At 38.9% G+C, this 57,671-nt stretch carries 56 protein-coding genes (2 of these 56 cut by a window edge); all 56 read right to left on the bottom strand.

What is annotated here, in order from left to right:
• On the bottom strand, positions 1–1,807 hold the 5' portion of the coding sequence (gene mutS / locus KC820_RS02240; RefSeq protein ID WP_212367575.1) for a DNA mismatch repair protein MutS. Its footprint begins 743 nt before the window's first position; the window shows 1,807 of its 2,550 coding nt (coding positions 1–1,807); its start codon is at positions 1,805–1,807; the stop codon falls past the left edge of the window.
• A gap of 131 nt (positions 1,808–1,938) precedes the next feature.
• Positions 1,939–2,466 (bottom strand): outer spore coat protein CotE, encoded by a 528-nt coding sequence (cotE, locus tag KC820_RS02235; RefSeq protein WP_212367572.1) that lies wholly within the window; start codon positions 2,464–2,466, stop codon positions 1,939–1,941.
• A 226-nt stretch (positions 2,467–2,692) separates the two neighbouring features.
• Positions 2,693–3,088 (bottom strand): YlbF/YmcA family competence regulator, encoded by a 396-nt coding sequence (locus KC820_RS02230; protein ID WP_212367569.1) that lies wholly within the window; start codon positions 3,086–3,088, stop codon positions 2,693–2,695.
• Positions 3,089–4,672, bottom strand: coding sequence for a tRNA (N6-isopentenyl adenosine(37)-C2)-methylthiotransferase MiaB (gene miaB / locus KC820_RS02225; protein WP_377862718.1), 1,584 nt, complete (start codon positions 4,670–4,672; stop codon positions 3,089–3,091). It lies immediately after the preceding gene.
• A gap of 214 nt (positions 4,673–4,886) precedes the next feature.
• Positions 4,887–5,147, bottom strand: coding sequence for a stage V sporulation protein SpoVS (spoVS, locus tag KC820_RS02220; protein WP_101330434.1), 261 nt, complete (start codon positions 5,145–5,147; stop codon positions 4,887–4,889).
• 107 nt (positions 5,148–5,254) lie between these two features.
• On the bottom strand, positions 5,255–6,052 hold the full coding sequence (locus KC820_RS02215) for a TIGR00282 family metallophosphoesterase (protein ID WP_212367563.1): 798 nt from the start codon (positions 6,050–6,052) through the stop codon (positions 5,255–5,257).
• A gap of 173 nt (positions 6,053–6,225) precedes the next feature.
• Positions 6,226–7,791 (bottom strand): ribonuclease Y, encoded by a 1,566-nt coding sequence (rny, locus tag KC820_RS02210; protein ID WP_212367560.1) that lies wholly within the window; start codon positions 7,789–7,791, stop codon positions 6,226–6,228.
• A gap of 406 nt (positions 7,792–8,197) precedes the next feature.
• Positions 8,198–9,235 carry a recombinase RecA gene (gene recA / locus KC820_RS02205; RefSeq protein ID WP_212367558.1) on the bottom strand — a complete coding sequence of 346 codons (1,038 nt, stop codon included), beginning with the start codon at positions 9,233–9,235 and terminating at the stop codon, positions 8,198–8,200.
• Between the two features lie 132 nt (positions 9,236–9,367).
• The gene (locus tag KC820_RS02200; RefSeq protein WP_212367556.1) at positions 9,368–10,630 is read right to left on the bottom strand and encodes a competence/damage-inducible protein A; all 1,263 of its coding nucleotides are present in this window, start codon (positions 10,628–10,630) and stop codon (positions 9,368–9,370) included.
• Complete coding sequence (gene pgsA, locus KC820_RS02195) at positions 10,627–11,205, bottom strand: CDP-diacylglycerol--glycerol-3-phosphate 3-phosphatidyltransferase (protein WP_144087806.1); 579 nt, start codon at positions 11,203–11,205, stop codon at positions 10,627–10,629. The genes KC820_RS02200 and pgsA overlap by 4 nt, the downstream gene beginning before the upstream one ends.
• 97 nt (positions 11,206–11,302) lie before the next feature.
• Positions 11,303–12,226, bottom strand: coding sequence for a helix-turn-helix domain-containing protein (locus KC820_RS02190; RefSeq protein ID WP_212367555.1), 924 nt, complete (start codon positions 12,224–12,226; stop codon positions 11,303–11,305).
• 18 nt (positions 12,227–12,244) lie between these two features.
• A complete protein-coding gene (locus KC820_RS02185; RefSeq protein ID WP_212367554.1) occupies positions 12,245–13,033 on the bottom strand; it encodes a YmfK family protein in 789 nt (262 codons plus the stop codon).
• Between the two features lie 219 nt (positions 13,034–13,252).
• Complete coding sequence (locus tag KC820_RS02180) at positions 13,253–13,501, bottom strand: DUF3243 domain-containing protein (protein WP_144087803.1); 249 nt, start codon at positions 13,499–13,501, stop codon at positions 13,253–13,255.
• A gap of 67 nt (positions 13,502–13,568) precedes the next feature.
• Positions 13,569–14,285, bottom strand: coding sequence for an elongation factor P 5-aminopentanone reductase (gene ymfI, locus KC820_RS02175; RefSeq protein ID WP_212367553.1), 717 nt, complete (start codon positions 14,283–14,285; stop codon positions 13,569–13,571).
• 2 nt (positions 14,286–14,287) lie between these two features.
• A complete protein-coding gene (yfmH, locus tag KC820_RS02170; RefSeq protein ID WP_212367552.1) occupies positions 14,288–15,577 on the bottom strand; it encodes an EF-P 5-aminopentanol modification-associated protein YfmH in 1,290 nt (429 codons plus the stop codon).
• Positions 15,574–16,860, bottom strand: a complete 1,287-nt coding sequence (gene yfmF / locus KC820_RS02165; RefSeq protein WP_212367550.1) for an EF-P 5-aminopentanol modification-associated protein YfmF — start codon at positions 16,858–16,860, stop codon at positions 15,574–15,576. The genes yfmH and yfmF overlap by 4 nt, the downstream gene beginning before the upstream one ends.
• A 386-nt stretch (positions 16,861–17,246) precedes the next feature.
• Positions 17,247–17,975, bottom strand: a complete 729-nt coding sequence (locus KC820_RS02160; protein WP_212367548.1) for a MerR family transcriptional regulator — start codon at positions 17,973–17,975, stop codon at positions 17,247–17,249.
• Positions 17,976–18,481: 506 nt separating this feature from the next.
• Positions 18,482–20,749: a DNA translocase FtsK gene (locus tag KC820_RS02155; protein WP_212367546.1), complete on the bottom strand. Its 2,268-nt coding sequence runs from the start codon at positions 20,747–20,749 to the stop codon at positions 18,482–18,484.
• A 100-nt stretch (positions 20,750–20,849) separates the two neighbouring features.
• Positions 20,850–21,056, bottom strand: coding sequence for a YlzJ-like family protein (locus tag KC820_RS02150; RefSeq protein WP_212367544.1), 207 nt, complete (start codon positions 21,054–21,056; stop codon positions 20,850–20,852).
• Positions 21,053–21,790, bottom strand: a complete 738-nt coding sequence (locus KC820_RS02145; protein WP_212367542.1) for a ClpP family protease — start codon at positions 21,788–21,790, stop codon at positions 21,053–21,055. The genes KC820_RS02150 and KC820_RS02145 overlap by 4 nt, the downstream gene beginning before the upstream one ends.
• Before the next feature lie 115 nt (positions 21,791–21,905).
• A complete protein-coding gene (dapA, locus tag KC820_RS02140) occupies positions 21,906–22,772 on the bottom strand; it encodes a 4-hydroxy-tetrahydrodipicolinate synthase (protein ID WP_212367540.1) in 867 nt (288 codons plus the stop codon).
• 17 nt (positions 22,773–22,789) lie between these two features.
• The gene (gene dapG, locus KC820_RS02135; protein ID WP_212367539.1) at positions 22,790–24,007 is read right to left on the bottom strand and encodes an aspartate kinase; all 1,218 of its coding nucleotides are present in this window, start codon (positions 24,005–24,007) and stop codon (positions 22,790–22,792) included.
• 20 nt (positions 24,008–24,027) lie between these two features.
• Entirely contained in the window at positions 24,028–25,071 is a 1,044-nt protein-coding gene (locus KC820_RS02130; RefSeq protein WP_212367538.1) for an aspartate-semialdehyde dehydrogenase, read from the bottom strand.
• Positions 25,072–25,129: 58 nt separating this feature from the next.
• Positions 25,130–25,723, bottom strand: a complete 594-nt coding sequence (locus KC820_RS02125; protein ID WP_144087792.1) for a dipicolinate synthase subunit B — start codon at positions 25,721–25,723, stop codon at positions 25,130–25,132.
• 21 nt (positions 25,724–25,744) lie between these two features.
• On the bottom strand, positions 25,745–26,620 hold the full coding sequence (gene dpsA / locus KC820_RS02120; protein ID WP_144087791.1) for a dipicolinate synthase subunit DpsA: 876 nt from the start codon (positions 26,618–26,620) through the stop codon (positions 25,745–25,747).
• Between the two features lie 205 nt (positions 26,621–26,825).
• Complete coding sequence (locus KC820_RS02115; RefSeq protein ID WP_212367537.1) at positions 26,826–27,077, bottom strand: YlmC/YmxH family sporulation protein; 252 nt, start codon at positions 27,075–27,077, stop codon at positions 26,826–26,828.
• A 31-nt stretch (positions 27,078–27,108) separates the two neighbouring features.
• A complete protein-coding gene (locus KC820_RS02110) occupies positions 27,109–28,329 on the bottom strand; it encodes a M16 family metallopeptidase (RefSeq protein ID WP_212367536.1) in 1,221 nt (406 codons plus the stop codon).
• Positions 28,330–28,513: 184 nt separating this feature from the next.
• Positions 28,514–30,631: a polyribonucleotide nucleotidyltransferase gene (gene pnp, locus KC820_RS02105; RefSeq protein WP_212367535.1), complete on the bottom strand. Its 2,118-nt coding sequence runs from the start codon at positions 30,629–30,631 to the stop codon at positions 28,514–28,516.
• A gap of 173 nt (positions 30,632–30,804) precedes the next feature.
• The gene (gene rpsO, locus KC820_RS02100; RefSeq protein ID WP_144087787.1) at positions 30,805–31,074 is read right to left on the bottom strand and encodes a 30S ribosomal protein S15; all 270 of its coding nucleotides are present in this window, start codon (positions 31,072–31,074) and stop codon (positions 30,805–30,807) included.
• Positions 31,075–31,204: 130 nt separating this feature from the next.
• Positions 31,205–32,149 (bottom strand): bifunctional riboflavin kinase/FAD synthetase, encoded by a 945-nt coding sequence (locus KC820_RS02095; RefSeq protein WP_212367532.1) that lies wholly within the window; start codon positions 32,147–32,149, stop codon positions 31,205–31,207.
• 15 nt (positions 32,150–32,164) lie between these two features.
• On the bottom strand, positions 32,165–33,076 hold the full coding sequence (truB, locus tag KC820_RS02090; protein ID WP_212367530.1) for a tRNA pseudouridine(55) synthase TruB: 912 nt from the start codon (positions 33,074–33,076) through the stop codon (positions 32,165–32,167).
• Between the two features lie 118 nt (positions 33,077–33,194).
• Positions 33,195–33,548 carry a 30S ribosome-binding factor RbfA gene (rbfA, locus tag KC820_RS02085; protein ID WP_212367528.1) on the bottom strand — a complete coding sequence of 118 codons (354 nt, stop codon included), beginning with the start codon at positions 33,546–33,548 and terminating at the stop codon, positions 33,195–33,197.
• A gap of 24 nt (positions 33,549–33,572) precedes the next feature.
• Positions 33,573–33,851 (bottom strand): DUF503 domain-containing protein, encoded by a 279-nt coding sequence (locus tag KC820_RS02080; RefSeq protein WP_144087783.1) that lies wholly within the window; start codon positions 33,849–33,851, stop codon positions 33,573–33,575.
• On the bottom strand, positions 33,848–36,184 hold the full coding sequence (gene infB / locus KC820_RS02075; protein WP_212367527.1) for a translation initiation factor IF-2: 2,337 nt from the start codon (positions 36,182–36,184) through the stop codon (positions 33,848–33,850). Before infB ends, KC820_RS02080 begins: the two co-directional genes overlap by 4 nt.
• A gap of 17 nt (positions 36,185–36,201) precedes the next feature.
• Positions 36,202–36,501, bottom strand: coding sequence for a YlxQ family RNA-binding protein (locus KC820_RS02070; RefSeq protein ID WP_212367526.1), 300 nt, complete (start codon positions 36,499–36,501; stop codon positions 36,202–36,204).
• Positions 36,494–36,766, bottom strand: coding sequence for an RNase P modulator RnpM (gene rnpM / locus KC820_RS02065; protein WP_144087780.1), 273 nt, complete (start codon positions 36,764–36,766; stop codon positions 36,494–36,496). Before rnpM ends, KC820_RS02070 begins: the two co-directional genes overlap by 8 nt.
• Before the next feature lie 15 nt (positions 36,767–36,781).
• Entirely contained in the window at positions 36,782–37,891 is a 1,110-nt protein-coding gene (gene nusA, locus KC820_RS02060) for a transcription termination factor NusA (protein WP_212367525.1), read from the bottom strand.
• A gap of 16 nt (positions 37,892–37,907) precedes the next feature.
• Entirely contained in the window at positions 37,908–38,381 is a 474-nt protein-coding gene (gene rimP, locus KC820_RS02055) for a ribosome maturation factor RimP (protein ID WP_212367524.1), read from the bottom strand.
• Between the two features lie 845 nt (positions 38,382–39,226).
• Complete coding sequence (locus KC820_RS02050; protein WP_212367522.1) at positions 39,227–43,516, bottom strand: PolC-type DNA polymerase III; 4,290 nt, start codon at positions 43,514–43,516, stop codon at positions 39,227–39,229.
• 75 nt (positions 43,517–43,591) lie between these two features.
• A complete protein-coding gene (locus KC820_RS02045) occupies positions 43,592–45,295 on the bottom strand; it encodes a proline--tRNA ligase (RefSeq protein WP_212367520.1) in 1,704 nt (567 codons plus the stop codon).
• Positions 45,296–45,338: 43 nt separating this feature from the next.
• Entirely contained in the window at positions 45,339–46,598 is a 1,260-nt protein-coding gene (gene rseP, locus KC820_RS02040) for an RIP metalloprotease RseP (protein WP_212367518.1), read from the bottom strand.
• 16 nt (positions 46,599–46,614) lie between these two features.
• Entirely contained in the window at positions 46,615–47,760 is a 1,146-nt protein-coding gene (dxr, locus tag KC820_RS02035) for a 1-deoxy-D-xylulose-5-phosphate reductoisomerase (protein WP_212367516.1), read from the bottom strand.
• Positions 47,761–47,792: 32 nt separating this feature from the next.
• Positions 47,793–48,581, bottom strand: a complete 789-nt coding sequence (locus tag KC820_RS02030) for a phosphatidate cytidylyltransferase (RefSeq protein ID WP_144087773.1) — start codon at positions 48,579–48,581, stop codon at positions 47,793–47,795.
• A 19-nt stretch (positions 48,582–48,600) separates the two neighbouring features.
• A complete protein-coding gene (locus tag KC820_RS02025) occupies positions 48,601–49,350 on the bottom strand; it encodes an isoprenyl transferase (protein WP_144087772.1) in 750 nt (249 codons plus the stop codon).
• Between the two features lie 90 nt (positions 49,351–49,440).
• The gene (frr, locus tag KC820_RS02020; protein ID WP_144087771.1) at positions 49,441–49,998 is read right to left on the bottom strand and encodes a ribosome recycling factor; all 558 of its coding nucleotides are present in this window, start codon (positions 49,996–49,998) and stop codon (positions 49,441–49,443) included.
• Positions 49,995–50,723, bottom strand: a complete 729-nt coding sequence (pyrH, locus tag KC820_RS02015) for a UMP kinase (RefSeq protein WP_144087770.1) — start codon at positions 50,721–50,723, stop codon at positions 49,995–49,997. The genes frr and pyrH overlap by 4 nt, the downstream gene beginning before the upstream one ends.
• A 202-nt stretch (positions 50,724–50,925) precedes the next feature.
• The gene (gene tsf / locus KC820_RS02010; RefSeq protein ID WP_144087769.1) at positions 50,926–51,810 is read right to left on the bottom strand and encodes a translation elongation factor Ts; all 885 of its coding nucleotides are present in this window, start codon (positions 51,808–51,810) and stop codon (positions 50,926–50,928) included.
• Between the two features lie 101 nt (positions 51,811–51,911).
• Positions 51,912–52,679, bottom strand: coding sequence for a 30S ribosomal protein S2 (rpsB, locus tag KC820_RS02005; RefSeq protein ID WP_144087768.1), 768 nt, complete (start codon positions 52,677–52,679; stop codon positions 51,912–51,914).
• Between the two features lie 147 nt (positions 52,680–52,826).
• Positions 52,827–53,321 carry a DUF6115 domain-containing protein gene (locus tag KC820_RS02000; protein WP_144087767.1) on the bottom strand — a complete coding sequence of 165 codons (495 nt, stop codon included), beginning with the start codon at positions 53,319–53,321 and terminating at the stop codon, positions 52,827–52,829.
• 20 nt (positions 53,322–53,341) lie between these two features.
• Complete coding sequence (locus KC820_RS01995) at positions 53,342–53,653, bottom strand: hypothetical protein (RefSeq protein WP_144087766.1); 312 nt, start codon at positions 53,651–53,653, stop codon at positions 53,342–53,344.
• 15 nt (positions 53,654–53,668) lie between these two features.
• A complete protein-coding gene (locus tag KC820_RS01990; RefSeq protein ID WP_144087765.1) occupies positions 53,669–55,072 on the bottom strand; it encodes a DUF342 domain-containing protein in 1,404 nt (467 codons plus the stop codon).
• Positions 55,073–55,100: 28 nt separating this feature from the next.
• Positions 55,101–55,868: a FliA/WhiG family RNA polymerase sigma factor gene (locus tag KC820_RS01985; protein WP_212367515.1), complete on the bottom strand. Its 768-nt coding sequence runs from the start codon at positions 55,866–55,868 to the stop codon at positions 55,101–55,103.
• Between the two features lie 33 nt (positions 55,869–55,901).
• Positions 55,902–56,399, bottom strand: a complete 498-nt coding sequence (locus KC820_RS01980) for a chemotaxis protein CheD (protein WP_212367513.1) — start codon at positions 56,397–56,399, stop codon at positions 55,902–55,904.
• Positions 56,392–57,024: a chemotaxis protein CheC gene (locus KC820_RS01975; protein ID WP_212367511.1), complete on the bottom strand. Its 633-nt coding sequence runs from the start codon at positions 57,022–57,024 to the stop codon at positions 56,392–56,394. The genes KC820_RS01980 and KC820_RS01975 overlap by 8 nt, the downstream gene beginning before the upstream one ends.
• A gap of 24 nt (positions 57,025–57,048) precedes the next feature.
• Positions 57,049–57,516: a chemotaxis protein CheW gene (locus tag KC820_RS01970; protein WP_212367510.1), complete on the bottom strand. Its 468-nt coding sequence runs from the start codon at positions 57,514–57,516 to the stop codon at positions 57,049–57,051.
• A gap of 13 nt (positions 57,517–57,529) precedes the next feature.
• Positions 57,530–57,671 carry the 3' portion of a chemotaxis protein CheA gene (locus KC820_RS01965; protein WP_212367509.1) on the bottom strand. 1,856 nt of this gene lie beyond the right edge of the window, so the window shows 142 of its 1,998 coding nt (coding positions 1,857–1,998); its start codon lies off the right edge, out of view; it ends in the stop codon at positions 57,530–57,532.

Raw genomic sequence — 57,671 nt, 5'->3', positions numbered from 1 at the left:
TTAGAAGAATGTCTGTCGTTTCATCCATTTGAATATCATTTGGAACAAACATCTCTTTCATTACTTGCTCGACGACTGGGTGACGTCCTTCACGAATACGAAGTTGTTGCTCATCATTTAACATTGGTTTTGTATAATTGTTTTCTTCACTGACAATCGCAAAACTTAATAAACAATCAATTTTACTAATTTGTTCAGCCAGCGTTTGCAGTGCAGGTATATAAGATTTAATTTGATCACGAAGTTCGAGAAAAAGCTCATATTCCAACGTTGTGCTTTTTTCTTCTGCTTCCAAAATCATTCGTTCTTTTTCTTTCAACTCAGGTGTGACGAAGCGTTCTGCATTCGCCAGTGTTTGCTTTCGTTCATAACGGTTCTCAGCCAGATGTGGCAAGTTTGCTCTTGTCACCTCGATATAGTAACCGAATACTTTATTGAATCCTACTTTTAATGATCTGATCCCTGTTTCTTCTCTTTCTTTCGCTTCGAGTTCTGCAATCCAATTTTTGCCGTTTCGGTTCACTTCACGATATTCATCCAATTGCTTATGGTAACCATCTTTAATAAGGTTTCCTTCTGTAATTAGAACAGGTGGATTTTCTGCTAGTGCAGCGTCTAAAATCTCGAAAATTTCTTGGTAAGACTCTACTTCAGACAATAAAGACGAAACGGAAGGATGATCAAACAAATTCAACAATTGTTTGATCTGCGGTAATGCACCGAGTGAACGTTTCAGCTGTAACAAATCACGCGCGTTTACATTACCGTATGAAATTCTTCCGGCCAAGCGCTCGAGATCATAAACATTTTTTAACGATTCACGAAGCTCGTCGCGTTCCATAAAGTGCTCCATCATCGTATGGACTTGTTGATGACGCTCAGCGATTTGATCTTTTGAAAGCAGTGGGCGATCAATCCACTTTTTTAACAATCTAGATCCCATCGCCGTTATCGTTTTATCCAAAACAGATAGCAATGTTCCCTTCTTGCTTTGATCTCGCAATGATTCAATCAGTTCTAAGTTTCGCTTTGAATACAAATCAAGCTTCATATAATCGTCTAGCTCTATGAATTGAACAGCTTGCAAATGAGCTAGAAACCGTTTTTGTGAACGATAAATATACTGAAACAAATACCCGAACCCACGAACGAAACGAGTATCATCAAGTCCTGTCACTAGCTTCTGAAATTCTTCCGGTATATGGTTCTCATGCTCGGACGATAACGTCAAATCTAAGTAATGCGTTAATGTCTCTGTTAAGTCCTCTGGAAAATCAGTCGGTAAAACGACTTCTTTCACTGGCCGATTATAAAGTTCTCCAATAACATCCTTAATCTTGCCATTTACTTTGCTGACAAAGGATTCACCCGTAGAAAGATCAACATAGGAAACAATGAAGTCATCCTCGATAAGATAGAGCGAAGCGAGGTAGTTATTCTCATTTTCCTTTAGCATATTCCCCTCCATAATGGTACCAGGTGTGATGACTTGAATGACTTCCCGTTTCACTACACCCTTCGCCATTTTTGGATCTTCCACTTGTTCACAAATAGCTACTTTATAACCTCGGTCGACTAATGTTTTTATGTAATTTTCAGCAGAATGATAGGGTACCCCGCACATCGGAATCTTATCTTCTTTCCCTCCAACGCGCTGAGTCAGTGTAATTTCCAGTTCCTTCGCTGCTTTTAAAGCATCATCAAAAAATAATTCGTAAAAATCCCCTAGTCTAAAAAATAAAAACTCATCTTTATATTCGGATTTAATGTTTAAATACTGTTGCATCATCGGCGTATATGTTGTCATTCTTTACGTCCCCCAATTGCTTAACTGTCTCTTATTATAGCATAGAGGAATTCGACTCTTCAGCAATGATACAAAGAGAAAAAATAACAGACTGACCAATATGATCAGCCTGCTTGTGATAGAATCGGCCATTAATCGTTCACTTCAATATCCGCTAACTCAGATTCTAAGTCATCAAAGTCTACATCATTTTCATCAAAGCCGTTAGGTTCGATCTTTGCCCACACCTTCGTTTCTCCGATGAGATCAACGACAAACTCTCTTTCCAAATCTACTTTGATTTGATTTCCTTTTTCAGAAATCTCACATTCTAACGTATTTGGTTGCTTCGTTGCTCTGGCAATCACGTCGAATTCATCACTGATTGTATTTCGATCTTTCATTGCAATTGGTACTTTATCAACGTATTGTTTCCGCTCGGTAATGACACCCGTTTTCGTATTATTGCTGTAAGAGTACCATACGTTAATATCATATGAACCACTCACTTCTACTATATGTCCCCGTTTACGTGCTTCGTATTGATGGTTGATGATCCAGCAACCAAGAATGCTATTCGGTCTATAATTGGGTGAACACATGTGAGAGGTTTCACTGAATTTTTTTCCTTTGCCGCAAACAGCCTTCGTGATAATTTCACGATATTCACGATCACTCATCTACATTCCTCCTTCTTTAATCAAGCCACTTTATCGTATGCTACCTGGGTGTTTGTTGTGATTCTTGCTATGATTTAGGCTATTGTTCTTTTATAATTATGACAATGCCTAGGAAAAGGTGATTTAAAGGAGAGGAATTTTATTCGCTTAATCAATATGTTTATAAAGACGAAAGGATCCAACCACGTTAAGTAGTTGGATCCTTGCATAAACTCTAATTCAGTTCTTATCTAGTTCCACACGTCATCGAATCATCATCAGATTCGCCAACAATTTCATTCGTCACTTCATCTGCAATTGTCTTTGTGACACGTTGCAAAATATCGTTAACGACAACTTGAGAGTCTTTAAATTCTTGAACGATTGGAATTTCATCCAACTCTTGTTGGTAGCGATCAAGTTCTGCTTCCACTTGCTCAAGCGCTCCATGTTTATCATAGTGTTGCAGATTCACTGCTTGTTTCTGTAACGCTTTGATTTTCGCAATGTGAGCTTGAACTTTTTTGTTTTCGTTTATTTTAACTTCCAATTGTCTGAATCGATCGATCTCTTCGATTTTTGAAAGCTTTTTCGCTAATTCTTGTGCTTCTTCAATTACTTGTTTTCTTGTATATTCTGCCATTTAAATCACCTCTACCTGTTCACTCGCTGCTTTCTCTACGATTTTACCATTGAGTGACCAAGTTTTTGTATTTGTTATTTCAACTTCAACAATTTCTCCAATAGCTGATTTTGGTCCCTCGAAATTAACGAGTTTCCCTCTTTCTGTATAACCTGCTAAAACATCAGCGTTCTTTTTACTAGTGCCTTCAACGAGTACTTTAACTGTTTTCCCATCATACTTTTCCATCGCTTTTCGGGAGTATTCATTCACTACAGCATTCAAACGCTGAAGACGTTCTTTTTTCTCGTCCATGGAAATTTTATCATCAATTCTAGCAGAAGGTGTTCCTTCACGTGGTGAGTAGATAAACGTGTAAGCACCCTCAAATCCAACTTCATGGTACAGAGAAATCGTTTCTTCAAACTGTTCATTTGTTTCATTAGGAAATCCAACAATAATATCTGTTGTCAATGCCGCATTCGGGATGGCTTCTTTAATTTTTCGAACCAATTCCAAATAGCTTTCTCGCGTGTAACGACGTGCCATAACTCGTAATATATCTGAGCTACCTGACTGAACTGGTAGATGGATATATGGCATTAAATTGCCACCCTTAGCTAACACTTCGATTAAGCGATCATCAAAATCACGCGGGTGAGAAGTTGTGAACTTCACACGTGGTATATCAATTTTACGAATTTCATCCATAAGGTCGCCCAGTCCGTAATCAATATCCAGGTCTTTACCATAAGCATTAACGTTTTGACCTAGCAATGTAACTTCTTTGTAGCCTTGTGCAGCTAGATGGCGAATTTCTTGAATAATATCTTCAGGACGTCGGCTCCGTTCTTTACCACGCGTATACGGCACGATACAGTACGTACAAAACTTATCGCATCCATACATGATGTTTACCCAAGCTTTAATTTTTCCGTGACGACGTTTTGGCATATTCTCAATAATGTCGCCTTCTTTAGACCACACTTCAACAACCATTTCCTTACTTAAGTAAGCGTTTTGTACGAGTTGTGGAAGACGATGAATATTATGCGTCCCGAAAATTAAATCAACGTATTGATATTTCTTCAGAATCTTGTTAACAACAGACTCTTCTTGTGACATACAACCACATACACCGATGATTAAGTCTGGGTTTTCCATTTTCAATGGCTTCAGGTGACCGATTTCACCGAACACCTTATTTTCAGCATTCTCGCGGATGGCGCAAGTATTCAACAATATAATGTCTGCTTCTTTTGTTTCTGTCGTTGCTTCAAAGCCCATTTCCGTCAAAATGCCTGACATGACTTCGGTGTCATGCTCATTCATTTGACAGCCATATGTACGGATTAAGAATTTACGACCTTCCCCAATCGTTGCTAACTCTTCTGGGATTTCAAAATCATCATGGTATTGGACTTCTTTTTTAAGCCGTTTCTTGGCTTTTTTCATATTTGGCGGTTCATAAGTCGCTTCAAAATATTTCATAAAATCATCTGAAGTTTTTTCTTTAATACGCGACAAATTATCCTGCTCACTCTTTTCAGCAGGATCGACTGGATTCACTTGATTCAGCTCTTTCCGCTGCTTTTCATTCATAATGAATCTCCTTTCAATAAAAAATCTATCTCAACAAACTTATATGGGCATTCGTACATGTTAACAGTATATCGACTTTATCTTATTTTAACAATACAATCATTACGGTTACAAAGGAAATGTGAGAAAATCGACACATTTGACATAAATAAAACTGACATTGAAAATAGTTTCAATGTCAGTCAATGATTCGAAATAATTTAAATGTAACACATAACTATCTAGGTTCTACAATTAGCTTGATTGCAGTTCTCTCTTCTTGGTCGATCATGATGTCTGTAAAGGCCGGTATACAAATTAGGTCAACACCACTAGGAGCAACAAACCCTCTTGCAATGGCTACTGCTTTCACAGCTTGATTCAATGCTCCGGCTCCAATTGCTTGAATTTCCGCTGTGCCACGTTCGCGTAGCACGTTTGCTAAAGCACCTGCTACAGAGTTTGGATTCGATTTTGCTGAAACTTTGAGTATTTCCATTACTAGTTCCTCCTTCATCAGCTAAAATGATTTCATCACTAATCTATTCATCATGACTAGAACCTATTACATTAATTATGAATTACTTGTCCGAAAAATTCAAATATTCAACTAAATCTTATATGGTCATCATTAATCAGTATTCGCTTTATACGTTTAGCTATACCCGTGGATTCATCCACTGAAACGATGATCCCGCTCAGGACGGTTCGATTCGTTTCCGGAACTTCAAAACGGACAGGTAGCGATGTTTTAAACCGACGGATCACCGATTCAATTTCCGTTCCAATCACACTGTCGTATGGACCGGTCATCCCTACATCCGTAATGAAAGCTGTTCCTTTAGGTAATATACGTTCATCTGACGTTTGAACGTGGGTATGTGTACCGACTACGCAGCTTACACGCCCATCAAGATACCAGCCAAAAGCTTGCTTTTCACTTGTCGCTTCTGCATGAAAATCGACAAAAATAATTGAAGTGCGCTTTTTAGCCTTTTCAATTAACGAATCAATCACTTGGAACGGATCATCCAATGGAGGTAAAAATGTACGACCTTGTATATTAATGATCGCAACAACCTTGCTATTGACATTCATAAATCGCATCCCAATTCCAGGCGTCCCTGTTGGGTAGTTTGCTGGTCGGACTAATCGATCGGCATCATCAATGAAATCAAAAATCTCTTTTTTATCAAATGTGTGATTCCCCATCGTAATCATATCCGCTCCCCATTCAAGGAAGCTGTGATAAATGGGTTTCGTAAGACCCTTACCGTGAGCGGCATTTTCTCCATTCACGATCGTTAGATCTGCCTTGTGTTCCTTCTTTAAATTAGGTAAATGTTCTTTTAACGCTGTTCGTCCTGGCTTACCGACAACGTCTCCGATAAATAAAATATTCATTTGATCTAATTTTCCTTTCTTCCGTTCAATATATTTATCGTTGCATAGTTCAATTAGTGAGTCAAAACATTAATCAGTCTAGTGTATGTATAGCATGTTCCCGTTCGTACAAAATCTTATTTAGGTTAAAAAATGCCAAAAGCACTGAACGAGTCAGTCTTTTGGCATTTCGTTTATTTTGCGTATTCAACAACGCGTGTTTCACGGATGACTGTTACTTTGATGTGACCTGGATACTCCAGACCTTCTTCGATCTGTTTACGAATCTCCCTTGCTAGTTGAATAGCTGTTGCATCATCGATATCATCTGGGCGGACCATGATTCTAACTTCACGTCCAGCCTGGATGGCAAATGATTTTTCGACACCTTCATAAGAATCTGCAATCGATTCTAGTTTTTCAAGTCGTTTAATGTAGTTTTCTAACGACTCACTTCTTGCTCCAGGGCGGGCAGCTGATAAAGCATCAGCAGCAGCCACTAAGACAGAAATAATACTTGTCGGTTCTTCATCACCATGGTGTGATGCAATCGCATTAATGACAACTGGGTGTTCTTTGTATTTCTGAGCGATTTCCTTACCGATTTCCACGTGGCTACCTTCTACTTCATGGTCGACGGCTTTTCCGATATCATGCAATAAGCCTGCTCGTCTTGCGAGTTGCTCGTCTTCTCCAAGCTCTGCGGCTAGAAGACCGGATAAATAGGCGACTTCCAATGAGTGCTTCAATACGTTTTGACCATAGCTTGTACGATAATTTAATCGGCCAATAATTTTAATTAGATCAGGATGTATTCCATGAGCGCCAATTTCGAACGTAGCTTCTTCACCCACCTCACGGATATATTCATCAACTTCGCGACGGGATTTCTCCACCATCTCTTCAATTCGAGCTGGGTGGATTCTTCCATCCTGTACGAGATTCTCAAGCGCTATGCGCGCAATTTCTCTACGTACTGGATCGAAACCTGATAATATAACCGCTTCCGGTGTATCATCGATAATTAGGTCAATACCAGTCAATGTTTCCAAAGTACGGATATTTCGTCCTTCCCTTCCGATGATTCGTCCTTTCATCTCATCGTTAGGCAAGTTGACGACAGACACAGTCGTCTCCGATACATGCTCTGCTGCACAGCGCTGGATCGCTAAGGAGAGCAGCTCTTTTGCCTTCTTATCAGCTTGCTCCTTGGCTTTCGTTTCTTCACGTTTAATCAATAACGCCGTTTCATGCGCCATTTCTTTTTCTACTCGATCAAGAATGATTTGACGTGCTTCTTCTTCCGTAAAGCCAGAAATGCGTTCCAATTCTTTTTGCTGTTCAGCAACCATTTCTTCCACTTTGCTTTCCGCTTTATTAAGTTGTTGTTGTTTTTCTGTCAAGGATTCTTCTTTTTCTTCTAACATCAGCTCACGTTTATCCAAAGTTTCACTCTTACGGTCAAGGGTTTCTTCCTTGAGCATTAGACGATTCTCTTGTTTCTGGATTTCTGAACGTCTTTCGCGTAACTCTTGTTCTTGCTCTTGACGCAATCGATGATTTTCGTCTTTCGCTTCTAACAGCGCTTCACGTTTCGCTGATTCTGCGTTTCGCTCACCTTCTTCAACGATTTGCTTTGCAAGCTCTTCAGCACTAGAAATTTTCGCTTCTGCAATCTTTTTACGAATAAGATACCCAACAACAGTACCGACAACTAAAGCAAGCAAAATGGAGATGATAATGATCGGTAAACTATCCATACGTTCACCTCCTCTTGCTATTCATTTTTTTCAATTGATCCAATTGTTTTGTTTCAGTCGGTAATGTACAATCTTGTCATCATTTTTTGACTTAAAAAATGAAAATTATACACTTTCATTTTAAGCCTGTCCATAAATCATGTCAAGGAAACCTCCGAAATCGTACAACAATTTCGACAAAAGATTTTGTGATTTTTTCCACACAATAAAATTAGACATTTCAAATCGAATTCGACATGCTAATATAATCCCTAAGAAACACATTTAAATTGACTCAGTTTATTAATAAACGACAAAAAAGCAGTCCAATTGAAGGGCAAAACAAAGGTTTGCACACTAAAACTGAACTACTTTTTATTCAAAGAACAGCTTCTTTTCGCTTGTACTTACAATGAGCTTAATATAATTAGTTTAAATCTAGTTCTTCTTGATCCTCAGCTTGTTCCTCTGGATCTTTGCCAGATATATTATAAGCATCTCTTAACTCTTCGTACACACGTTCATAAATATCTGGATTATCCAAGAAGAATTGTTTCGCATTTTCTCTACCTTGCCCAAGTTTTTCTCCTTGATAGGAATACCATGAACCACTTTTCTCGACGATGTCCTGATCTGCTCCTAAATCAAGGACTTCCCCTTCTTTAGAAATTCCTTTTCCATACATAATGTCAACTTCAGCTTGACGGAATGGTGGGGCTACCTTGTTTTTAACGACTTTAAGACGAGTCTTGTTACCGACCATTTCATTACCTTGTTTTAATGTTTCTGCGCGGCGAACTTCCAATCGAACAGAAGAATAGAACTTCAATGCCCGACCACCTGGCGTTGTTTCTGGGTTTCCGAACATGACGCCTACTTTTTCACGAATTTGGTTAATAAAGATTGCTGTCGTTTTCGACTTATTGATTGCACCAGAAAGCTTTCTTAATGCCTGAGACATTAAACGAGCTTGCAGTCCTACGTGCGCATCGCCCATCTCTCCCTCAATTTCAGCTTTCGGCACCAAAGCAGCAACGGAGTCAATGACAACAATATCGATTGCTCCACTGCGGACTAATGCCTCAGCAATCTCAAGTGCTTGTTCACCCGTATCTGGCTGTGATAATAATAGTTCATCAATATCCACACCTAGGTTCTTTGCATAAACAGGATCAAGCGCGTGCTCCGCATCAATAAAAGCTGCTTGTCCTCCCTGCTTTTGTGCTTCTGCAATCGCATGCAAAGCGACAGTTGTTTTACCAGAAGATTCTGGACCGTAGATCTCAACAATTCTTCCACGTGGATAGCCACCTACACCGAGTGCAATATCTAAGCTTAGAGACCCAGAAGATACCGTTGAAACTCTCTGTCCTTCGTTTTCACCTAATTTCATGATGGAGCCTTTACCAAATTGCTTCTCTATTTGCTTTAAAGCCATATCTAATGCTTGTTTACGCTCACTCATTAATTTTCCCCCTTCATTTAACTAACTCTATCATACTATGATTTTAGCATTTTGCCAACAAAAAAGCGAATATCTGTTCTATCGTTTTCTCCTAGAGAAAGTATTATTATCTACAAGAGAAAATACCGTTTTCTAGACAGGATAATTGTTTTTTATATAGTTTAGAAATAATTTCAAACCCCGCTTAGTCGCTTGATTTCGTATCTCATTTCGTTTCCCGATGAGGCTTAATTTTTCACAAATAGTTGAGCTTTCTTTGCTAGCAATGGCTATGAACACGGTCCCGCTCGAGTGACCGTCGATCGATTGATCCCCAGCAACACCTGTAAAACTAATGGCCAAATCTGTATTCATTAAAACTCTCGTCTTCTCTGCCATCGAACGAGCACATTCTTCACTGACAGCTCCATTACGATCTAAAATTTCTCTTGGAACACCGACAATATTTTCTTTGATTGCATTTGTATAAGAAACGATTGAACCATGAAAAACATCTGACGCTCCTGGTTCAGAAACGATTTGTGATGCAAAAAGCCCACCTGTAATACTTTCACAAGTTGAGAATGTCAGATTGTTGTCACGTAGGTTCTCAATTATTTGTTTTTCCAACGTGTTCGGCCGGTCCCCGACATAGTAAGTTGAAACACGAGATAAGATTTGTTCCTGTATGCGATCCAATAATTGATCAGCTTCTTTTTTTGACACACTCTTTGCCGTTAACCGAATCGTGACATGGCCATCTCCAGCAAGTGGTGCAATGGTAGGGTTCGATTGCTTGCGAATAAGATCGATTAATTCATGTTCAATCGCCGACTCACCGATCCCCTGGAAATGCAACTCGCGACTATATAGTTGATATTGTAAAAAATCGCGACCATACAAATCAGGAATTAAACCGTGATCGACAAGCCACTTCATTTCTGTAGGAACTCCGGGTAGAAAATACCAAACGGTTTCATCAAATTGGTAGCATAAACCTGGCGCCATACCTACTTCATTTTCGAAAACGGTAGCTCCTGTAAAAGAAAGGGCTTGTTTTCGATTGTTTTCAGTCATGTTCATTCCGCGTTTTTCATAGTAGGCTTCGATTTTTTTCATCGTAGCCAAGTCGGTCTCCAACTTACAACCAAATAAATCACAGGCTGCATCACGAGTTAAATCATCATCTGTCGGTCCAAGTCCTCCTGTGACGATTACAAGATCTGATCGACTTTGGGCAAGTTTAAAGGCTTCATATAAACGCTTCCGATTATCACCGATTGTTTGACGATGGTAAACGTTTAAGCCGAGTGTCGCCATCTTTTCTGATAACCAAGTTGCATTTGTATCATCAATTTGACCAAGTAATAACTCGGTGCCTACGGATATAATTTCACATGTTTTTTCGGTTCTCATTTAGAATCCCTCATCACGTGCCAGTTTTTCATGAAATATTCAACTCCAGAAAGTACTGTGACAAAAGCGGCCAGGTATAAGAGGATTGTTCCAATTGGAAAACCTAAATAAGAGAAAGGAAAATGATGAAGTAATAAAAAGGCTGTTGCACTAATTTGCAATACGGTTTTTATTTTTCCCATATTACTTGCCGCAAGGACAATTCCTTCACCAGCGGCTACTAAACGGAGACCGGTTACTGCAAATTCGCGGCTAATAATTAAGATAACGAGCCACGCTTCAGCCATTCCTAATTCGACTAAACAAATTAATGCTGCAGATACAAGCAGTTTATCAGCTAACGGATCCAAAAATTTACCTAAATTTGTGACTAGATTATATTTACGTGCATAATATCCATCGACCCAATCGGTAACAGAGGCGATAATAAACAAAATCCCAGCCAATATATGTTCTAACGGAATGGACATTTCACCTATTGAATATGTAGTCCAATTAAATGGTACAACAAGTAAAATAATGAATAATGGAATCATTAAGATACGTGAAAGCGTAATTTTATTTGGTATGTTCATTTGATTTTCCTCCAAATTTGTTCTGTCATTGATTTTTAAATCATAAAAAAGGAATCCTTTGCTTTGGGCAAAGGATCAAACGTAATTCATAGTCAATTTACGATTCTGATGGTTCCCAAAGGATGTGGATTTTTTGATGGACTTCTTCATTTGCATCAATTGGATATTCTAACTCTTCTCCGTTTATTTTCAAATTAACGACAGAGGCATTTCCAATATTCAACTCAACAAGATTTGAACCAGACGCTTCTATTGTCAGTGGGGAGTCATCGGATGTGTAAACTCGTTCATCACCGAAACTTTCCACCACTTGTCCATCTTCTATCCCGCGAACCCATAAGTATGTTTCGCCATCAATCTTAAATTCGAGTTCCAAACTTTCCGCATTCGTCAAACGAACCGTCGTCAATGGTGTCGCTGCATCTTCATCTACTTCTTCGACAGATAGACTAGGCTGTTTTGTTTCTTCATTTTGCTCCTCATTGTTGTCTCCTGATTGTTCAGATTCCTCATCACCGTCTGTTGTACCCTCTTCAGAAGATTCCTCATTTGATTCTTCTTCTGTATCAGGGGCTATTATTTCTGATCCTTCTTCATTTCCTGATGTTTCGTCATCTTCAGTTAAAGCCGGATGAACGAAGTTAACATACGAATACCATATGCCAAAGATAATGCCAATCACCAAGACAAATACTAATAACTTTGGTAGAAAAGAAAAAAAGGCAATATTGCCGCTTCTAGATTCTTTTCTGGAAGGTGTAGATACATAATCATACGACACATCACTCGTCTGAGGTAATTCGTTTTTATGTTCCTCTAACAACATAGCTGAATCCATTCCTAAAACTTCAGCGTATTCCCGTATAAAAGCACGCACATAAAAGTTTCCCGGCATTTTACTCCAATCATTTTCTTCAACTGCAGTTAAATAACGGGTTTGGATTTTCGTTTCACTTTTTACTTCTTCAAGCGATAACCCTTGGTTTAATCGCTCTTCTCGTAACCTTTTTCCTATCTCCATAACTATCCACCGTCCACTTTAAAAGTCAAACATTGAAAATTCATCGCTTTGATCTGGTTCAAGACTTTTATAAGTGATTTCTTGATCAGAATCACTTCGCAGTTCAATAAAGTAATCAAAGTCATCCAATGTGTAATCCGATTGCTGTACAAAAATGTCTGGGTGTTCGACAACTTTCACTGCAGGTATTTGCATGACCTCGCGTAATACCCGCCAATGATCTTCACCAAATTGCTTCGCTGAAACTACTCCGTCGATGATAAAAACATTATCCGTGGAGTATTCATCCTTCATCAATTTAGTGCGTACAGTTTGTTTTAACAACGTACTTGAAAGAAACAACCACCTCTTATTGGCAGAAACACTTGCTGCGACAATGGATTCCGTTTTACCGACACGTGGCATACCACGAATTCCAATAAGCACATGACCACCTTTATTAAACAGTTCAGCCATGAAGTCGACAAGCACACCTAATTCATCCCGAACAAAGCGAAACGTCTTTTTATCATCCGAATCACTCTTTATGTATCTGCCATGCATGACGGCTAATTTATCTCGAAGTTTAGGTCGTCTAAGCTTACGTATTTCAATCGTTTCCATAATATCGAGAATGATACGTAAACGCTTAATTTGTCGATCATCCCTACTTAATAAGAGCATACCACGTCGAGCATCTTCTACACCATTAATCATAATAATATTAATGGAAAGCATTCCCATCAACGAAGCAATATCTCCAAGTAAACCAGGTCGATTATGCAAAATCTCATATTCAAAATACCAATCTTTTCGATCGTCCGTCATTTCCATACACCCTTTTTTCAAGGTATTCAAGAAGTACACTATCTACTATCATAAATTATTTTAGCAACTAGATAAAGTGTATTAATAATATTCCCTCTTTATTTTCGTTAAAAACTTTGAATTCCACTTCTTTCGTCCTAGATTACGTTATTTTCACAGCGTATTTGACACAAAAAACCCGAAAAATGATTCAAATCACTTTCCGGGCAGGTTCGTTATTTATTGATTTTGAACTAGTTTAACCATCATGCTAGCCATCGTACGTCTTTCTTCTTCGGAAGCTACGTTCCAAAGGTCACGAAGAATTGCTTCCTCATCATTTTTCGCATCGACTTTAGACGCTAAATGTTCACCGATTTCATAAGCTAGGTTATTGATCGTGTCTTGTTGCATACCTTTATCTTGTGCTTGGTTTAAACGATCACCTAAAAAATCTTTCCACTGATCGAAATTATCCAATATGGACATGGTTCATCCTCCTTTAATGTTCTTCTTTTATATTTTCTACGGAAGATGAAACCTTATACATGATTTTTTATAAGCCCCCACTTAATCGAAGGACTTGCCCGTGGATATAATCGCTTTCATTCGAAAAGAGAAAGCGGATAAGGTTTGCAACATCACCTGGTTGACCGGCACGTCTTAACGGTACTTGATTTGTCCAAACTTCTTGGTCTTGTTCTGAAATGACTTTGTTCATTTTCGTATCGATTAACCCTGGTGTTACTGCATTTACGCGCACTCCGGAAGGGCCGACTTCTTTTGCGATGGACTTCATCCATGCAAGTTGGGCTCCTTTCATCGCAGCATAAACCGATTCATTACTAGCGCCTAATTCGCCCCAAATTGAGGAGATCACTACGATATTACCCTCTTTTCGAGCAATCATTTGTGGTAAAAAAGCTTTAGCAATCAACATCATTGATTTAAGATGAATGGTATATTGCTCATCCATCTTTTCACTCGATGATTCAGTTAAAAGTTCATGATAGCTGCGTCCTTGCGCAAATAGTATACTGTGAACTTGAAAAGGGATCGATTCGATTAATTGCTGAATTTCTGTTTGCTCGGAAAGATTCGCCCGAACACTCATAATGACTTGATCTTCATCCAGTAAAGACATCGTCTTCTCAATTGCTTCTTTATTTTCAAAGTAATGCAATATAAATTGTCTTGAAGGGCTTGCCAAGCTTTGAATGGCTTCTTGAGCCAAATCACCGCTCGCCCCGATAACAAGAACTGTTTCTTTCATCATTATTCCTCTTCTGGCAAGACCATGCAAACAGTTATTTGATCTTGATCAATCCAACCATCAATGACCTGTTTCATATCATCTCTCGTCAAGTTCTCCAATGTCTCGAAAATATTCCGGTAATCGACAGAAAGGTCATGATAGTGAATGATTTGGTTAGCTGTCCCTTCTAACTCATTAAAGTCACGAATCAATTCACCATATTTTCTTTTCTTCATTCGAGCAAACTCTTCTTCTGAGATGGTTGAATTTTTCAAGTTCAACAACATATCAATGACACGGTCACTAAATTCTTCTGGTTTAAGTGTTCTTCCACCGATCATCGTTACCCCGAATGATTTTTCCATATATGATTCAAGTCGCAACGTTTCAATAACGAGTCCTTCGTTATAAAGCTCTTCGAAATACTTTCCACTTTTAGAGAAGTATAAATCCATCACGAGTTCACGAACCAATTCATTTTTCAGTAACTCACTCGTTTGTAAGTGTTCTTTCTTATCTTTAATTCCAACCATGCATTTAGGCGTTTGCACAGGCATGTGGATGACTTCTTTTTTCTTAAATACCGGATCCTTTTCTTCACCATAATCTCGTTTGATATCATCAATAGGTGCAAATTCTTTCTTAGCTTGATTGTTTCTGACTAACTCAGCCATCTCTTGTAAAGAAAAGTTCCCGATAACAAACAAGGACATATTCGACGGGTGATAAAATGTCTCATAGCATAAATATAAATCTTCATGTGTAATGGTATATATAGAATCTACCGTGCCTGCGATATCAATTCGCACCGGATGGTTTTCAAACATAGATTGAAGTGTTCCAAAAAACAGGCGCCAATCTGATTGGTCATCATACATCCGGATTTCTTGTTCAATAATTCCCTTTTCTTTCTCCACCGTCTGTTCAGTGAAATAGGGATCTTGGACAAAATCGAGCAATGTCTCAACATTTCGCTCTTCATCTTCCGTACTGGAAAATAAATAGGCTGTTTGAGTAAACGAAGTAAATGCGTTAGCTGAAGCTCCACGCTCTGAGAAATGTTGGAATACATCACCGTCTTCTTTTTCAAACATTTTATGCTCCAAGAAATGGGCAATCCCATCAGGTACTTGAGTAAATTCATCACTGTTTAACGGTGTAAATTTTTGATCGATTGAACCATAATTGGTTGAGAAAATAGCGAATGTTTTTTCAAAGTCTTCTTTTGGATAATAAAAAACCGTTAAGCCATTCGGCAATGTCTCTTGATAAATCGTTTCATTGATACGAGGTATATTTAATTCTTTCATGCTTCTTCCCCTCCATTCTCAGCAGTCAAAAAGTAAACCGTGTCTAGTTGGATTTGTTTTGAAACAGCAATAACGTCTTCTTTTGTTACCGATTGAATGGCTTTAGCGATTGCTTGAGGATCTTCAGATTTTCCACCAATCACTTGTTGATGAAACAATTCGATGATTCCAGTTGAACGATCCAATGTTTCTTTCAGCTGATTCGTGATTGCTTTTTTCGTTTGATCAATCTCTTTGTCTGTTATTTCACCATCATTAATTGCCTGGTGTTGTGCTTCAATAATCTCTCTCGCTTGGTCATACTTATCAGGTGCAATACCACTGAAAACAAACAACAGCCCTTTATTGCTTTCAAACCGAGATGCAGCATAATAAGCCAATGAATGTTTTTCTCGAACATTTAAAAATAACTTAGAGTGAGGATAACCACCGAATATCCCATTAAATACTTGAAGAGCAGGGAAATTGTCGTCAGAAAATTGCACACCTGTGCGGAAGCCCATATGAAGTTTTGCTTGTTGGATCTTTTGCTTTTCAGTAATGGTTTCTACTTTTTTCGGCAAGATTGATTCTGAACGATAAATGGATGTTTGTGGATTTCTTGAAAACGTAAGGTTTTCTTCAATATCTTTTTCCATTTGGTCGTTGTCAAAATCACCGACTACATAAACATCCAAACGATCTTCAGTGATCATCTGTTGGTATGCCTCGTATAAGCTTTTGCCATCTAATTGTGGTAGGTCATCCAAATAGCCATGCGCGTGGATTCCGAATGCTTCATCTTCACACATTTCATCAATCAAACGCATATTGGCGTATTGCATTTTTTCATCAATAATTGATTGAATTTTACTCTTTAAGGTGTCCTTCTCTTTCTCAACTAGTGTCTCATCAAAAGCCTGATTTTTAGCTTTAGGCTTCGTAAGTACCTCACTCAAAAATTGAAGTCCTTCCTTTGTAAGCGTTTCTTCATCTTTAATGAATTTTTCATTCGGTATATCCAATATAAACGTTAAAATATGATTCTCGCCTTTTTTGCCTCCATAAATACTGAATTTCGCTCCGTATAACTCATCGAGTTGTTGTCGTAATGCTCGTTCTGTCGGATACTTCTCTGAACCTTTTTGTAACACGAACGGAAGCAGTGCACGCTCTGTAATGTTCTCACGCTTCAGTGGACGTGTGAATTTCAATGCAATCGTATTTGTTTTAAATTTTTTCGTATCAATTAAATGAAGTGAATAATCGTCTTTTTGAATGGTTTGTTCTGTTACTTGCGACATATACATCCTCCTTTATCCTTCATACCCTATAGTTTACATGAAACAATCGTTTCATACTACACGGGCGATTTGCAAAGGATTTGTGACGTATATTTCGCCGAAAGCAATTTAATGGTAAGGCTAGTTATGTTTTTTTAATCAATTATTTTTTTGTTGAAGTCCGTTGTTGATTCTTTATCGATTTCTCCACCATTTTATCGGCGGCTTCGCTTGGGTTTTCGGCGGCTTCGCTTGATTTTTCGGCGGCTTCACTTGGGTTTTCGGCGGCTTCACCCGGTTTTTCGACGGCTCCATGGTTTAACGTCGGAACGCTTTAACCATAGTAGTACGTGTGCGGTTTTAGTGAAAGTTCTTTTATTTCTTGGCAATTAAGAATCAACACTATTTTATTTTTTATTTCGGTCTGTATAAACGCTCATCGCAGCACACATGAATTGGGCTAAACCTTCACCGAATTGATCGATGTTTTTCGTAAAGCGCTCATCATTCACATACATTTCTCCTAAGCCTTTGAATGCCTCAAGCGAATAGTTCCCTATTTTATTCAAGTATTGATACCATTCTTGGATCATTGCTTGTGCTTTTTCTGATTCGGGTGATAAATGACGAATGTCGGCGAGACGACGAAAAATATCGTTAAATCGTTCTTGTTCAAACGTAGTCATATTTTTTGTTTTTTCATTTGCTTGATCAACTGCTTTGTCACCCCATTTTTCTCTTGCCTCTTTTTCGTATGGGTTTTGATTAAAGTCAAAGCCTTCAAATTTTTCCTCACTTGACATTGAGATCTCTCCTTGCGAATGTTTTATTGTCTTTTCAATCGTTGCTATCATCTTGTTGAGTCGTTTTCTTTTTTCTAAAAGCATCTGATGTTGCATACGTAATGCCTCTTGGCGATCAAAAATTGGACTATCCATGATTTCTTTAATTTTTTTCAAGTTGAAACCGAGCTCTTTAAAAAATAAAATCTGCTGTAGGTCCTCAAGATTCTTCTCAGAATACACTCGATAACCCGCTTCAGTCGTATCTTCAGGAATCAACAAACCAATTTCATCATAATGATGAAGGGTGCGCACACTAATGCCCACTAAATCAGCAACTTCTTTCACTTTCATTTTGAATTTCTCCTTTCATCAGTAACTATAAAGTATCCCGTAACGTGAGAGTCAATGACTATTCTGTGAAATTGGATGAAACAATAAAAAAGATTCGCATCAGTTAGTAAATGAATACAAAACAGCATCAACCGAGTAGTCTTTTAAGTTCGGTTGATGCTGTTTTTTTATGTAAGACAAGAAGCTGATGATATGATGAAGAACGTATACTGAAGGTTTGCGGATTAACCCTGAAGATTCGTGAATTAACCCTGAAGTCTCTCGATTAAACACTGAAGGTCTTCAAATTAACCCTGAACCCTCACTGAAAAACCCTGAGTCACCGCAAATTAACCCTGAAGCCTCTCGATTAAACACTGAAGACAGCCTGTTTAACACTGAAGCTTTAAGAACGTCTGCCACCAACGACCGTCATCGAAACCTAAGCTATGTTGTGTATTTAACCTAACAAATATTTTAAGCCACGAAAAAACTAGTCAAGACATTCTTGACTAGTTTTATAAGTCTTATTGCATCGATGTTTCTTCAGGCTGTTGGCTGACCAGTACTTTCCTTGGTTTACTTCCTTCATATGGACCGACAATTCCTCTTTCTTCCATGGCATCGATCAGTCTCGCAGCTCTCGTATAGCCTACTCTGAATTTACGTTGAAGCATCGAAACACTGGCACTTTGCATTTCAATGATTAACTGGACAGCATCGTCGTACAGATCATCATCTACTTCTTCCATATCTGTTGACGTTTCCTCAGGAATCATCTCTTCCTGATATTGTGCTTTCTGTTGTGCAATACAATGGTCAACAACACGTTCGACTTCCTCATCGGACAAGAATGCCCCTTGAATTCTTGTAGGCTTGGACGCACCGACAGGCAAGAAAAGCATATCCCCTTTACCAAGCAACTTCTCAGCACCATTCCCATCTAAAATCGTACGAGAGTCTGTAGCTGAGGAGACACTAAAAGCAATTCGCGATGGAATATTTGCTTTGATTACTCCTGTAATGACATCCACTGACGGGCGCTGTGTTGCGATAATTAGATGAATTCCTGCAGCCCTTGCCATTTGAGCTAATCGTGTGATCGCATCTTCTACTTCATTCGAAGCAACCATCATTAAATCCGCCAACTCATCAATTAATACAACGATATACGGAAGGTGAGGATGGTTTTCGCCTTCTTCTTCATTCACTCGGTCGACATGTTCATTGTATCCTTCAATATTCCTCGTTGCTGTCTCCGAAAACAAATCATATCTTCTTTCCATTTCAGAGACGATTTTTTTCAATGCTTTAGATGCTTTTTTAGGATCCGTTACTACAGGAGCCAATAGATGTGGAATGCCATTATACACATTCAACTCCACTTTTTTTGGATCAATCATCATCATCTTCACTTCATGTGGTTTTGCCCGTAGTAAAATGCTCGTAATAATACCATTGACACAAACACTTTTACCGCTTCCTGTTGCACCGGCAATCAGTAAGTGAGGCATTTTATTCAACTCAGAAGCAATGGATTCACCAGCAATATCTCGACCTAAGCCAAAGAGCAGCTTGGATTCAGGTTTCATTTGTGGTTGCATTACTTCACGAAGCGATACTTGAGCAACCTCTGAGTTCGGCACTTCAATACCAATCGCTGACTTCCCTGGTATCGGTGCCTCAATACGTATATCGCGCGCAGCAAGGGCAAGTGCCAAGTCATCGTGTAAATTGACAATTTTACTTACTTTCACCCCGATATCAGGATTAACTTCATATTTCGTAACTGCTGGCCCTACATGCACTTTTGAAACTCTAGCTTTAACACCAAAGCTATGAAACGTTTGTTCAAGCTTTCTTACTGTGGATTGAATTTGCGATTTCTCCTGTTGCTGAGAATGATTGACTGGACTTGCAAGTAGCTGAAGGGATGGTAAACGGTACGACTCATTCTCTACCTCTGTTAAAGCCATCACTTCCTCTCCCTCTTCAGGAAGCTCTTCTACATTTTCCGTCCACTCATTCGTCTCGATTTCCATAGACTCAGGTTCAACATTTTCGGGTTCTACTGACTGGAAGTCTTCAATGACTGGAGTTGATTCAGATTCCGTCATTTCATATGAATTTTCGATTTCTAGTTTTTCTTCTTTTTCCTTCTCGGCGGCTTCCTTACGCTCGGCTCGTTTATCGCGGATACTGGCAAATCGAGCTTGTACTTTTCCGAAAAACCCTTTGATGACATCAATAATTGACTTCTCTGTCAGCATAATGATTCCAAAAATAATCGCAAATGTTGCAACAACTTTCGAACCGACACCAGATAATAAATAAAAACTGCCTACGAATAACAACGCACCTGTCATACCCGCACCAATTGCTGAATAATCTACTTCTCCGTTTTGATAAGCTTCATAATAGTCCCATGTTAACCCAAATATATTTTGGGTCGTTGCTTGTACAATCGTTTCAAATGTTTGTACGTGTGTAAATAACAATAACGAAGCAAATAATAGATAAAAACCCATCCAGCGAATTGATTTAAAATCCGGCCATTTTCGTTTAATTAATAGATAGATTCCTATAAAGAAGATAAATCCGCTAATTACTATATACCAAAAGCCAAATAACCATTGGAGTAACGTTACTAAAACATGCGGAATCACTCCGCTTGAAATCATTGGAATCCCACTTGAAAAAATGGCAAATAGGATGAACGCCAGTCCAATCAGTTCAAAATACAGATTCGACTTCCGATTATTTTTTCTTCTATTTCTCTTTTTCTTTTTTGCCACTTTCTTCACCTCGAAATAAATCAGTAAAGCAGCCAAGTATGGCTGCTTCGTAGTCTATTCATTATATCACACTCTCGAAGTGTTAAAAGTGGTTGATAAGTTACAAATAGAAATTTGTTCCTGGCATCAACTGTTGATTTAAATAATCGTTAGGATCGGTTGATATCATTTGATCGATTTCATAACCTGATAAATCAGCTTTCTTTCTTACTCTTACCATCATATGGTTCATCGATACCCATTGAGTTTGTTCATTTTTCTCTTCCTCAAAAATTTCTTCATAGGTTAGAGGTGTATAATGGATCATTGAATCACCTGACCTTCTTTCTTCTTATCAATCAGTTCATTGAGCTTTTGAATAGCTTGACTGACACCACCGACTGCATCGATCAATCCATATTTCACCGCATCTTCCCCAATGACATTTGTTCCTATATCCCTTGTTAAATTTCCTTTTTCAAACATTAGTTCTTTAAATTTTTCTTCATCAACATTGGAATGATTTGTTACAAAACGGATGACTCTGTCTTGCATTTTGTCTAAGTATTCAAATGTCTGAGGTACACCAATGACTAAACCTGTCAATCGAATGGGGTGAATCGTCATCGTTGCTGTTTCAGTGATAAATGAATAGTCAGCACTCGTTGCGATGGGTACACCAATGCTATGCCCTCCGCCTAATACAATAGAAACGGTTGGCTTAGATAAGCTGGCTACCATTTCAGACAAGGCCAAACCTGCCTCCACATCACCACCAACAGTATTCAATAATAAGATGACACCTTCGATTTTCGGATTTTGTTCAATGGCAACAAGTTGTGGTAACACATGTTCATATTTAGTTGTTTTGTTTTTGGAAGGGAGTTGAAGATGCCCCTCGATTTGTCCAATAATCGGTAAAATATGAATATTGGAATCTGGTGCTGACGGAACATTCGTTTGTCCTAATTGTTTAATCTTTTCAACTAACGACTGTTCAGGACCATCCCCATCTGGCTGTTCGGGTTGCGCTTCATTGTTTTTATGTTCTTGCTCGCTCATATATACACCACCTTTATTCGGTAGTGTGTACGAAAAATTTTGATTCATACTTCTTGTAACAGTGCTCGGATGACATAAAAAAATCCCACAGGTCATACCTGCAGGATTTTAAAAATTATAGTTCAAGAATTTTACTTAATGTTTGTTCTTCTTCATCAGTTAACGGTAATAATGGCAGTCGTACCGAACCAACGTCTATGCCTTTCTTGTTTAAAGCTGCTTTCACAGGTGCTGGTGAAGGAGCCATAAAACAAGCTTTCATTTTCGGCAGCAATTGACGGTGCAGATTGCCCGCTTCTTTAACGTTTCCTTGCTGGTAAGCCGACACCATTTCTTGCATTTCGTTTCCAATCACATGCGAAGCAACAGAAACGACACCTGCTGAACCAACAGCAAGCGATGGTAACGTCAACCCATCGTCACCACAATATAAGCTGAAATCATCGTCCGTTTGCTCAATAATTTCACTCATTCGATCCAAATCACCTGTTGCATCTTTCGTACAAACAACATTATCAATTTGGGAAAGCCTAATCGTCGTTTCTGTCGACATATCAACTACAGAACGTCCTGGAATGTTATAAAGCATAATCGGTAATGTCGTCGCTTCAGCAATTGCTTTGAAATGCTGATACAATCCTTCTTGGCTTGGCTTGTTGTAATAAGGTGTCACAAGCATAATTCCATCGACACCCGTTTTAGAGGCTTTTTTCGTTATGGCAATAGAGCTCTCTGTACTGTTGGTACCCGTCCCAGCAATGACTTTTGCGCGTCCGTTTACAACTTTTACAACCTGCTCAAAAAGTTGAAGTTTTTCCTCTTCTGTCAATGTAGGCCATTCACCTGTAGTACCACCGACAACGAGACCGTCTGAACCATTTTCAATAAGATACTCCACAAGCTGTTCCGTTTTCTCTAAGTCCAACTTATTCGATTCATTGAAAGGAGTAACCATAGCTGTTAGTACATTTCCAAAATTCATTTTCAATCGACCCTCTCTTACGTATTTAATAAAAATGTGTCATGTAGTGCATTCACGGCTTTTTCAAGATCTGTTTCTTTAATGAGGAGCCAGATCGTTGTGTGACTGTCTGCAGATTGAAGAATTTGAATTTGTTGTCTCGCAAGAGCTGAAACGACTTTTGCTGCCACACCAGGAACCCCTTGAATGCCAGCTCCTACTGCTGATACTTTTGCACAGTTTTCATTGATCTCATAATTAACCGCTAACCGTTCGACAATCTCTGTTGTTCGCTTCAGCTTATCATTCGGCACGGTAAACGTAATCCCTTTTGAAAAAATATTAAAAAAGTCAACGGAAACTCCAGCTGTCGCTAACTCAGTCAACAGCTGATCGTGAAGTTCCATGGAATTGGATGTATTCGTCCGTACTTTTATTTGTGTAATTCCGGCTTGATGGGCGATTCCGGTGACAAGTTGATCTTTGAATCCCCTATCCAAACCTTGTGTTTTCTTGAACGTAACAAGTGTGCCTTCATCTTCCAAATAAGTTGAACGAACGCGTACTTGAATTTTTTCTTGCATGGCAATTTCAACAGCCCGGGGATGAATGACCCTGCTTCCCTCATATGCTAGATGAACAATTTCATTATATGTCATCACTTTTAAGGTTTTCGCATTTTTAACGATGCCTGGATCTGCTGTTTTAATTCCATCTACATCCGTAAAAATATCGACGAACTCCGCTTCAAGTGCAGCTCCAAGTGCTACGGCTGAAGTATCTGATCCTCCACGCCCCAGCGTCGTAATATCACCGTTCGCATCTTCCCCTTGAAAGCCTGCAACCACGATGACATCGTTACTCTTGAAATAATTCAGTAACTCATCAGGTACCACTTTATTGACTCTTGCATTCATATGATCGTCAGTCGTTAATATTCCAGCCCGAGGACCAGATAGAGCAGAGGCGACTAAGCCACTTTCTCTTAATTCATTTGACATGACGATGGATGAAATCAGTTCACCAGTAGACATGAGCAAATCAATTTCGCGGGAAGTTAACTGGGTATTCGGATAATTAATGAGCTCTAATAATGTATCTGTTGAATAAGGCTCACCTTTTCTCCCCATTGCCGATACGACAACGACAACTTTGTATCCTTCATTAATTGCTTTCTCAATGTGTCGAATAGCATGTTTTCGACTTTCTTTATTTCGGACGGAAGTGCCACCGAATTTCTGTACTAAAAACTTCATAGTCCACCTCGAGCTATGCATTATTTTGCTAATTTAATATAACTTTGTGCGATTTGGACAGAATTCCAAGCCGCTCCTTTCAGTAGGTTATCAGAAACAATCCACAGATGGAACCCATTGGAAACATCCAAATCTTTACGGACTCTTCCCACGAACACATCTGTTTTTCCTTCTGCAGTAAGCGGTGTTGGATAGATTTGATTCTGAATATCATCTTGCAAGACAACACCAGGTGCTTCTTTCAATGCTCCTTGGAATTGATCAATCGAAATATGATCATCTTCAATTTCGACATATACGCTCTCTGCATGTGAATAGTAAAAAGGCAAACGTACACAGGTAGCAGAAACCTGCAATTCGTAATCATGCATGATTTTTTTCGTTTCATTAATCATTTTCATTTCTTCAAGTGTAAAATGATTTTCATCAAAAACATCAATCTGTGGGAGTGCGTTAAACGCAATCGGGAAATGCTTTTTCTCCGATTTAACCGGCAGAACTTCGGCAAAAACTTCTTCGTTGTTCAACATTGCTTGCGATTGATGCGTCAATTCTTCCATTGCTTGATTTCCCGAACCAGAAACTGATTGATAAGTAGAAACGATAATTCGCTTCATGCCGTATTTTTGACGAATCGGCTCCAACGCAGCAACCATCTGAATGGTTGAGCAATTCGGGTTGGCAATGATTCCTTTATGGTTTAAAATATCCTGTTCATTGACCTCAGGAACAACCAATGGTACTTGGTCATCCATACGATAAGCACTCGTGTTGTCTATAACGACTGCGCCACGTTTAACAGCCTCTGGAGCCAGTTGCTTAGAAACTGAACCCCCGGCTGAAAAGAAAGCAATATCAACATCATCAAACTGCTCTGCTAATGCTTCTTTAATCTGTATGGATTCACCCTTGAAGTCTACGGTTTTACCAACAGAACGTTTGGATGCTAGTGGAATCAATTGCTTCACTGGAAAATCAATCTGTTCAAGCATTTCAATAATTCGCTGGCCGACAGCTCCTGTGACGCCAACGATTGCTACATTGTATTGGTTAGAATTAGTCATTGTTGTAACCCCCAAAAAATACTCTTTATTTCTTTATTTTAGCATATTACTGCCCGAATCACACAATGTCATAATTGCGCATGATCGGTTGTAATTGTTTGCCATTAATTGCTTCATCGATCGTTTCTGGAATCAGTTCCATATGTGCTACGAGGGAATCAGGTTTTTTGTAAGGGTGATCTTGACCGTACGGGACAAAATATACATTTTTAGTCACTAATAATTTCCCTAAATTCATCGCATTCAATCCGAGAGCATCATTGGTTGAAATAGCTAAAACAACTGGACTTCCATTACGCAATGTCGCTTTTGCAGCCATGAGTGGCGGGCTATCTGTTAATGCATTCGCAAATTTGCTTAGTGAATTTCCAGTCAACGGAGCAATGATCATGCAATCCAGTGGCGCTTGTGGTCCAAGTGGTTCTGCTTCTGGCATTGTCTTAATAAGTTCTTTTCCTGTAATTTGTTTAATTCGTTCCAAGTGATCCTTCGCATTACCGAACTTTGTATCCGTCTGTTGAACCGTGTAAGAGACGATTGGGACAACTTCCGCACCCAATTCCATAAGCTTTTCAATTTGAGGAAACACTTGTTCATACGTGCAGTGAGATCCTGTTAATCCAAACCCAATTCGTTTACCTTTTAAATCCATGAAACATTCACTCCTGTTGTTTTATTCTTCTTCATTCAAAATATGATGAACGACATGTGCTAAAATCTTTCCAGCCGACTTCGGCGCAACAATACCTGGTAATCCTGGTGCCTGTATCGTTTTAATCCCTATTCGTTTCGCATATCGGAAGTCAACGCCTCCAGGCTTGGAAGCTAAGTCAATGATCAAACTATCTTCTGGCAATGCACGGATAATCGTTGGTGTCACAACGATGTCAGGTATTGTGTTAATTAAAAGATTACAATCCGCAAGATTCTCATCCAATTGTTCTAACGGAATCGGTAAACAGTTATACTCGTAGATTCTTGCTAAATCAATCGTCGATCTGGATGAAACCGACACATTTGCTCCTAGCCCTTTAAATGAATGGACTAAGGTTTTTCCGACTCGCCCAAATCCTAGAATCATAATGTTTGAATCATGGATCGTGAAGTCAGTATATTGAATCGCTAGCATGAGTGTACCTTCTGCTGTGGGAATTGAATTATAGATGGCCACGTCATCTCGTTCGAATAAAGGCACAATCATCCCCTTAAACGTATCCAAGTCTTTAAGATAAGGGGTCATGATTCCTGTAAATAAAAAGCAATCGTCTGGTAGTTCATTAAACCATTCTTTTGCGAGGTGGGGAGACTCTTCTGCATAATGGGCTTCTGCATAGCCATCTTGATCCAATCCTGTCACCGGCAATACGACTGCAGCGAGCTCTTGTTTGTAAACTTGATCAGCGTGAACAAAATTTACATCGGATAATTGATCTTTCGCTTCTTCAAATCCTACAGCAAACACATCTGCGTCTGCCAATATCAACTGTTCCATCATTTCTAGATGACGTGCATCACCACCCACAAATAACACCGACTTACCTGTTAACATTTCTTCAACTCCTCAAACCATGTCATTCATTCGATATATCGTATGTAAAGAACTGTTTTGTGTGATTTGCTCATCTTTTTTTAACCCTTTTACCAATATTGCAGTATCTAGTTAAACGCAAAGGAATCATTTACGAAGCATAAAAAAACCGAACCAGCTGTCGATCAAACTGATTCGGTAGGAAATATTTATAGGGTGTTTTCAATTATTTCTCACGATATTTCGTTTTTCTTTTGATGACAATCAAATCATCACCAATAACTTCTAAATCTGTCCATCTGATTGTTGTACCTGTTTCGCCTTTTCGCAAACCGAGCATGTTATAGTCTTGAATAACAATTTCTTCAACCATCCCATCTACAGGATTGATATTCAAATCCGTCTGTCCCAATACACCTAGTCGGGTGCCGTTATCTGCATCGATCAGTTCTTTCCCCGATAATTCCCGAAATCGCATGAGTTCTCCTCCTTTAACGTATCTATTCTATTTATACGTTTGAAGGTTGAATCAATGCACGGGAAGGCTCGTTATTCAATAAATGTTCAGCTAATAAATTAATATCGGTTAAAGAAACTTGTTCTATTTTTTGTACCATGTCTTCCGGTGTTTGATACGGCAAATCGAGTAACTCCATACGGCCATTTTTTTGCATACGGCTACTGGTATGCTCTAAACCAAGAATCAACTGCCCTTTTATTTGCTCTTTTGTTTGTAACATTTCTCTTTCCGTTATACCGGTTTTAGTGAGATCAAAGACGATTGATTGAATAATATCTTCCATCTCATCTAATTGATCGGGGTTTGTACCTCCATATATGACTGTCAAACCGTTATCTATAAATGTACTATGATACGAAAAGATCGAGTAAGCTAATCCACGTTCTTCTCTAACTTGTTGGAATAAACGAGAGCTCATACTTCCACCTAATACATTTTCTAAAATAGACAAACTATATAACCGTTCATCTTTGATTGATAAACCTGGATAACCTAAACAAAAATGTGATTGATGCGATGGTTTCTCGACTTTTGTATTCGCAGGATGAAATGTTGAATAAAAACTACCTTCAATTGCTGAACCTTTTTTAAGCTCAGATAATGAGTCTGAGATGTTTTTTGAAAGTGAGGTTGATAGATTTCCAGCAACGGAGACAACGACTCGTTCTGCAGTATAATATTGTTCACGATATGCTAACAAATCTTCTCTTGATATGTGAAGAACAGAATCTTTTGTACCCAATATTGATTGCTCGAGTGGATGGTTCTTGAATGTGGATTCGTGGAGATAATCATGAATCACATCATCCGGCGTATCTTCAATCATATCGATTTCTTCAGCGATTACTTTTTTCTCTCTTTCTAATTCTTCTTCAGCAAAGGCGGAATGTAGAAACATATCCGCTAAAACTTCCCAGGCGTATCCGGCATGTTCATCAAGAACAGTCGCAAATATGCACGTATACTCTTTGCTTGTAAATGCATTGACATCGCCACCGATTGAGTCAAATGCTTCTGCAATTTGTTTAGCTGTACGCTTTTCTGTCCCTTTAAACATCATGTGCTCAATAAGATGTGAGATCCCTTGTTTTTCAAATGCTTCATTTCTTGAACCAGCTAAGATCCAAATGCCAATTGAAACGGATCTTGATTCTGGTAAAGTTTCGGTAATAATTCTTGCTCCGTTAGCTAATTTGTCCTTTACAACCATCCAATCCTCTCCAATTCTGATACGAGTAAATCCATTAAAGACTAAGTTATGTTATCTGTCTTCTCCTGATGCCACTTTGTTTTCCGCAAGTTATCATACAATAGGTTAGCATCATAGGCTCAAAAAAAGAACTGGTCAAATGCCAGCTCTTTTGTTAGATCAATGTGATTGTTATGTCATATAATTAATCTTTTTTAACCTCTTCAGCATCCTGTTCCTTCAAAGCAGCTTTTCTGGAAAGATTGACACGGCCTTGTCGATCGATTTCTTTTACTTTGACAAGCGTTTGATCACCAACATCAATGACGTCCGTCACGTTTTTCACGTGTTTATCATCCAACTCACTAATATGAACAAGTCCTTCTTTGCCTTTAAAGATTTCGACAAATGCACCGAACTTCTCAACTCGTTTGACAGTTCCAAGGTAGATTTTACCGACTTCAGCTTCTTGTACTAAGCTTTCGATAATCTTCTTGGCTTCATCAATTTTATTTGTATCTGTAGAAGAGATGAAAATAGTACCGTCTTGTTCGATATCAATTTTCACATCTGTTTGTTCGATAATCTTATTGATTTGTTTTCCGCTCGGTCCAATAACATCACGGATTTTATCTGGGTTGATCGTCATCGATACGATTTTTGGTGCGTACGGCGACAATTCTTCGCGTGGGTCATTAATTGTCTCTAACATATGGTTTAGAATGTCCATACGTCCTTTTTTCGCTTGAGACATAGCTTCTTCCAAAATCTCTTTAGATAAACCATCGACCTTAATATCCATTTGAAGTGCTGTAATTCCTTTTTTTGAACCAGCTACTTTGAAATCCATGTCACCTAAGGCATCTTCCATCCCTTGGATATCTGTCAAGACAGTGTAATTCTCACCTGACTTCACAAGTCCCATGGCAATACCCGCAACAGGCGCCTTAATCGGCACACCGGCATCCATCATAGCCATCGTGCTAGCACAAATACTCGCTTGACTACTGGAACCGTTGGATTCAAGAATTTCTGATACTAAACGAATCGTATATGGAAAATCTTTTTCGTCTGGAACGATTGGTTCCAATGCTCGCTCACCAAGTGCTCCGTGACCAATCTCTCTACGGCCTGGTCCACGAATTGGGCCTGTTTCTCCTACACTGTACTGTGGGAAGTTGTAATGGTGCATAAATCGCTTGGATTCTTCTAAACCTAATCCATCCAATACTTGTACATCACCTAATGCGCCTAATGTACATACGCTTAGCGCTTGTGTTTGTCCACGTGTAAACATAGCTGAACCATGTGTACGTGGAAGGACAGTGGTTCGTGACGTTAATGGACGAATTTCATCGACACCACGGCCATCTGGACGTACTTTTTCTTCCGTGATTAATCGTCTAACTTCATTTTTGACGATTGAATCCAACACAGACTTGACTTGTTTAATGGTGTCAGCTTCCGCCTCTTGCTCTTCATATTCTGCGATAATTGCATCTTTTACTTGATCAATTGCTTCTTCTCGTGCTTTCTTTTCCTTCGTTTGGATGGCATCGATTAGTTGATTCTTTGCTTTATCTGTCACTTCCTCGACAATCGATTGCTCAGGCGTAAAGAGTGTTACTTCCATTTTCTCTTTTCCAACCTCTTCAACAATCATTTCTTGGAAAGTGACTAGGCGTTTGATTTCATCATGACCAAACATAATAGCTTCTAGCATAATATCTTCTGGTACTTCTTGAGCACCTGCTTCAACCATGTTGATGGCATCTTTCGTACCAGCAACCGTTAAGTCAATATCGCTTTTTTCCATTTGTTCAACTGTAGGGTTAATGAGCAACTCCCCATCAACTCGTCCAACTTGAACACCAGCAATCGGGCCATCAAATGGAATGTCTGAAACACATAGTGCAATGGAAGAACCAATCATCGCTGCAATTTCAGATGAACAATCTTGTTCGACACTCATGACCGTGCTGATCACTTGAACTTCGTTACGAAATCCATCTGCAAATAATGGACGGATTGGACGGTCGATCAAGCGGGAGGTTAAAACAGCTTTGTCACTTGGTTTTCCTTCTCTTTTCAAGAAACCTCCAGGAATTTTACCAACTGCATATAATTTCTCTTCATAGTTAATTGTCAGTGGGAAAAATGGTAAGTCTTTTGGTTCGCTGGAAGCAGTTGCAGCTACAAGTACAGATGTATCTCCATACCGAACCATTGCGGAGCCATTTGCTTGCTTGGCCACTTCACCAATTTCGATCGTTAGCTCGCGACCGGCCAATTCGATCGAAAATGATTTCATTTCATTTGCCATATTTATTACTACTCCTCTCAAGTCACATCGTTTTCATATGTTTTCCATTTATGACCTATTTTAATACGCATGAAGTCGTATGTAAAACCGCTTGGTTAATTACGAAACCCAATTATTTAATCTTTTTCTTCATAAAGAAAAAAGCGGGAAATAGTCCCCGCTTTTTCTGTACCTTATCTGCGCAGTCCAAGTTTTTGGATTAATTCACGGTAACGTTGAACATCTTTTTTACGTAGGTAATTTAATAGATTACGACGTTTACCAACCATTTTCATCAAACCACGGCGTGAATGGTGATCCTTGTTATGTTCACGCAAATGATCGTTAAGGGTTGTAATTTGTTCAGTTAGGATAGCCACTTGAACTTCTGGTGAACCAGTATCATTATCATGCGTTTTGAACTCACTAATCAATTCATTCTTGCGCTCTTGTGAAATTGCCATCCTATTCACCTCCTATTTTTTATTGAAACCCCCTTATTCCTCGCATCCGACGGAGAACTCGCTATGCCAAGAGTAAGGTTATTTCTTACACTATAAAGATTACATTTAATGAGTGAAAAATGCAAGACATTTACGAATGATTTTTTAAAGCTTTTTTCGCTTTTCGTTCATCTTCTTTCAATTCTTGCGTTAGCTCGTCCACTCCGTTAAATGCCAACTCGTCCCGTATATAAGACCAAAAAGATACTTGAATGGACTCATTATATATATCACAATCAAAATTAAACAAATGGACTTCTATTAACGGTTTATCATGTTTCTCTTCAAACGTTGGGTTGTAACCAATACTTGCCATTCCATCATAGTTTTTTCCTTGGACGACGGCTGTTACCGCATAAATACCTACCTTTGGAATAGCTCTACTTTCATCGACTTCCAAATTAGCTGTCGGATATCCAATTTCTCTGCCACGTTGGTAACCTTTAACAACATGACCCGTTAATGTATATGCGCGCCCCAATAACTCTTTTACTTGTTCTGGTTGACCTTGATTCAATAATTCTCTAATTCTAGTTGAACTGACCTTCTCACTTTCAAAGGTTACTTTATCAACAACTGTATAGGTTAATTTTCCTCGGGCGTATTGATCCATATCATGTATTTTGCCTGCACCTTTATGGCCGAATGAATAATCAAAACCAGCAGAAACATGTTGAATGGATAAATCAATAAAGAACTTATCTACAAATTCTTGAGGGGAAAGCTTTGCTAAATCTTTATTGAACGTAACGACAAATAAATAGCGAATGCCCATTTTCTCAAAAATTGCTACCTTTTCTTCCAATGAAGTCAGTAAAAAGTTTGATAATGGTTCATTTTTCAAGACAGCTAGTGGATGAGGGTCGAATGTCATAACCGCTGATTCCAAATCATTCTCAGAAGCGTAATCAATTGCTGCTTGAATCACTTGTTGATGACCTCTATGGACTCCATCAAAAAAGCCAACTGCTAAACTAGACGGTTCTAAGTGATTTCGTTTATAATCTTCAGGATAATTTAATCGAATGACTTCCATTTTTACACCTTCTTCTTACTCGAAAACTTTGAATGGTTTCATCAATCCATCTTTTGTGGGATGGTTTTGATAGATGGCTATAACTTTCTGATCCAATTGCTCAATTTTAAGATATGAATCAGGTTCTAAATCAGCAAATGACGGAAACACTTGTCCTTGTTTAAATTTCTTCGCTTCCTCTTCATTTTTTGGTGTATATGTCGGTAAAAATGTAAGAGTTTGTGATAACGTTTGAACACATTCATCCAGCCGGTCGTTCTCAATCGCTTCTTCAATCTCTTGAAAAGTAACTGTTTCTGATGCTTGAATAGTCGCCGCTTCCGTTCGTATCAGTTTGGATAAATGAGCTGGTAAACCTAGCTTTTCTCCAATATTAACACATAATGTCCGGATATATGTACCACTGGAGCAAGTGGCACGAAAAACAAATCGGACATCATCTACATCAACCCGCTCGAGTTCCTTGGATAGCATCTCGATTTCATGGATGGTCACTGTCCGTTCAGGCCGATCGACTTCAATTCCTTCTCGTGCATACTCATACAGCCGCCTGCCATCTACTCTGACAGCTGAATACATCGGTGGAATTTGACGTATATTTCCTTGAAAGCTTTCTAAAGCTTCTACACAAGCTTTATATGTAAGATCAGAACCGATATCAGCCTTTTGAACGACTTCACCTGTTTGGTCTTCCGTCGTTGTTAGTTTGCCTAGTGAAATCTCAGCCTCGTATACTTTAACTGAATCGGTTAATAAGGAAACAATTTTTGTAGCTTTACCGATACAGATGGGTAATACCCCTTCGACTGCAGGATCTAATGTGCCTGTATGCCCGACTCTTTTCATTCGCAACAACCCTCGTATTCGTGCCACACAGTCATGAGATGTCATGCCTGCTGGTTTCCATAGTGGAATAACGCCATTCATAACCGATTCACTCCTCTACTGCCTGACTATTAAAAAATCTTTATGTACAAATGGAAAGGATAGACAGTTCTTTGCCTATCCTTTTCATTTTACTTCTCCTGCAACTATATTGAATACTTTATGATTGATCCTCGTCATTTAGATTGCGGATAATTCGCTCGATACGATTTCCATATTCGATTGTCTCATCGATTTCAAAAGAAATTTCAGGTACTTTTCTCAATCGAATACGCTTACCGATTTCCGAACGGATGAAGCCTTTTGATTTAGCCAATCCTACGAGTGTTTGCTCTTTCTCTTCCTCAGTTCCGAAAATAGAAACAAAAATTTTCGATTCCTGAAGGTCTGGACTAATCTCCACATCCGTCACCGTCACAAATCCAATACGTGGATCTTTTAATTTTTGGGTTAGAATATCGCCAAACTCTTTTTTCATCTGTTCGGCGACACGATTGGCCCGAATATTACTCATCGATAATTCACCTCGATATTCTCATTACAGCCATTCAAAATTAACGATCGTTACCTCTAAATCAGACCGTTCATCGATTACGTTGACGGCTTGCCGCAAAATCTTTTCTGCCATCACTTGATCGACGGATACGGTAGCCATTTCGAACGCACATCGTTGCCAAAGGTCATGGTAGTCTATTTCTGTAATGCTAATGTTGAACTGCTTGTGAATTTGATGGGTGATCTGCTTAATGATTGAACGTTTCTCTTTCAGTGAATGAACATCATATAACATACATTCAACCCTTACGCTCCCAATCATTTGCGTTCGATTTCCTCCATGATGAAGGCTTCGATAATGTCACCTTCTTTAAGGTCATTGAAATTCACAATCGTAATCCCACATTCATAGCCTTGTTGAACCTCTTTGGCGTCATCTTTGAATCGTTTTAATGAGTCAATTTCTCCTTCAAACAGGACAACACCGTCTCGAATGATTCGTACGCCTGAGTTCCGTGTGATTTTACCATCGGTTACATAACAACCAGCAATTGTACCAACTTTTGATACTTTAAAGGTTTCACGAACTTCTGCTTGACCGATCACTTTTTCTTCAAATTCAGGATCAAGCATCCCTTTCATCGCTGCTTCCATTTCTTCGATGGCTTTATAAATAACTCGGTGTAGACGAATGTCGATTTTTTCAGATTCAGCTGCACGCTTGGCATTGTTATCTGGTCGAACATTAAACCCAATTACAATAGCATTGGATGCAGAGGCAAGAATAATATCAGATTCCGTTATCGCTCCGACTCCGGTATGAATGATATTGATTTTAACGCCTTCTACTTCAATCTTTTGCAGGGATGACTGTACAGCCTCAGCAGATCCTTGGACGTCTGCTTTGATGATGATATTTATCTCTTTCATATCACCTTGCTTGATTTGTTCAAATAAATCATCCAAGCTAACTTTTCCTTTAGAATCACGTTCTTCAGCAATTTGTTTTTCAGCACGCAGGTCTGCTACTTGCTTCGCTTTCTTTTCATCTTCGAAAACGACAAACGGGTCACCAGCGTTTGGCACGTGTTGGAAACCAGTCACTTCCACTGGTGTGGATGGTCCTGCTTCTTCTACTCGCTCACCTAAATCATTGACCATCGCACGTACTTTAGCATAACCATTCCCAGCAACGAACGGTTCGCCGACTCGGAGGGTACCATTTTGAACGAGCAACGTCGCCACACTGCCTCGACCTTTTTCAAGTTGCGCTTCAATGACTGTACCTGATGCCAAGCGGTTCGAATTGGCTTTAAGCTCTTCAACTTCCGCTACAAGGTTAATCATTTCAATCAAGTCTTCGATTCCTTCATTTTTCAATGCGGATAGCTGGACGAAAATGGTTTCTCCACCCCAGTCTTCAGGAATCAATTCATATTCAGTTAACTCCTGCATGACACGGTTCGGGTCAGCACCTTCAACGTCCATTTTATTGACCGCTACAATGATTGGTACTTCAGCTGCTTTCGCATGGTTGATCGCCTCAACTGTTTGTGGCATGACACCATCATCTGCAGCAACGACTAGGATCGCAATATCCGTAACTTTCGCTCCTCGTGAACGCATACTTGTAAACGCAGCGTGACCAGGAGTGTCCAAGAATGTTGTTTTCTTACCATCTTGATCGATTTGATACGCACCGATATGTTGTGTGATTCCACCGGCTTCACCTGTAGCAACTTTTGTTTTACGAATTGAATCGAGTAATGTTGTTTTCCCGTGGTCTACGTGACCCATAATCGTAACAACAGGTGGACGCTCTTCTAATTCTTCCTCAGTATCTGGCTCAATGTAGTTGTCCAGATCTGTTTGGTCGACGGCAACTTCTTCTTCTACTTCTACACCATAGTCTTCACCGATTAATTCGATGGAATCTGGATCGAGTTGTTGATTTTTTGTCGCCATTACACCAAGTAGCATAAGCTTTTTAATAATTTCGGATGATTCTCTGCCTAATTTCTCAGCTAGTTCGCCAACAGTCAAAGAACCTTGATAGGTAATTTTCTTTGGTAGCTGGATTTCTTGCTTCGGCTGCTTCTGCTGCTGGTGTTGCTTGCCTTTTCGGAAATTACGTTTATTATTATTCCGTTGGTTATGCTGTCTATGCTGATTCGATGGTTTATTTGATCTTTGCTGATTTGGTTGATTGTTCTGTTGTTTTGAATTTTGCTGATTTCTTTGTTGGTTATTATGTTGTGATCTCTGCTGGTTATTGTTTTGCGTTCTTTGCTGATTGTTATTCTGTTGCCTCTGTGACTTTTGCTGGGATTGTTGCTTATTTTTCTGGTTTCCGGCACTTTGAGCTGATTGATTTTTCTGGCCTTGCTTATTGCTATGGTCATTGGACGTACGATTATTATTAACTGTTTTTGTCGCTTCTTTCTTTGTTGGATTTTGATTCGTTCCAGACTGATTATTTTGTTTTTCTTGCTTGTTCGTTTTTCCTAATGATTCATCTAATTGTCGAATAGTATTTTCACTAATGGCTGTCATATGATTGGATACTTCAATACCAAGCTCATTTAACTGATTAAGTACTTGTTTACTTTTTAAGTTATTTGCTTTGGCATATTCATATACGCGCATTTTTTTCATACATTCACCCCCGAATTTTATTCCCGCAACAATTCTGATAGTTTCTCAGAAAAACCTGCGTCTGTAACCCCCACGGCCACTCTACCTTCTTTACCAATTGCTTTGGAAAGCACTTGACGATTGTCCACAATGACGTAGGGCACTTGATAGCTTTTACATTTATCTACCAATTTCTTTTGTGTGTTATCCGATGCATCCTCGGCAATTAATACAAGCTTCACTTGCTTGCTTCGAATACCTTCAACGATTGCTCCTTCACCAAGGACTAGCTTTCTAGCCCTATTGGCAAGCCCTAATAAGTTTAAATATTTAGACATGTTTAGAGCCTACTTGCTTGAATAATTCGTCATAGATTGTTTCATCAATTGCAGTATTCAAACTTCTTTGTAATTGACCATTTTTCATCGCTTTTTCAATGACTTCACGGTCTTTTTTTATATATGCTCCGCGCCCATTTTTCTTACCGGTTTCATCAACGAATACTTCCCCTTCTTTGTTCCGGACGACGCGGATCAACTCTTCTTTCGGGAACATTTCGTTTGTAACGACGCATTTACGTAAAGGCTTTTTTCTTTTGTTCATTAAAAACACCCCTACTTATTCTTCTTCAAAATCAACTGAATTCATCTCATGCTCTAAATCAGTTGGTTGCTCAGTACCAAATAAACCTAGTTCTTCAGCATCACTTTCACTTTTAATATCAATTTTCCAACCCGTCAATTTAGCAGCCAGTCTAGCATTCTGACCTCTTTTACCGATTGCTAATGAAAGTTGATTGTCAGGAACAATAACTGTTGTCGCGTTATCTTCTTCATTAACTAAAACATCTGTTACACGAGATGGACTAAGTGCATTCGAGATGTACACAACAGGGTCTTCAGACCAATGAACAATATCAATCTTTTCTCCTTGCAACTCGTCTACAATCGCTTGTACGCGTTGCCCTCGCTGACCAACACAAGAACCAACCGGATCAATCTCTTCGTCTTCTGCAAACACACTAATTTTAGAGCGATCTCCCGCTTCACGTGCAACAGACTTAATTTCCACAACACCATCATAGATTTCTGGTACTTCCATTTCGAATAGGCGCTTCAACAAGCCTGGATGTGTTCTTGAAAGATAAACTTGTGGTCCTTTGCTCGTTTTTTCAACTTTCGTCACATACACTTTAATTCGGTCATGGACCTTATAATTTTCAGTTGGCATGATTTCGTTCAGCGGCAACTTTCCTTCTATTTTCCCCAAGTGTACGTACAAGTTTCGAGCGTCCATACGTTGAACTTTTCCTGTCATTATATCGTCAACACGATCGATAAAACCATCATAGATGACGTCTCTTTCAGCTTCACGAACTCGTTGTGTGACGACTTGCTTCGCATTTTGTGCTGCAATCCGACCAAAGTTTCTCGGTGTTACCTCTTGTTCGACAACATCACCGATTTCATAGTTGATATCCAACTCTTTTGCTTCTTCCAGACTTATTTCTAAGTCCTCATTTTGAACATCTTCTACAACGTTCTTTCTGGAATAAACTTTCATCGTTTCTTTTTCTTCATCCATTTCAACACGGACGTTTGTTTTAGAGTTGAAGTTCTTTTTGTATGCGGAAACGATTGCTGCGTCCAAGGCTTCCAGCAAAATTTCCTTATCAATCTCTTTTTCACTAGCCAATAAATTAATGGCTTCGAATAAATTTGTTTTCAAAATTCTCTTACCTCCCTTAGTTAAAAGATACTGCTAATCGAGCTAAAGCAATCTTCTCATACGGAATTTCGATCTCTTTTTCTCGTGTTTTTTCTCGGTAACGAATATGGACGAAATCATTTTCAAAATTGATTAAATCACCATAAAACTCTTTATTTCCCGCAAATGGTTCATACGTTTTAATATAAACATGAGAACCGATATGCTCTCGAATAGCTTCCTTTGTCTTTAGCTTCCGTTCTGCACCTGGAGAAGAAACCTCCAAAAAATATGCAGGTTCGATCGGATCATCTTCATCCAATCGTTCACTGAGCTTTTCACTCACTTGTTCACAATCTTCTAAGTCAACTCCTCCTGCTTTGTCAATATAGACACGCAAGAAGTTGTTTTTGCCTTCTTTAACGAATTCAACATCCACTAATTCCAAATTCAATTCGTCAACGATTGGTTGTGCAATCTCTTCAGTTAAGCCTTCGATTTTTTTGCTCATATGGCAATCCTCCTCAAAAAATGCTGTTGATTGGTTCGCTAACAGCGAAAATCTGTCGATAGCTAACAGTTACGTATTCGTTTCAGTCGTTTTATTGCCTATATGTTCGAAAGAGCCTGAAACAAAACTTTTAAAGTTGACACAGATACGAACATTCTAATTCAGCGTGTCGGAAATACCCGCTTCGGAAATATACTTCGCTTTTACCCACAGGGCATAAGGCGATATCTGCGATAAATTTCAGTGTCTTCTATATCGCGGGCAGCTGTTGAGCCTCCTCGCGCTACGCACTGCGGGGTCTCACCTAGGCTTTTGTTCCCGATGCCCAGGACGGACTAGTGTCAACGTTGGCCACAGGACGTACTTCCACAGGATGTGGTGGTTTCCGCGTTGCACACAGGACGTGTGCGGTTTTAGTGGAATTTCTTTTATTTTCTGACCGCAGAAGTCTCCGTATATTTCCTACGCTAAGTTAGGTTGCCATTCGTGTTTCTGAGTAAATAACTTTGATTTGTCCCAGTCTCCTGATTTTTCCGTAGAAGCCTTGTTTCATAAATTTTCCCTGCTGAAAGAACCAGCAGGGAAAGAGTGACGGTGCATCTTGAACGAACCAAAATACATCCAGTAATCATTCAGAAGACGCATTCAGGGTAAAACGAAAGAGTGGGACGCGCCCACTCTTTCATCGAAAAGGTATCCTTAGTATAACCAATTTGAAATATATCATAACTTTCATTTAAATGCAAGAATAGGCAGCTGTACACCTAGGTGGATTGTCAGTTGTCAGTCATAAATGAAGAGCTTCTTTTTGACTACACTTGCTCTGTATTCTCGTCCGAAATTCTTTAAAATAAAGACAACTGATTTTCTTCAGGCAAGCCTTCTAAGCAGCCATGTTCATCCAAATATTCGACAACTGTTTTAGATAAACGACTGCGTTCTCTTAAGTCTTGTTTCGATAGAAAGTCTCCTTCTTCTCTTGCCTTGACGATGTTGATTGCAGCATTTGTTCCTAAGCCGTCAACAGCATTAAATGGAGGAATGAGTGTATTTCCATCAACAATAAAATCTTTTGCATTTGAGCGATAGAGATCTACCTTTTGAAAACTAAACCCTCGTTCATTCATTTCCAGTGCAATTTCCAATACTGTCAATAAATTTTTTTCTTTCGGGGTTGCATCATTTCCTTTGCTCAAAATTTCTTCGATACGTTCTTTCAATGCTTCTGAGCCTTTAACCATTGTTTCAAGCTCGAAGTCTGCGGCCCGGACAGAAAAATAAGCTGCATAAAAGTATATTGGATAATGAACTTTAAAATATGCGATTCTTACGGCCATTAATACGTAGGCTGCAGCGTGGGCTTTCGGGAACATGTACTTAATCTTTTTACAAGATTCAATGTACCAGTCAGGCACCCCATGTTTTTTCATTTCTTCAATCCACTCATCTTGCAGCCCTCTACCTTTACGTACAAACTCCATAATTTTAAACGCCAGCGAAGCTTCAAGACCTTTATGCATCAAATAAACCATGATATCGTCACGACAACCAATTACATCACCAATTTCACAAATCCCATCATTAATCAGTTCTTGCGCGTTGCCAAGCCAAACATCGGATCCGTGCGAGAGACCAGATATAATGACAAGCTCAGCAAAAGATGATGGTTTCGTGTCTTCCAACATTTGTCGAACGAATCGAGTACCAAACTCTGGAACACCCAATGTACCCGTTTTACACAAAATTTGATCCGCTGATACGCCGAGTGGTTCAGGGCCACTAAATATTTTCATCACTTCAGGGTCGTTCGGCGGCACAGTCTGTGGGTCAATTCCAGTCAGGTCTTGCAGCATACGGATCACCGTCGGATCATCGTGTCCAAGGATGTCTAACTTCAACAGGTTATTATCAATGGAATGGAAATCAAAATGAGTCGTTTTCCATTCTGAAGTCCTGTCATCCGCTGGATATTGAATTGGTGTGAAGTCATAAATTTCTTTGTCATCTGGTACGACAATGATCCCTCCTGGGTGCTGGCCCGTTGTCCGTTTAACCCCTGTACAGCCTTTCACTAATCGATTCACTTCTGCTTGCTTATAGTGCAGGCCTTGATCTTGAGCGTATCCTTTTACATAACCAAATGCTGTTTTCTCAGCTACCGTACCGATTGTCCCTGCACGATACACATTATCCTCACCGAATAACACTTTTGTATAATGGTGAGCCCGAGGCTGATAATCACCGGAGAAGTTCAGGTCAATATCTGGAACTTTGTCACCTTCAAAACCTAAAAACGTTTCGAAAGGAATATCCTGTCCATCACGGTGATAAGCCGTGCCGCATGCTGGACAATCTTTTTCAGGTAAATCGAATCCAGAAGCTACCGATCCATCTGTGAAAAATTCATGATGCTTACAATTTGGACATGCGTAATGTGGCGGCAATGGATTAACTTCTGTAATCTCTGTCATCGTCGCGACAAATGATGAACCAACCGAACCCCTTGAACCAACTAAGTAGCCATCATCTAATGATCTCTTAACGAGCTTCTGGGAAATTAAGTAAATAACGGAAAACCCATTATCGATAATACTTGTTAATTCTTTTTCTAAGCGGCTTGTTACGATCTCAGGTAAGTCGTCTCCGTAAATACTTTTGGCGCGGTCATAGCACATCTGTCTAATTTCATCATCGGCGCCTGCGATATTCGGTGTATACAATTCATCTTTAATCGGCTTAACGTCTTCGATTTCATCTGATATTTTATTTGTATTTGTAATAACCACTTCAGTAGCTTTTTCTTCACCGAGAAAGTCGAAAAGCTCAAGCATTTCATCGGTTGTACGGAAATGAACATCCGGTTGAGTTTGACGGTTCAATGGATTTCCGCTCTGGGATGCAATCAATATTTTTCGGTACTGTTTTTCATGTGGTTCAATATAGTGAACGTTACCTGTAGCTACAACTGTCTTCTCTTGTTTCTCTCCGATGTCAACAATTGTCTTCAACATTTGTTTAATATGACCCATGGAATGTGCTTGTTCTTTTTCAATCAAATGTGCATAATTGCTCGGCGGTTGAATTTCAATGAAATCATAAAATTCAGCGACTTTTTCCGCTTCATCTTTTGATTTTAATGCGACCGTATCAAATAGCTCTCCTTGAGCACACCCCGAACCGACTAATATCCCTTCCCGATATTTATTCAATTTGGATCGCGGAATTCGCGGCTGACGATAAAAGTAATCGATGTGAGCCATTGAAACTAATTTGAATAGGTTTTTTAATCCTTCTTGTGTCTGGGCAATTAATGTTGCATGAAATGGTCTTGAGCGTTTATATGCATCACCTTCACCGACATAGCGGTTTAACTCATTATGGTTCTGAATTTCTTTTTCTTTAGCCATTTTCAATAAACTGACAAGCATGTACCCAGTTGCTTCTGCATCATAAATGGCACGGTGGTGCTGGGTTAGTTCAATATTTAAAAACTTACACAACGTGTTCAACCGATGGTTCTTTAAATCTGGTAATAAAAATCTTGCCAACTCCAACGTATCGATTACTGGATTCGACACTTTTTCAATTCCCATTCGCTGGTACGCAGCATTAATGAACCCGATATCAAAACTAGCATTATGAGCTACTAATATATCTTGTTCACACCACTGATGGAAGTCTTTCATTACTTCCTCAATTTCTGGTGCATCTTTAACCATATCGTCTGTAATACCGGTTAAATTAATCGTTGTATCACTTAGCTTTTGGTGCGGATTAGCGAAACGTTCAAAACGATCGACAATTTCGCCTTGATGTACCTTAACAGCAGCTAATTCAATAATCTTGTCGAAATTAGCAGATAGACCCGTTGTTTCAACGTCAAACACAATATAATTTGCATCATCTAAGTTGATCGCTTGTTCGTTATAGGCAATCGGAACACCGTCATCAACCAAGTTGGCCTCAAGACCATACAATACTTTGATACCGTGTTTCTTGCTTGCATTGTAGGCTTCTGGGAAGGATTGTACAACAGCATGATCCGTAATTGCGATAGCTGGGTGACCCCAATCAGCCGCTTGCTTAATGAGACGGTCAACGGATACAGTTGCATCCATTTGACTCATCGCTGTATGTGCATGCAATTCCACACGTTTATCATCCGATTGATCCTGTCTGACTTTCGGTTTGATTTCTACAAGGTCAGTACCCATCATGACAAGTTCATGTGTATAGTTATCTGTTTGTACGCCTCCGCGTGCTTTAATCCACATGCCAGGTTTCAGCTTTTTAAATTCTTCTTTTTGTTCATCCCCACGAGAGAACATTTTGATTTGCAGGGAATCTGTATAATCTGTCACACTGACGATTAATAAATCTCGGCCAGAACGTAAATTCCGAATATCGACATCAAATACATAGCCTTGAATGGCGAGGCGCATTTCCTCTTCGATAATATGCTGCATTTCAATCGGTTCCTCTTGAATCGTCTGTCCAAGTTTAACCGGGGCATATGATGGCTCGTTTGCATTCGCTTGTTTCGCTTTTTCTTCTTGGTCTCTAATGGCTTTCTCGATCAGAGTACGTTCTTCTTGTTGTTTTTCTTGCTGGAACTGTTCAATCTCATCTTCGTTTTGGATGATTTCCATATCAAGGTGGTAATTTTTTAAGCCATATTGCTGGCAAAAAGATTTAAGTAAAGGCGAAAGTTTCTTTTGGATTGCATTCGATTCCATTTGATTGCGAGCACATAGAAGAATGGCATTGCCTTTCAACTGAGGTTGTTGTGAATGGACAAAATCTTTATATGCAGGAAAAAGGTCATCAATGGATGAAATAAATAAATGCCAATAATTAATGATTTCCTTTTCTTCCAACTCACTCTGTTCAGTTGTGACCATGAAACTGACTTCAGCAATATGCTGAAAAGCCTCTCTCAGTTTTAAAGAAAATACTTCAATAACTTCACACGGAAAGGGCTTTGGATTATGTAAATGAAATTGCCATGTTTTCGTTTCTTTAAAGACGGTCAATTTTTGTAACGTTGTTTCTGAGAAATATTCATTAACAATCGTTTCAGGCAATTGAATTTGTTCAATCAATAGCTGTAGTCGCTCTTTTGAAAAGTTATCCATACTTTCCCCTCACCCTTTATAATTCATATAGACCCCTGCCAATGTTGACAAGGGTCCTGTTTACTTGATGATTTTTTATGCTCCCATCAATTGTTCAATGAACTGTGTAAGCTCAGAAGTTTTCACATCTTCTTGCTCACCTGTTTGACGATTTTTAAATTCAATATACCCTTCACTTGCTCCTTTACCGACGACAAAACGATAAGGGATGCCAATTAAATCACTGTCGTTGAACTTGACACCTGGTCGTTCTTTTCGGTCATCATATAGCACATCATAACCGTCATCTTGCAATTGTTTATAAAGTTGATCGGCAAGCTCAACCTGTTCGTCATTTTTCGTATTTAAATTAAGCAAGTGAATATCAAATGGTCTGACTTCTTTCGGCCAATTCATGCCGTCCTCGTCACCAAATTGTTCCACAACTGCAGCAAGTGCACGGGATACACCGATACCATAACAGCCCATAATAAATGGCTGAGATTTACCGTTGTGATCGAGAAACTCTGCTCCGAGTTTTTCGGCGTAAAGCGTACCAAGCTTAAAAATATGGCCCACTTCAATACCTTTAGCAAATTCAATCGTTCCCTGACCATCTGGAGAAGGGTCACCCTCTTGAATAAACCTCAAATCAGCATAATGGCTCACTTGGAAATCTCTCTCTGGTTGTACATTGATATAATGGTAACCATCTTCATTTGCACCACATGTTGCATTCACTAAATACTTCACAGCATAATCCGCGACAACTTCGACCGTATCAGGTAAGCCTACTGGTCCAAGGGAACCAAATCCAGCTCCGACTGTTCCTCGTGTCTCTTCTTCTGTTGCCAATTCAACAATATCAGCATTGTATAAGTTTTTTAACTTTACGTCATTGACTTCGTGGTCGCCTCTTACTATGACTAAAACAAATCGACCATCCACTTTAAACATAATCGCCTTCATACCATCCGCCAATGCATGTCCTAAATAATCAGCTACCTCTTGCATCGTTTTTGCATTTGGTGTAGAGGCCTTCTCCATCTCTTTCGGTTGCACATCAGGCTTTTCGCCTTGATCTACTACTGGTGCCATTTCGATATTTGCAGCGTAGTCCGAGGAATTTGAATAAGCAATGATATCTTCTCCTACTTCAGAGAGAACCATAAATTCATGCGTATCTTTACCACCCATTGCACCAGAATCTGCAATGACAGAACGATAATTCAAATTTAATCGATCAAATATTCTTGAATAAGCGTCATAAAGAGCTTGATAGGTTTCATCTAGAGATTCAAAGCTATCATGAAATGAATAGGCGTCTTTCATCAAAAATTCCCGTCCACGCAACAAGCCGAAACGAGGCCTTTGTTCATCCCTGAATTTATTTTGAATTTGATATAAAGTAAAAGGTAACTTTTTATAGGATGTCACTTCATCCTTGACTAATGTAGTGACTACTTCTTCATGAGTAGCTCCTAATGCGAATGGTCGATCATGACGATCTTTTAAACGCATTAACTCTCCACCCATTGTGTACCATCTACCGGTAGCTTCCCAAATTTCTGCTGGTTGTATAGTTGGCATTTGAACTTCTTGCGCCCCAGCTCGGTCCATTTCTTCACGAATGATTTTCTCAACTTTCCGAAGCACTCTTTTTCCGAGCGGCAAGAAATTATATACGCCTGATGCCAATTTACGAATATAACCTGCTTTTAACAGCAATTGATGACTTTTGATTTCAGCTTCTTTTGGAACTTCCCGCAATGTCGGGATTAGCATATTGCTTTGTCTCATTTCATTCACCTCAATCTAATTATACCGTAAAGCCAAAATGCACTTACATAAACAATCGTTCAATGTCGTTCCAGGTGACAGCAATCATTAATAACATTAATAAAGCGAAGCCAATAAAGTGAAATATTCCTTCTTTTTGCGGATCGAGTGGTTTACCTCGAATTGCCTCATAGCCTAAGAACATCAGACGACCGCCATCCAATGCTGGGAGTGGTAATAGATTCACAATCCCTAAATTAATACTTAGCATCGCTGTCCACATAAAGAAGTTCAAAATTCCAGTTTGTACAACTTCGTCTGTCGCTGTATAAATCCCTACAGGTCCAGCTAAAGCGTCCAGTGAAAGTTGTCCAGTTACAAGCATTCCGAGGGCATCCAGTATCAACTTACCGATTTCATAAACTTGTGTAAAGCCGTAACTGAATACTTCAAGTGGTGCTTTGTCAAAGTCCCGTGTAACACCAATTCGACCAATCATTTCACCAGTTTCTGTCTCATATGAATTAGTCACTAGTGACGTTTCAATCGTTTCGCCAGCTCGATCGACGGTCAATGCAATTTCTTCACTAGGTCGCTCTTGTACATAGAGAACAAATTCGGTCCAATCATTAATTTCTTTTCCATCAATCGAAGTAATGGTATCCCCTTCAACCAATTCAGCTTGTTCTGCTGGAGAATCTTCTTGCACACTACCTAACGAAGCTTCTTCAACCGGAACCCCTTGAACAAATCCTAAACCCCAAAAAATAACGATAGCCAGCAAAAAGTTCATCAATGGACCCGCAAATACTTGCATCGCTTTTTTGCCGACTGACTTTGAACCAAACTGTCGATCGTATGGAGCAATCAATGTTTCTTTTTCATCCATGACAAATAACGCTTTTCGGTCGATATCGTACTGTATTCTTTCTTCCGTATTGAGATCATGACATAAAAGTGTCAAGTCATGGTCAAGATCGATATGTTCAACTTCAACTACTTTTGCATTCGGGTATTTAGACTTATTATTAACGATGATTTTATTTACTTTGTTTTGCTCATTGAATTCAATGCCGATATGATACCCCGGCTTCAATTCAACAATTTCAGGGTCGTCTCCAGCTACACGTACATATCCTCCAATTGGTAACAATCGAATCGTATATAGTGTTTCATCTTTTCGATAAGAAAAGATTTTCGGACCGAAACCGATCGCAAATTCCCTCGCGAGCATTCCCGCCCGCTTAGCAAAGATTAGGTGTCCTAGTTCATGGATAAACACCAATAAACCGAACATAAAAATAAAGGCAATGACCGTATTCATACACTAGCACCTTCCTTTACGAGTAAACACTCAAAATGCGTTTTCTCGTATCTTGGTCAACCGCAAGAATTGATTCCAAATCAGGTTGCTCAATTACTTGATGTTTCTGTAATGCTTCTTCTATTAGTTGTTCAATTTCTAAAAAAGTGATCTGGTCGTCCAAAAATAATTGGACAGCGACTTCATTAGCAGCATTTAAAACAGTTGGTGCACTTCCACCTGCTTTTCCAGCTTCATAAGCCATTCTTAAACAAGGGAATCGCTCAAAGCTTAACTCATTAAAATGAAGCTCTCGAAATTTTAATAAGTCTAAGCCTTCACTTAATGAGAAGTCTGTGCGATTTGGATAAGTCAAAGCATATTGTATAGGAATTCGCATGTCGGGCGTTCCTAATTGTGCCATTACGCTTAAATCGTTGAACTCAACCATAGAATGAATAACACTTTCTTTGTGCATGATGACATCAATTTTATTATAAGGCACTTGAAACAACCAATGAGCTTCAATGACTTCTAAACCTTTATTCATCATTGTAGCCGAATCAATCGTGATTTTTGCACCCATATCCCAATTTGGATGTTTTAAGGCGTCTTCTTTTTTTACACCGACCAATTCATCACGTGAATAATCCCGAAAACTCCCCCCAGAAGCGGTGACGATTAAACGATTCATTTGCTCTCGCTTTTCTCCACGTAAACATTGATGGATAGCTGCGTGCTCACTGTCAACTGGCAACAAATCTACACCATACTTTTTCGCTTCTGCCATCACTAGATGTCCAGCAGTTACCAATGTCTCTTTATTGGCAAATGCAATTTGTTTTCGGGAACGAATTGCATCCAAAGTCGGCTGAAGTCCGATGCTTCCGAGCAATGCATTGACGACAATATCCGTTTGGTCATTGGAGGCTACTTCGCATAAAGCTTCCATACCATAAGAAACTTTTGCTTGATAAGAGATCTTTTTCTCAATTTCTTCTTTGGCTTGACGATCACCAGCTACAATCCATTCTGGTTTTAATCTCTCTACCAATCCAAGCGCTTTGTCTACACGTTTTCCAAAAGCAAACGCAAATAACCGATATTCTGGAAGTTGTTCAATCACTTCGACAGTTTGTTCTCCGATTGAACCTGTTCCACCTAATAATGTAATGTTCTTCATTCTGCAACCCTCAACTTATCAAGTTCATTCAATTAAAAGAAGTGTATGAAATGTAAAAATGGCACCATGAAGATCAAGCTATCGAAGCGATCGAGAATGCCGCCATGACCTGGTAGTATGGTTCCTGAATCCTTGACTTCCATATGTCTTTTTAGTGCGGACTCAACCAAGTCACCTATTTGTGCTGTGAAAGAGGCTAATACGGTGACTAATAGTAAGATTAATAAATTGTCGTGAATGGTTGTAATTGACTGTAAGATTAAAACGGCAATAACCGCGCTGATGATCCCGCCGAAAAAGCCTTCAATCGTTTTCTTCGGACTAATTGCCGGCCACAATTTAGTCTTTCCAAAGAATTTACCAGTGAAGAAGGCACCCGTATCTGTTAACCAAATTACGACTAACACATAGATTACATATTCCAATCCATCATAGCGTGTTTCAATAAAGTATGAAAAACCAATCCCTATGTATAGTGCAGATGTTAGTACATACGAAACACCATTAAATGTAAATTTATTTTTAACAAGGACTGTATATGCTAATAATAACAGAAAAGATAAAAAGATGATTTCTATACGGCTTAAAGGAATTCTTTCTGCAAATGGCAAAACGTTTTCATCACATAAAAGCAACCACAACATGATTACTCCTATGACTGCAGGAAAGGAGTTAAAAGGTACTTTATTCATTCTCATTAACTCATAAAAAGCGATTGTCGCTAATAAAAACACCATAACCACAAATGGCCACTCGCCGTATATTACAAGCGGAATAAATAAAATCAGTCCGATAATTGCGGTAATTATTCTTTCTTTCATTATACATCCACCTAACTGCCTATAGCCCACCAAACCTTCTCTTACGGTCTTGATAAGCTAAAATAGCCTCATCCAAGGCTTTTTGATTAAAATCTGGCCAAAGTTTTTCTGTAAAATAAAATTCTGAATAGGCGATTTGCCATAACAAATAATTGCTGATGCGTTGTTCACCACTTGTGCGAATAACCAAATCAGGATCACTCAACGAATGGGTAGTCAAATAATTTGAAAACGCTTTTTCATCCAGATTATCAAGGTCCATTTGACCTTCCTGATAATCTAGGCAAATTTGCTTTACAGCATCTAAAATTTCTTTGCGACTGCCGTAATTAATTGCGAAGTTAAGTATTAATCCTGTGTTGTTCTCCGTTTTTTTCACAGAATAACTGACTGCTTCCTTGGTATATTTAGGCAAGGCATCAAAGTCGCCAATCGTTGTTACTTTCACGTTGTTTTTAACTAAATCTGGTAAATAAGTGTCCAGAAACTGAGAGGGAAGCTTCATAATAAATTCCACTTCATTCATTGGTCTTTTCCAGTTTTCTGTTGAAAAAGCATATAACGTTAATGCTTTAAGATTTAGTTCAACGGCACGTTCAACCACTTTTTGAATGGTTTTCATTCCTTCCCGGTGTCCGGCAATCCGAGGCAACCCCCTCTTTTTTGCCCACCGTCCATTTCCGTCCATGATAATGGCAATATGTTCCGGTAAATTGGATGGATCGATTTCTTTTTGAACGGATTGCTTTTCTTTCGACCGAGTAAACATACCAATCCCTCACTAAGTAAAAGAGTATATAGAAAAATTTAGCTTTCGCTTCACACAGCGAAAGCTTATGTTAATCATGCGAGAAGCTAATTACACTTCTAAAATTTCATTTTCTTTTGATTGTAAGCTAGCGTCAATTTCACCGATGCTATTATCAGTTATTTTTTGAACTTCATCTTGATTAGAACGCAATTCATCTTCAGTAATTTCACTATCTTTTTCTAGTTTTTTCAGTTGGTCATTTGCTTCACGTCGAATATTTCTGATTTGAACACGAGCTTCTTCAGCATATTTCCGTGAAACTTTCACCAATTCTTTTCTTCTTTCTTCTGTAAGCGCAGGGATATTGATTCGAATGACATTCCCGTCATTATTTGGTGTCAACCCTAAGTCAGCTTTCAAAATACCTTTTTCAACATCGCCGATTGACGATTTGTCAAATGGAGTTACTACGAGCAAACGAGCTTCTGGCGCTGATATTGTTGCTAATTGATTCAATGGTGTGTTCGCACCATAATAATCTACATATACCGTATCCAAAATTGCTGGATTAGCACGGCCTGCTCGAACTGTAGCCAGTTGTCTACTGAATGCTTTAATCGCATCATCCATTTTTGTTTTTGTTTCATTAATGATTGATTGACTCATGAATATTTCCTCCTAATTACTGTACCTATGTCTTCTCCTAATAACACGCGTTTAATATTGCCTTTTTCCATAATGGAAAACACAATTAATGAAATGTCATTATCCATACATAATGATGTCGCTGTAGAATCCATGACTGCCAGTCCTTTATTCAAGATATCCAAATAGGATAGCTCACTGAACTTCACTGCCTCTTGATTCGTTTTCGGATCAGCGGAATAGACACCATCCACATTGTTCTTCGCCATTAGAATGACATCCGCTTCAATTTCGGCCGCTCGTAATGCCGCGGTTGTATCTGTTGAGAAATATGGGTTCCCAGTACCACCTGCAAAAATTACGACACGTTTCTTTTCTAAATGACGCATTGCTTTTCTGCGGATGTATGGTTCTGCAACTTGCCTCATCTCAATGGAGGTTTGGACACGTGTTTGAACATCAAAATTTTCTAAGCTGTCCTGTAAAGCTAGTGAATTCATAACGGTCGCCAACATGCCCATATAATCGGCATTTGCACGATCCATTCCAACTTCACTACCTATTTTACCACGCCAAAGGTTCCCTCCGCCAACCACAATGGCAATTTCTATACCTAAATCATGAATATCTTTGATTTGTTGGGCAATTGATTTAATAAACGTTGGATCAATGCCACTTCCTTTTTCTCCGCTTAATGCTTCGCCACTTAATTTGAGTACGATTCGTTTGTATTTTGGTGTCGACATAGCTACCTCCATCAATTATATGTAAGCTATTCATCAAACATGTTTTGTTAAAATGATTAGCTAAATAGATTCTTTTAAAAATAGGGAACACGTTCTCCGTGTCCCCTATTTTCTTGCCAGCCATTCAAGTAAGATGAATGTTCATATAAAATTTCGCTATGGTTCATATGAGCGTCATATGAACAAAGGACTTGGGAACAGCTTATTTTTTGATTTGGCCCATTACTTCGTCAGCAAAGTTTTCTTCACGTTTTTCCATACCTTCGCCAACTTCAAAACGGACATATTCTCTCACAGTTGCTCCATGGGATTCAACATATTTCTTCACTTTTTGATCTGGATCTTTAATGAAACTTTGTTCCAATAGGCAAATTTCTTCAAAGAATTTACCTAAACGTCCTTCGACCATTTTTTCAACGATATGTTCAGGTTTCCCTTCATTTAATGCTTGTGTTTTAAGCATTTCACGTTCTTGGTCAACTTCATTTTCAGGAACCTCGTCACGAGATACATAGCGTGGGTTAACTGCAGCGACATGCATAGCTACATCTTTTGCTACAGATTCATCTGTTGTACCTTCTAAGACAGTTAATGCACCGATACTGCCACCCATATGTGTATATGCACCAAACGCAGCATTGTCATCTTTTGTTAGCACCGCAAAACGACGAAGTGAAAGTTTTTCACCAATTTGTGCAATGTTTTTATTGATAACCTCTTGCACAGAGTCACCTTCACCGTTTAATGGTTGCTCAAGAGCTTCTTCTACAGTAGAAGGCTTTTGGCTTAGAATATGGCTCGCTAAAGTATCTAATAGTTCTTTGAACTGGTCGTTTTTTGCAACAAAGTCCGTTTCACTGTTTACTTCAATCAATACAGCAGTGTTTCCGTCAGTTTTGATATGAGCAGAACCTTCTGCTGCAATCCGGTCTGCTTTCTTCGCTGCTTTTGAAATTCCTTTTTCACGAAGATATTCGATCGCTTTTTCCATATCTCCATCCGTTTCAGTTAAAGCTTTTTTACAGTCCATCATTCCTGCACCTGTTTTTTCACGTAACTCTTTAACCATTTTCGCATTTACTGCCATTAGAATTCCTCCTTCAAGTAATTGGGTTATGATTGTTTCAACGATTATTTTCTAAAAAAGGGTGATAAAAGGTTCTGTTCCCCCTTATCACCCTTTACCTTTTACTCTTCTACTTTTTCTTCTGTCTTTTTCTCTTCTGCTTCTTCTTTAGCAACTTCTTCTTCAGAAGTTGTATCTTGCATTTCTTCACCTTGTTTTACTTCTAAAATGGCATCTGCCATTCTGGAAGTCAATAATTTAACCGCACGGATTGCGTCATCATTTGCTGGAATAACGTAATCAATCTCGTCTGGGTCACAGTTTGTATCAACCATCGCTACGATTGGAATATTCAACTTCTGAGCTTCTTTCACAGCGATTCTTTCTTTACGTGGGTCAACGATGAATACGGCATCTGGTAAACCGTTCATGTCTTTTACGCCACCTAAGAATTTCTCAAGTCGTTCTTTTTCTTTAAGAATCATAACAACTTCTTTTTTCGGTAGTACGTCGAACGTACCGTCTTCTTCCATTCTTTCAATATCTTTTAAACGATTTACTCGTTTTTGAATGGTTTGCATATTTGTTAATGTACCACCTAACCAACGTTGGTTAACATAGTACATACCAGAGCGAATTGCTTCGTCTCTAATTGTATCTTGTGCTTGCTTTTTGGTACCGACGAATAGAACTTTTCCTCCGTCTTGTGCCACGCTTTTCACAAAATTAAATGCTTCATCAACCTTCTTAACTGTTTTTTGTAGGTCAATGATGTAAATGCCGTTACGCTCCGTGAAGATGTACTTTTTCATCTTTGGATTCCAACGACGTGTTTGGTGGCCAAAATGCACACCTGCTTCTAGCAATTGTTTCATTGAAATTGCTGCCATTGTTCATTCCTCCTATGGTTTTTTATATTCCTCCGCTCACTTCATCAACAGAACAGAACTTTTTGTAAGCACCACTGCACTGTTTCGACGAGCGTGTGTATTAACACCAAAAGTAAATATATCATATTGATTTTACACTAGCAAGTATTAATTCGACAATTGTTTATGAATTTTTATCATTAGTTCAATCTCTGTCACACCTACATTTAATTGCTTAGCAATTTGATCTGCTGAATACCCTTGGTCATATAGATGTAAAACTCTACTTTCTAACGTTACTTCATAGACAGGTTCTTCGTCTTCTTCTGGGATAAGTGGTTCATAATCCAGTTCCTCAGGAAAGTTTTCTTCGGTAAAGAAGGGCTCTTCTTCAAATCCGGTCGATCCTTCTTCTACTGCCGATTCCTTACTTTGTTGTTGTTTCATTTTCTCGTCTTGCTGTATTTTCAACTTATTTAACTGTTCGGTGAATTTCTGGTTTTCTGCCTTGATTTCCACTAAATAATCGTGAAATAATCCATCAATTTCTTTTTCTTTCTGTTCGATGATTTTTTCACGATCTTTACGCTCCTGCAATTTCTGATATAAAAGAAATAGAAAAATGAATGTAACGCCGTGCAAAATTAAACTGAGTAGCAACACGTAGAACCCTTCTCCAATCGCTAACTTGAATAATCAATCTTCTTTCCCAAATAAGGATGGTTCAATTTGACTGCATCAGATCTTTGCCGCTTTCTATGATGTTCGGTTGATTGTTGGTCTGAATGGCTATCATCTGCATCTCTATGAATTTGCACTTGATCTTTTTGTTCTGATTTCAGTACTGACTTTCGCATCTTTTCCGCTTCTTCTAGATGACTCTGCCCGAGGAAGTTTTGACTTTGCTTGCCTCGTTGTTGTAATTGATCTTGGAGTTGACTGTTTTCTTGAACTCTCGGTAGTGCGACTTGCAATTCTATACCTTTCCAACTCACTTGATTCACTCCTTTTTACAAAGGAATGATCGAAAAATCTTGATGTTTATAAATGACCGACACCTGCTTATATTCTTGTTGAATGGACATGGAGTATTTTCCGACCATTACATGTACATTTGGATATATGATACCATTCACATCCATTTTAAAAAACTCTAATGATTCCTTCTCTTCTAGTAAAGCGGCTTGTTTATCAAGCAACTCCTGTAATTGTATTTGTGTTATGTTATACGAATTCCTTTGGCGTAATAACATCACACGCTCTTTACTTGATAATTCTCTTACTTGCTTGACTTCTTCTAACCGTTCTCCCAATAGTTTCAACTTCTTGAGTTGGTCCTGGGCGTGCTCGATCTTTAATTCAAGATCATTGTGCAAATTCATTAGATTCATACTCTGGCCTAAATAAATTTCTGTTTTTGTTTCTAAACGATTCCCGAAGTCGTTTCCTTCAATTTTCTTTCCTACGGAGATATGCCCCCCAATAATATGCCCTCGTTGACAATAGAGCATCTCTTGAGCATCAATATAACTATGTAAACATGAATTTTCAATAATGATATTTCTGCCAGCTTTCAGATTAGCTTGATTGATATTCCGAACACGAATATCCATTCCGGCATCAAGTATACCTTCATTAAAAGCATATACACCTTCATGGACGAATATTGAACCACCTGCTTCCAGGCTGGCGGCTTCTACAGTCCCATGGATGGTTATATCACCTCTTGCTTTTAATGAAAAGCCTGTTGGCACGTCACCATTGATAACAATCGATCCATTAAAATCTATGTTTCCCGTCTCCATACTCACCGATTTTTTTACTTCATAAACAGGAAGCACTTGAATTTGGTTACGAATCAAACTGACTTGACCACTCCCTGTAGCAAAAATGGCTTGATGCTCTTCCCGGAATTCTGTATTTTTGCCTGCATTCAAGACTGCTGGTTTACCGGGCTTTGCCTTAACGACTTTTCCTGTAACACTCATACCGTCTATTGTTTCTGATGGTGGAATAATTGTCACAAGCTTCGTTCCGATTTCAACCTTGGGGATGACCATGATTTCTTTAAAGTCAATCGTTTCTTGTTCGTGAATCTCAATTGATGTTCCTAATTGAACGTGATACTTCAACACACCATTTTTCCCATGTTGTGGGGCAATCCCTTGTGCAAACACGACTGGTTCTTGGTTAATCCGAAAGTTTTGAATCATCGTCAACAAAACATCTTCCAACAATCCATATGTAACACTTTTCGAACGAGCAAAATCAACAAGGTCTTTCAATTGGATTTGTGCTTTAAGTTCGTTTAGTTCTTCGGCTGATCGATGTTGTAATTCTTCTCGGTTAAATTCTATTTGAGCTTGCATTGTGTCATCACTGATTTGAATCAAAAAGACGTTCGACAAATCCAAGTTTTTTCACCCCTAGTCACTGACCGATTTATTGAACTGTCATTAAAAGGCTTTTCAGTTTTGCGATGGATTTCGTATGTATCTGTGAAATTCGAGAAGTCGATAATTGAAGAACCTCCCCAATCTCGGTGAATGTTAATTCTTCCTTATAAAAAAGTTGTAAGACAAGTTGCTCTTTTTCATTCAGTTCTGAAATCATTGTTACCAAATCATTGATTTGCTCTTTCTTTAAACTGAACTCTTCTGGTGTCGGCTCATGTCTATCAGGTATCGTGTTTCTTAAACTTTCTCGATGTTCCGGTTGTTGTTCACTCTTTTTGTCTTCGATCGATAGAAAGTTTGCAACGAACGTATCTTTTACAATTTCTGAAGTTTCCTGAAGAGATAAGCCTACTTCATGTGCAATTTCACTTATTTTTGGCTCCCGATTCAATCTTTTCTCCAATTGCTCCGTTGCTTGCTCGACCAATTTCGCTTTTTCCCTAACAGATCTCGGAAGCCAATCTTCTTTACGGAGACCGTCAATAATGGAACCTTTGATACGAAATGAAGCATACGTATCAAACTTCAAATCACGGTTCGGATCGAATTTTTCTAATGCGTCAACCAAACCCATGAAAGCAAGACTTTTAATATCTTGTCGATCTACATTTTTCGGCAATGTTGTGTAAATTCGGTTTACTTGGTAATCCACTAGTGGCATGTAATGCTCAACTAGTTTATTTCCAGCTTGCTCGTCCTTATCCTGTTGCCATTTTTTCCATATTTCCTTCAAGGTATTTTCTGTTAATACCATAATATGTACCCTCCTGAAACTCAGGCATTCTAATTAAATGAACTGTTCACCCTGTTGAATGGTTCGTACCTTCAAGAGTAAATTTTCTGTACTAAATTCAATCGTCCGACCTTTATTTCCGCCAACATCTTCGGCAATAATCGGTATTTTATGTTGTGTCAGCACTTCTCTTACCGCATCAATATTCCGTGGCCCAATACGGATGGTATCTTCTTTACTTTGACTCGTGAACATTTGAGCTCCGCCCGCGATCTTCGCTTTCATTCGGTTCTTTTTAGCGTTTTTTTGCAATAACATTTCAATGGTTGCAGCAATTCCTGTATCTGCAAACTTACCACGTTTGAATTCACTCACCTTTGAAATAGACGAATCAGGAAGCATTACATGGACCAATCCAGCGATACGTATTTGTTCGTCATAAATAACGGCACCAACACATGAACCCAGTCCAATCGTAGATATTGTCCCTGGGTGTTCGACTATATCTAAACCAGCTATACCAACCTTAACAGTATATAAGACCTCATTCATGGCCTTCTACTCCTAATGCTTCAAATATTTGCTGGAATGCATCTGGGTCCGGCAATAAGATGAAATGGCCTTGTAAAGGCTTCTTTTCCGATGTTTCGTCGTTAAAAATCGTTTCAATCATAATTGCATCATCCGATACTTGTGAAATTTCAATTAACCCAACTGTCAGCATAGCACCTAGCATGTCTATTGCTAACGAAGGAACGGATTGGTGAATTTCTAAGTTTGTAAAGTCAGATAATGCACGTACATAGGAGCCAGTTAAAATATTTCCTAATTCCATAAAGGCTGAAGTTGCTAAAGAATCGCCGTCTAATAATGATAAATGTTGATCACCTGTTAGCAATCCAACAAATTCATCCGCTTCAACAGGATCAACAACAAAAAACATACTTCCTTTTAAACGACCTTGCAGCTCTACATGAATGGCGGCTTGCACTTCTTCCTTACCACCTGCTTTTTCCATCATTTCATCAAAAGAAACGATGTGCACAACCGGTGTTTTCATATGTATCGGTTGGTTCACCATCTCGGATAATGATGTAGCCGCATTTCCTGCACCTATGTTCGCAATTTCTTTTAAAACATCTTTATGGAGTGCTGTATAATCAAAAGGATGATTCATTATTTTTCCTTTCCACTAACAGAATTATTTTTCTACTGCTGACAACTGATTTACTTCTTCATTTGAAAGTACTCGGTCAAGATTCAACAGAATTAATAAGCGATCATCCAGCTTAGCGACTCCTCGAACATAGTCAGTATCGACAGAGCCGATTACTTCTGGCGGTGTTTCAATCGCATCTTCCTTCAAATCAACTACATCGTTCGCTTCATCAACAATCATTCCTACTTCTTTGTCATCAATTTGCACGATAATCATTCTTGACCGGCTTGAATACTCACTCGCATCCATACCAAACCGTTCACGCAAATCTATAACTGGTGTAACAATTCCACGTAAGTTTATAACTCCTTTGATAAACTTCGGTGTATTCGGGATTCGAGTGATTTCTAGCATTCTCTCAATTGAACCGACATAATCAATCGGCACCCCATACTCTTCATTTTGCAGTCTGAATACAATTACTTTTATTTCTTTTGATACTTCGCTCATCTAAACATCCTCCTTATTTAATTAGTGAATGTGTATCTATGATTAACGCAACTTCTCCATCGCCGAGTATTGTCGCACCTGAAATGGCAAATATGCTATTTAAATAGTTTCCTAGATTTTTCAAAACAACCTCTTGCTGACCAATTAGTGAATCG

The organism is Allobacillus saliphilus (assembly GCF_018138385.1).
Lineage (GTDB): Bacteria > Bacillota > Bacilli > Bacillales > Alkalibacillaceae > Allobacillus > Allobacillus saliphilus.
This window is presented reverse-complemented; position numbering and strand designations above follow the sequence as displayed.

Bases quoted from the DNA above. Each gene is read 5' to 3' on its own strand.
- KC820_RS01985 (WP_212367515.1), bottom strand. From the start codon at position 55,868: ATGGTATTAACAGAAAATACCTTGAAGGAAATATGGAAAAAATGGCAA.
- cotE (WP_212367572.1), bottom strand. From the start codon at position 2,466: ATGAGTGATCGTGAATATCGTGAAATTATCACGAAGGCTGTTTGCGGC.
- KC820_RS02130 (WP_212367538.1), bottom strand. From the start codon at position 25,071: ATGACTAATTCTAACCAATACAATGTAGCAATCGTTGGCGTCACAGGA.
- rpsB (WP_144087768.1), bottom strand. From the start codon at position 52,679: ATGGCAGCAATTTCAATGAAACAATTGCTAGAAGCAGGTGTGCATTTT.
- recA (WP_212367558.1), bottom strand. From the start codon at position 9,235: ATGAGTGAGCGTAAACAAGCATTAGATATGGCTTTAAAGCAAATAGAG.
- yfmF (WP_212367550.1), bottom strand. From the start codon at position 16,860: ATGTCGCAAGTAACAGAACAAACCATTCAAAAAGACGATTATTCACTT.
- pgsA (WP_144087806.1), bottom strand. From the start codon at position 11,205: ATGAACATACCAAATAAAATTACGCTTTCACGTATCTTAATGATTCCA.
- rbfA (WP_212367528.1), bottom strand. From the start codon at position 33,548: ATGAGTAATATTCGGGCCAATCGTGTCGCCGAACAGATGAAAAAAGAG.
- rny (WP_212367560.1), bottom strand. From the start codon at position 7,791: ATGGATAGTTTACCGATCATTATCATCTCCATTTTGCTTGCTTTAGTT.
- dpsA (WP_144087791.1), bottom strand. From the start codon at position 26,620: ATGTTAACAGGTAAGTCGGTGTTATTTGTGGGTGGTGATGCACGTCAT.
- KC820_RS02215 (WP_212367563.1), bottom strand. From the start codon at position 6,052: ATGAATATTTTATTTATCGGAGACGTTGTCGGTAAGCCAGGACGAACA.
- rseP (WP_212367518.1), bottom strand. From the start codon at position 46,598: ATGAATACGGTCATTGCCTTTATTTTTATGTTCGGTTTATTGGTGTTT.
- KC820_RS02150 (WP_212367544.1), bottom strand. From the start codon at position 21,056: ATGATCCATTATACACCTCTAACCTATGAAGAAATTTTTGAGGAAGAG.
- KC820_RS02115 (WP_212367537.1), bottom strand. From the start codon at position 27,077: ATGCGATTTCGGGAATTATCGGGGAAAGAACTGATCGATGCAGATAAC.
- rnpM (WP_144087780.1), bottom strand. From the start codon at position 36,766: ATGAACAAAAGAAAAAAGCCTTTACGTAAATGCGTCGTTACAAACGAA.
- KC820_RS02145 (WP_212367542.1), bottom strand. From the start codon at position 21,790: ATGAGCGAGCAAGAACATAAAAACAATGAAGCGCAACCCGAACAGCCA.
- KC820_RS02080 (WP_144087783.1), bottom strand. From the start codon at position 33,851: ATGATTGGGAGCGTAAGGGTTGAATGTATGTTATATGATGTTCATTCA.
- KC820_RS02095 (WP_212367532.1), bottom strand. From the start codon at position 32,149: ATGGAAGTCATTCGATTAAATTATCCTGAAGATTATAAACGAAATCAC.
- frr (WP_144087771.1), bottom strand. From the start codon at position 49,998: ATGAGTCAATCAATCATTAATGAAACAAAAACAAAAATGGATGATGCG.
- KC820_RS02050 (WP_212367522.1), bottom strand. From the start codon at position 43,516: ATGGATAACTTTTCAAAAGAGCGACTACAGCTATTGATTGAACAAATT.
- KC820_RS02200 (WP_212367556.1), bottom strand. From the start codon at position 10,630: ATGAGAACCGAAAAAACATGTGAAATTATATCCGTAGGCACCGAGTTA.
- spoVS (WP_101330434.1), bottom strand. From the start codon at position 5,147: ATGGAAATACTCAAAGTTTCAGCAAAATCGAATCCAAACTCTGTAGCA.
- pyrH (WP_144087770.1), bottom strand. From the start codon at position 50,723: ATGTCGACACCAAAATACAAACGAATCGTACTCAAATTAAGTGGCGAA.
- KC820_RS02185 (WP_212367554.1), bottom strand. From the start codon at position 13,033: ATGACGGACGATCGAAAAGATTGGTATTTTGAATATGAGATTTTGCAT.
- tsf (WP_144087769.1), bottom strand. From the start codon at position 51,810: ATGGCAGTAAATGCGAAAATGGTTAAAGAGTTACGTGAAAAAACAGGT.
- infB (WP_212367527.1), bottom strand. From the start codon at position 36,184: ATGAAAAAAATGCGCGTATATGAATATGCCAAAGCAAATAACTTAAAA.
- yfmH (WP_212367552.1), bottom strand. From the start codon at position 15,577: ATGAAAGAATTAAATATACCTCGTATCAATGAAACGATTTATCAAGAG.
- KC820_RS01980 (WP_212367513.1), bottom strand. From the start codon at position 56,399: ATGAATGAGGTCTTATATACTGTTAAGGTTGGTATAGCTGGTTTAGAT.
- rpsO (WP_144087787.1), bottom strand. From the start codon at position 31,074: ATGGCAATTTCACAAGAGCGCAAGAATGAATTGATTAGTGAGTTCAAA.
- KC820_RS02180 (WP_144087803.1), bottom strand. From the start codon at position 13,501: ATGTCCATATTGGATAATTTCGATCAGTGGAAAGATTTTTTAGGTGAT.
- dxr (WP_212367516.1), bottom strand. From the start codon at position 47,760: ATGAAGAACATTACATTATTAGGTGGAACAGGTTCAATCGGAGAACAA.
- KC820_RS02230 (WP_212367569.1), bottom strand. From the start codon at position 3,088: ATGGCAGAATATACAAGAAAACAAGTAATTGAAGAAGCACAAGAATTA.
- KC820_RS02025 (WP_144087772.1), bottom strand. From the start codon at position 49,350: ATGTTTACTCGGTCGAAAGAAAAGCAATCCGTTCAAAAAGAAATCGAT.
- KC820_RS02030 (WP_144087773.1), bottom strand. From the start codon at position 48,581: ATGAAAGAAAGAATAATTACCGCAATTATCGGACTGATTTTATTTATT.
- truB (WP_212367530.1), bottom strand. From the start codon at position 33,076: ATGAATGGCGTTATTCCACTATGGAAACCAGCAGGCATGACATCTCAT.
- KC820_RS02110 (WP_212367536.1), bottom strand. From the start codon at position 28,329: ATGGTTGTAAAGGACAAATTAGCTAACGGAGCAAGAATTATTACCGAA.
- dapG (WP_212367539.1), bottom strand. From the start codon at position 24,007: ATGAAGTTTTTAGTACAGAAATTCGGTGGCACTTCCGTCCGAAATAAA.
- KC820_RS02125 (WP_144087792.1), bottom strand. From the start codon at position 25,723: ATGGATTTAAAAGGTAAACGAATTGGGTTTGGATTAACAGGATCTCAC.
- KC820_RS02070 (WP_212367526.1), bottom strand. From the start codon at position 36,501: ATGTCTAAATATTTAAACTTATTAGGGCTTGCCAATAGGGCTAGAAAG.
- rimP (WP_212367524.1), bottom strand. From the start codon at position 38,381: ATGAGCAAAAAAATCGAAGGCTTAACTGAAGAGATTGCACAACCAATC.
- KC820_RS01975 (WP_212367511.1), bottom strand. From the start codon at position 57,024: ATGAATCATCCTTTTGATTATACAGCACTCCATAAAGATGTTTTAAAA.
- KC820_RS02190 (WP_212367555.1), bottom strand. From the start codon at position 12,226: ATGGAGATAGGAAAAAGGTTACGAGAAGAGCGATTAAACCAAGGGTTA.
- KC820_RS01970 (WP_212367510.1), bottom strand. From the start codon at position 57,516: ATGAGCGAAGTATCAAAAGAAATAAAAGTAATTGTATTCAGACTGCAA.
- ymfI (WP_212367553.1), bottom strand. From the start codon at position 14,285: ATGAAAGAAACAGTTCTTGTTATCGGGGCGAGCGGTGATTTGGCTCAA.
- KC820_RS02045 (WP_212367520.1), bottom strand. From the start codon at position 45,295: ATGAGACAAAGCAATATGCTAATCCCGACATTGCGGGAAGTTCCAAAA.
- KC820_RS02160 (WP_212367548.1), bottom strand. From the start codon at position 17,975: ATGAAAGTGAAAGAAGTTGCTGATTTAGTGGGCATTAGTGTGCGCACC.
- pnp (WP_212367535.1), bottom strand. From the start codon at position 30,631: ATGGCAAATGAAATGAAATCATTTTCGATCGAATTGGCCGGTCGCGAG.
- dapA (WP_212367540.1), bottom strand. From the start codon at position 22,772: ATGAATTTTGGAAATGTACTAACAGCTATGGTTACTCCTTTCAATGAA.